Source organism: Rhizobium sp. NLR8a (assembly GCF_019685235.1).
Classification (GTDB): Bacteria; Pseudomonadota; Alphaproteobacteria; order Rhizobiales; family Rhizobiaceae; genus Rhizobium.
Window position 1 is genome coordinate 1 of sequence record NZ_JABDWI010000003.1, and the last position, 56,146, is coordinate 56,146.

The 56,146-nt window shown below is 61.8% G+C and carries 55 protein-coding genes and 2 pseudogenes (1 of these 57 cut by a window edge); 17 read left to right on the plus strand and 40 right to left on the minus strand.

All coding sequences use genetic code 11. The features are described 5' to 3' along the window. From HJC04_RS05690 to HJC04_RS05705, 4 genes are all read right to left on the minus strand, one after another. Positions 1-214 (minus strand): porin (locus tag HJC04_RS05690; RefSeq protein WP_221145239.1); only part of this gene is annotated, 214 nt, incomplete at its 3' end. A 695-nt stretch (positions 215-909) separates the two neighbouring features. Continuing rightward, a complete protein-coding gene (locus HJC04_RS05695; RefSeq protein ID WP_004678404.1) occupies positions 910-1,398 on the minus strand; it encodes an Lrp/AsnC family transcriptional regulator in 489 nt (162 codons plus the stop codon). 69 nt (positions 1,399-1,467) lie between these two features. Further along, complete coding sequence (locus HJC04_RS05700) at positions 1,468-2,100, minus strand: uracil-DNA glycosylase family protein (protein WP_210631019.1); 633 nt, start codon at positions 2,098-2,100, stop codon at positions 1,468-1,470. A gap of 4 nt (positions 2,101-2,104) precedes the next feature. Then, positions 2,105-2,662, minus strand: coding sequence for a thermonuclease family protein (locus HJC04_RS05705; RefSeq protein ID WP_210631018.1), 558 nt, complete (start codon positions 2,660-2,662; stop codon positions 2,105-2,107). 106 nt (positions 2,663-2,768) lie between these two features. Here HJC04_RS05705 and HJC04_RS05710 point away from each other — a divergent pair, with 106 nt between their 5' ends. Further along, positions 2,769-4,304, plus strand: coding sequence for a HAMP domain-containing sensor histidine kinase (locus tag HJC04_RS05710; RefSeq protein WP_210631017.1), 1,536 nt, complete (start codon positions 2,769-2,771; stop codon positions 4,302-4,304). Positions 4,305-4,408: 104 nt separating this feature from the next. Here HJC04_RS05710 and HJC04_RS05715 read toward each other — a convergent pair whose 3' ends face one another. Beyond that, the gene (locus HJC04_RS05715) at positions 4,409-4,792 is read right to left on the minus strand and encodes a diacylglycerol kinase (protein WP_210631016.1); all 384 of its coding nucleotides are present in this window, start codon (positions 4,790-4,792) and stop codon (positions 4,409-4,411) included. 114 nt (positions 4,793-4,906) lie between these two features. Continuing rightward, the gene (gene cobT, locus HJC04_RS05720; RefSeq protein WP_210631015.1) at positions 4,907-5,923 is read right to left on the minus strand and encodes a nicotinate-nucleotide--dimethylbenzimidazole phosphoribosyltransferase; all 1,017 of its coding nucleotides are present in this window, start codon (positions 5,921-5,923) and stop codon (positions 4,907-4,909) included. 138 nt (positions 5,924-6,061) lie between these two features. On the opposite strand from cobT, the gene HJC04_RS05725 reads away from it, so the two are divergent. Genes HJC04_RS05725 through HJC04_RS05735 form a run of 3 tightly spaced genes read left to right on the plus strand, consistent with a single transcriptional unit; the run spans position 6,062 to position 7,779 of the window. Further along, entirely contained in the window at positions 6,062-6,844 is a 783-nt protein-coding gene (locus HJC04_RS05725) for an adenosylcobinamide-GDP ribazoletransferase (RefSeq protein ID WP_210631014.1), read from the plus strand. An 18-nt stretch (positions 6,845-6,862) separates the two neighbouring features. After that, on the plus strand, positions 6,863-7,081 hold the full coding sequence (locus tag HJC04_RS05730) for a DUF1289 domain-containing protein (protein WP_221145240.1): 219 nt from the start codon (positions 6,863-6,865) through the stop codon (positions 7,079-7,081). After that, complete coding sequence (locus tag HJC04_RS05735; RefSeq protein WP_210631012.1) at positions 7,078-7,779, plus strand: TIGR02281 family clan AA aspartic protease; 702 nt, start codon at positions 7,078-7,080, stop codon at positions 7,777-7,779. Before HJC04_RS05730 ends, HJC04_RS05735 begins: the two co-directional genes overlap by 4 nt. Before the next feature lie 14 nt (positions 7,780-7,793). Here the strand turns inward: HJC04_RS05735 and HJC04_RS05740 are convergent, their stop codons facing one another. Beyond that, positions 7,794-9,077 carry an MFS transporter gene (locus tag HJC04_RS05740; RefSeq protein ID WP_210631011.1) on the minus strand — a complete coding sequence of 428 codons (1,284 nt, stop codon included), beginning with the start codon at positions 9,075-9,077 and terminating at the stop codon, positions 7,794-7,796. A gap of 278 nt (positions 9,078-9,355) precedes the next feature. Here HJC04_RS05740 and HJC04_RS05745 point away from each other — a divergent pair. Then, a pseudogene (locus HJC04_RS05745) lies at positions 9,356-9,538 on the plus strand (hypothetical protein); the annotation flags it as partial. Between the two features lie 63 nt (positions 9,539-9,601). Next, on the plus strand, positions 9,602-10,525 hold the full coding sequence (locus HJC04_RS05750; RefSeq protein ID WP_221145242.1) for a LysR family transcriptional regulator: 924 nt from the start codon (positions 9,602-9,604) through the stop codon (positions 10,523-10,525). Here HJC04_RS05750 and HJC04_RS05755 read toward each other — a convergent pair. The 12 genes from HJC04_RS05755 to HJC04_RS05810 form a co-directional block, all read right to left on the minus strand. Further along, the gene (locus HJC04_RS05755) at positions 10,488-11,216 is read right to left on the minus strand and encodes an SDR family oxidoreductase (protein ID WP_221145245.1); all 729 of its coding nucleotides are present in this window, start codon (positions 11,214-11,216) and stop codon (positions 10,488-10,490) included. The genes HJC04_RS05750 and HJC04_RS05755 overlap by 38 nt on opposite strands. 117 nt (positions 11,217-11,333) lie before the next feature. Continuing rightward, positions 11,334-12,095: an ABC transporter permease gene (locus HJC04_RS05760; protein ID WP_210631008.1), complete on the minus strand. Its 762-nt coding sequence runs from the start codon at positions 12,093-12,095 to the stop codon at positions 11,334-11,336. Continuing rightward, positions 12,092-13,018: an ABC transporter ATP-binding protein gene (locus HJC04_RS05765; protein WP_221145247.1), complete on the minus strand. Its 927-nt coding sequence runs from the start codon at positions 13,016-13,018 to the stop codon at positions 12,092-12,094. Before HJC04_RS05765 ends, HJC04_RS05760 begins: the two co-directional genes overlap by 4 nt. 654 nt (positions 13,019-13,672) lie before the next feature. Continuing rightward, positions 13,673-15,286, minus strand: a complete 1,614-nt coding sequence (locus tag HJC04_RS05770; protein WP_221145249.1) for a glycoside hydrolase family 43 protein — start codon at positions 15,284-15,286, stop codon at positions 13,673-13,675. Positions 15,287-15,514: 228 nt separating this feature from the next. Continuing rightward, a complete protein-coding gene (mgrA, locus tag HJC04_RS05775; protein WP_221145251.1) occupies positions 15,515-16,546 on the minus strand; it encodes an L-glyceraldehyde 3-phosphate reductase in 1,032 nt (343 codons plus the stop codon). 295 nt (positions 16,547-16,841) lie between these two features. Next, a complete protein-coding gene (locus HJC04_RS05780; RefSeq protein WP_221145253.1) occupies positions 16,842-17,975 on the minus strand; it encodes a Gfo/Idh/MocA family protein in 1,134 nt (377 codons plus the stop codon). Positions 17,976-17,983: 8 nt separating this feature from the next. Continuing rightward, entirely contained in the window at positions 17,984-18,745 is a 762-nt protein-coding gene (locus HJC04_RS05785; protein ID WP_210631003.1) for a sugar phosphate isomerase/epimerase, read from the minus strand. 39 nt (positions 18,746-18,784) lie between these two features. Beyond that, a complete protein-coding gene (locus HJC04_RS05790; protein ID WP_221145255.1) occupies positions 18,785-21,244 on the minus strand; it encodes a glycosyl hydrolase 2 galactose-binding domain-containing protein in 2,460 nt (819 codons plus the stop codon). A gap of 326 nt (positions 21,245-21,570) precedes the next feature. After that, the gene (locus HJC04_RS05795) at positions 21,571-22,677 is read right to left on the minus strand and encodes an ABC transporter ATP-binding protein (protein WP_210631001.1); all 1,107 of its coding nucleotides are present in this window, start codon (positions 22,675-22,677) and stop codon (positions 21,571-21,573) included. Positions 22,678-22,681: 4 nt separating this feature from the next. Beyond that, positions 22,682-23,626 carry a carbohydrate ABC transporter permease gene (locus HJC04_RS05800; RefSeq protein WP_221145257.1) on the minus strand — a complete coding sequence of 315 codons (945 nt, stop codon included), beginning with the start codon at positions 23,624-23,626 and terminating at the stop codon, positions 22,682-22,684. Beyond that, the gene (locus HJC04_RS05805; RefSeq protein ID WP_097599962.1) at positions 23,619-24,524 is read right to left on the minus strand and encodes a carbohydrate ABC transporter permease; all 906 of its coding nucleotides are present in this window, start codon (positions 24,522-24,524) and stop codon (positions 23,619-23,621) included. The genes HJC04_RS05800 and HJC04_RS05805 overlap by 8 nt, the downstream gene beginning before the upstream one ends. A 149-nt stretch (positions 24,525-24,673) precedes the next feature. Further along, the gene (locus tag HJC04_RS05810) at positions 24,674-25,906 is read right to left on the minus strand and encodes an ABC transporter substrate-binding protein (protein ID WP_210630999.1); all 1,233 of its coding nucleotides are present in this window, start codon (positions 25,904-25,906) and stop codon (positions 24,674-24,676) included. Between the two features lie 453 nt (positions 25,907-26,359). On the opposite strand from HJC04_RS05810, the gene HJC04_RS05815 reads away from it, so the two are divergent. The 3 genes from HJC04_RS05815 (at position 26,360) to HJC04_RS05825 (ending at position 29,663) form a co-directional block, all read left to right on the plus strand. After that, positions 26,360-27,403, plus strand: coding sequence for a LacI family transcriptional regulator (locus tag HJC04_RS05815; protein ID WP_210630998.1), 1,044 nt, complete (start codon positions 26,360-26,362; stop codon positions 27,401-27,403). Positions 27,404-27,939: 536 nt separating this feature from the next. Then, positions 27,940-28,554 (plus strand): C39 family peptidase, encoded by a 615-nt coding sequence (locus HJC04_RS05820; RefSeq protein ID WP_221145259.1) that lies wholly within the window; start codon positions 27,940-27,942, stop codon positions 28,552-28,554. Then, positions 28,554-29,663, plus strand: coding sequence for a D-alanine--D-alanine ligase family protein (locus HJC04_RS05825; RefSeq protein WP_221145656.1), 1,110 nt, complete (start codon positions 28,554-28,556; stop codon positions 29,661-29,663). Before HJC04_RS05820 ends, HJC04_RS05825 begins: the two co-directional genes overlap by 1 nt. Before the next feature lie 11 nt (positions 29,664-29,674). Here HJC04_RS05825 and HJC04_RS05830 read toward each other — a convergent pair whose 3' ends face one another. The 4 genes and pseudogenes from HJC04_RS05830 to gndA form a co-directional block, all read right to left on the minus strand. After that, positions 29,675-30,292: a trans-aconitate 2-methyltransferase gene (locus HJC04_RS05830; RefSeq protein ID WP_221145261.1), complete on the minus strand. Its 618-nt coding sequence runs from the start codon at positions 30,290-30,292 to the stop codon at positions 29,675-29,677. 98 nt (positions 30,293-30,390) lie between these two features. After that, positions 30,391-30,897 (minus strand): annotated as a pseudogene (locus tag HJC04_RS05835) (GNAT family N-acetyltransferase). A 23-nt stretch (positions 30,898-30,920) separates the two neighbouring features. Then, positions 30,921-31,415 carry a GNAT family N-acetyltransferase gene (locus HJC04_RS05840; protein ID WP_221145263.1) on the minus strand — a complete coding sequence of 165 codons (495 nt, stop codon included), beginning with the start codon at positions 31,413-31,415 and terminating at the stop codon, positions 30,921-30,923. A 181-nt stretch (positions 31,416-31,596) separates the two neighbouring features. Then, a complete protein-coding gene (gene gndA, locus HJC04_RS05845) occupies positions 31,597-33,048 on the minus strand; it encodes an NADP-dependent phosphogluconate dehydrogenase (RefSeq protein WP_221145265.1) in 1,452 nt (483 codons plus the stop codon). A gap of 204 nt (positions 33,049-33,252) precedes the next feature. On the opposite strand from gndA, the gene HJC04_RS05850 reads away from it, so the two are divergent. The 3 genes from HJC04_RS05850 (at position 33,253) to HJC04_RS05860 (ending at position 34,872) form a co-directional block, all read left to right on the plus strand. Beyond that, positions 33,253-34,044, plus strand: coding sequence for a helix-turn-helix domain-containing protein (locus HJC04_RS05850; RefSeq protein ID WP_221145267.1), 792 nt, complete (start codon positions 33,253-33,255; stop codon positions 34,042-34,044). A gap of 69 nt (positions 34,045-34,113) precedes the next feature. Next, on the plus strand, positions 34,114-34,512 hold the full coding sequence (locus HJC04_RS05855; protein ID WP_210630991.1) for an SRPBCC family protein: 399 nt from the start codon (positions 34,114-34,116) through the stop codon (positions 34,510-34,512). Further along, the gene (locus HJC04_RS05860) at positions 34,513-34,872 is read left to right on the plus strand and encodes a VOC family protein (protein WP_210630990.1); all 360 of its coding nucleotides are present in this window, start codon (positions 34,513-34,515) and stop codon (positions 34,870-34,872) included. A 108-nt stretch (positions 34,873-34,980) separates the two neighbouring features. Here the strand turns inward: HJC04_RS05860 and HJC04_RS05865 are convergent, their stop codons facing one another. The 7 genes from HJC04_RS05865 to HJC04_RS05895 all read right to left on the minus strand — a co-directional run bounded on the left by HJC04_RS05865 (position 34,981) and on the right by HJC04_RS05895 (position 41,258). Further along, positions 34,981-35,673 carry a PAS domain-containing protein gene (locus tag HJC04_RS05865; RefSeq protein ID WP_210630989.1) on the minus strand — a complete coding sequence of 231 codons (693 nt, stop codon included), beginning with the start codon at positions 35,671-35,673 and terminating at the stop codon, positions 34,981-34,983. A 180-nt stretch (positions 35,674-35,853) separates the two neighbouring features. Then, on the minus strand, positions 35,854-36,789 hold the full coding sequence (locus HJC04_RS05870) for a lipid A biosynthesis lauroyl acyltransferase (RefSeq protein ID WP_210630988.1): 936 nt from the start codon (positions 36,787-36,789) through the stop codon (positions 35,854-35,856). Between the two features lie 6 nt (positions 36,790-36,795). Continuing rightward, positions 36,796-37,824 carry a zinc-binding dehydrogenase gene (locus HJC04_RS05875; RefSeq protein WP_210630987.1) on the minus strand — a complete coding sequence of 343 codons (1,029 nt, stop codon included), beginning with the start codon at positions 37,822-37,824 and terminating at the stop codon, positions 36,796-36,798. A gap of 56 nt (positions 37,825-37,880) precedes the next feature. Beyond that, positions 37,881-39,167, minus strand: a complete 1,287-nt coding sequence (locus HJC04_RS05880; protein WP_221145269.1) for a beta-ketoacyl-ACP synthase — start codon at positions 39,165-39,167, stop codon at positions 37,881-37,883. A gap of 10 nt (positions 39,168-39,177) precedes the next feature. Continuing rightward, the gene (locus HJC04_RS05885; RefSeq protein ID WP_221145271.1) at positions 39,178-40,383 is read right to left on the minus strand and encodes a beta-ketoacyl-ACP synthase; all 1,206 of its coding nucleotides are present in this window, start codon (positions 40,381-40,383) and stop codon (positions 39,178-39,180) included. Then, positions 40,380-40,862 (minus strand): 3-hydroxyacyl-ACP dehydratase FabZ family protein, encoded by a 483-nt coding sequence (locus HJC04_RS05890; RefSeq protein WP_210630984.1) that lies wholly within the window; start codon positions 40,860-40,862, stop codon positions 40,380-40,382. The genes HJC04_RS05885 and HJC04_RS05890 overlap by 4 nt, the downstream gene beginning before the upstream one ends. A 117-nt stretch (positions 40,863-40,979) precedes the next feature. Beyond that, the gene (locus HJC04_RS05895) at positions 40,980-41,258 is read right to left on the minus strand and encodes an acyl carrier protein (RefSeq protein ID WP_003540486.1); all 279 of its coding nucleotides are present in this window, start codon (positions 41,256-41,258) and stop codon (positions 40,980-40,982) included. Positions 41,259-41,545: 287 nt separating this feature from the next. Here HJC04_RS05895 and HJC04_RS05900 point away from each other — a divergent pair, with 287 nt between their 5' ends. Then, a complete protein-coding gene (locus HJC04_RS05900; RefSeq protein ID WP_210630983.1) occupies positions 41,546-42,265 on the plus strand; it encodes a Crp/Fnr family transcriptional regulator in 720 nt (239 codons plus the stop codon). Between the two features lie 42 nt (positions 42,266-42,307). On the opposite strand, the gene HJC04_RS05905 is transcribed toward HJC04_RS05900, so the two are convergent. The 6 genes from HJC04_RS05905 to cobA form a co-directional block, all read right to left on the minus strand. After that, positions 42,308-42,736: a L,D-transpeptidase gene (locus HJC04_RS05905; protein ID WP_210630982.1), complete on the minus strand. Its 429-nt coding sequence runs from the start codon at positions 42,734-42,736 to the stop codon at positions 42,308-42,310. Positions 42,737-42,885: 149 nt separating this feature from the next. After that, positions 42,886-43,086, minus strand: a complete 201-nt coding sequence (locus HJC04_RS05910) for a hypothetical protein (protein WP_210630981.1) — start codon at positions 43,084-43,086, stop codon at positions 42,886-42,888. Positions 43,087-43,178: 92 nt separating this feature from the next. Next, complete coding sequence (cbiB, locus tag HJC04_RS05915; RefSeq protein ID WP_210630980.1) at positions 43,179-44,159, minus strand: adenosylcobinamide-phosphate synthase CbiB; 981 nt, start codon at positions 44,157-44,159, stop codon at positions 43,179-43,181. Beyond that, entirely contained in the window at positions 44,156-45,163 is a 1,008-nt protein-coding gene (gene cobD, locus HJC04_RS05920) for a threonine-phosphate decarboxylase CobD (protein ID WP_210630979.1), read from the minus strand. Before cobD ends, cbiB begins: the two co-directional genes overlap by 4 nt. Next, positions 45,160-46,467 (minus strand): cobyrinate a,c-diamide synthase, encoded by a 1,308-nt coding sequence (locus tag HJC04_RS05925; protein WP_221145274.1) that lies wholly within the window; start codon positions 46,465-46,467, stop codon positions 45,160-45,162. Before HJC04_RS05925 ends, cobD begins: the two co-directional genes overlap by 4 nt. Then, complete coding sequence (gene cobA / locus HJC04_RS05930) at positions 46,464-47,303, minus strand: uroporphyrinogen-III C-methyltransferase (protein ID WP_210630977.1); 840 nt, start codon at positions 47,301-47,303, stop codon at positions 46,464-46,466. Before cobA ends, HJC04_RS05925 begins: the two co-directional genes overlap by 4 nt. A 286-nt stretch (positions 47,304-47,589) precedes the next feature. Between cobA and HJC04_RS05935 the strand changes: the two genes are divergently transcribed. Next, positions 47,590-48,033, plus strand: a complete 444-nt coding sequence (locus HJC04_RS05935; protein WP_210630976.1) for a DUF805 domain-containing protein — start codon at positions 47,590-47,592, stop codon at positions 48,031-48,033. A gap of 114 nt (positions 48,034-48,147) precedes the next feature. Here HJC04_RS05935 and HJC04_RS05940 read toward each other — a convergent pair whose 3' ends face one another. Continuing rightward, positions 48,148-49,098 carry a nucleoside hydrolase gene (locus HJC04_RS05940; protein ID WP_210630975.1) on the minus strand — a complete coding sequence of 317 codons (951 nt, stop codon included), beginning with the start codon at positions 49,096-49,098 and terminating at the stop codon, positions 48,148-48,150. A gap of 71 nt (positions 49,099-49,169) precedes the next feature. Continuing rightward, the gene (locus HJC04_RS05945; protein WP_221145276.1) at positions 49,170-49,589 is read right to left on the minus strand and encodes a cobalamin biosynthesis protein; all 420 of its coding nucleotides are present in this window, start codon (positions 49,587-49,589) and stop codon (positions 49,170-49,172) included. Positions 49,590-49,688: 99 nt separating this feature from the next. Between HJC04_RS05945 and HJC04_RS05950 the strand changes: the two genes are divergently transcribed. The 3 genes from HJC04_RS05950 to HJC04_RS05960 all read left to right on the plus strand — a co-directional run bounded on the left by HJC04_RS05950 (position 49,689) and on the right by HJC04_RS05960 (position 51,731). Then, a complete protein-coding gene (locus tag HJC04_RS05950) occupies positions 49,689-50,498 on the plus strand; it encodes a TSUP family transporter (protein ID WP_210630973.1) in 810 nt (269 codons plus the stop codon). A 73-nt stretch (positions 50,499-50,571) separates the two neighbouring features. Next, positions 50,572-50,937 carry a nuclear transport factor 2 family protein gene (locus tag HJC04_RS05955; protein ID WP_247241727.1) on the plus strand — a complete coding sequence of 122 codons (366 nt, stop codon included), beginning with the start codon at positions 50,572-50,574 and terminating at the stop codon, positions 50,935-50,937. Then, complete coding sequence (locus tag HJC04_RS05960) at positions 50,937-51,731, plus strand: helix-turn-helix domain-containing protein (protein WP_210630971.1); 795 nt, start codon at positions 50,937-50,939, stop codon at positions 51,729-51,731. Before HJC04_RS05955 ends, HJC04_RS05960 begins: the two co-directional genes overlap by 1 nt. A 5-nt stretch (positions 51,732-51,736) precedes the next feature. Here HJC04_RS05960 and cobO read toward each other — a convergent pair whose 3' ends face one another. Both cobO and cobN read right to left on the minus strand, forming a co-directional pair. Beyond that, the gene (gene cobO, locus HJC04_RS05965; RefSeq protein WP_210630970.1) at positions 51,737-52,372 is read right to left on the minus strand and encodes a cob(I)yrinic acid a,c-diamide adenosyltransferase; all 636 of its coding nucleotides are present in this window, start codon (positions 52,370-52,372) and stop codon (positions 51,737-51,739) included. Continuing rightward, positions 52,372-56,146, minus strand: the 3' portion of a protein-coding gene (gene cobN, locus HJC04_RS05970) for a cobaltochelatase subunit CobN (protein ID WP_221145277.1). 386 nt of this gene lie beyond the right edge of the window; the window shows 3,775 of its 4,161 coding nt (coding positions 387-4,161); the start codon falls outside the window, past its right edge — the gene reads right to left on this strand; it ends in the stop codon at positions 52,372-52,374. The genes cobO and cobN overlap by 1 nt, the downstream gene beginning before the upstream one ends.

Below are 56,146 nucleotides of genomic sequence, written 5' to 3' on the forward strand. Positions count from 1 at the left end.
GATCACCAACGTCGACCTGGAAACGGATGTAGCCTTCGATCTTGAGGCAAGTTTCGGTGCCGGGGATGTAGAAGTAGCCGGTGCCGTAAGCGTCGCAGACGCGAACATATTCAACCGGTTCCGGCTCAGCAGCAACAATAGCGTCAGCTGCAAGAACCGGCGTCGATGCAGCAAATGCTGCTGCTGATGCGAGCAAAACCATTCTGATGTTCATTTACCAATCCATTCCTTTGTCGATCGGGGCTGACGTCTCATCGGGTAGTCAATTCGAAGCCGGCCCAGTTTGAACAGCCATCTCGGCGTGCGGATCGATCGAACCGCCAAACCGTCATCACATAGAAGCCTCAATCAAGCAATTCGAGATACATGCGCGGTGGGTCGGCGCGAGCAACTTTCGCTACGGACGTGATTTTTATACAACAATTTCAAAAAATTACGCGAAAAAAAACGCATAAAGCGGCCCCGCGAGGGAACCTCCCTCGCAAGCCGCAAACGCTATGCGCCAATGTCAAATTCTCCACCGTTCGACCCCCGCCGAACACAATGGTGAAGCACATAAAACTCTACCGCCGACTGTTCAACCTATACAAGGTAGCGGTGTAAAACATGGTGTCCTGATTTCGATACCAATGAGTCAAAATGATGACATGGCGCTTATTGATGCCACACATCATAGCCTTGCAATCGTTACCAGGCTATATGTTTCTCCACCACTTTGGTGAAACTGGAGCGTTTTTTCGCGATTTTTCCGGCTTTTTTTTGCAGTGAGGGCCACTTTCTTCCGAAAGTCGCTTCCGAACGCCGCATTCCCGCATGCGAGCGAATCGCGTCAAGGCCCCCAATTCGTGGCGAGTACCACGCGGCATATGCGACCGCCGGCCAGCGGCTCGTCGCAACCTATCGGCGATTTCAATCCTCGTTGGATTTGGCGTTCTCAAGAATCATGTAGTCGAGCGGCAGCTGCGTCGAATACTTGATCTGCTCCATCGCAAAGGCAGAGGAGACGTCGCGAATCTCGATCTTGGCGATCATCCGCTTATAGAAGGCGTCGTAGGCGGCGATATCGGGCACGACGACTCGCAGGAGATAGTCGACGTCACCGCTCATTCTGTAGAATTCGACCACTTCGGGAAATTCGGCAACCACCTCGGAAAAGCGGCGCAGCCACTCGATCGAATGGGTGGCGGTGCGAATCGATACGAAAACCGTGACCTTGGTATTGACCTTCTCCGGATCGAGAATGGCGACCCGACGCTTGATGACACCATCTTCCTCCATTTTCTGAATGCGCCGCCAGCATGGCGTCGTCGAAAGCCCCACCTTCTTGGCGAGGTCGGCAACGGCAAGGGTCGAATCTTCTTGCAGCAGACGCAGTATTTTTCGGTCGAGGCGGTCCATGCGCACGTCAGTCCTTTCGAATTATTTTCTTTGTATAACCCGATTCCGCACAACGAAAAGAATTTTTTTTCAGGAAAGCAGCGTTTTCACCCGCTCCCGCAGGATAGGAAGCAATTCTTGCTCGAACCAGGAATTGCGTTTCAGCCAGCCGCTGTTGCGCCAGCTCGGATGCGGCAACGGCAGCACCGCCGGCGACCGGCCAGACAGCAGACTGTCGCGCCACGCTCGCACCGTCTCGCTCATATTGCCTCGCCTGTCGTCAGCCATATGCCAGGACTGCGCATACTGGCCGATGACCAGCACCAGCTCGATCTGCGGCATTGCCGCAATCACCCTTTGCCGCCAGACCGGAGCGCATTCACGGCGTGGAGGCAGGTCCGCGCCTTTGTCGTCGTAGCCGGGAAAGCAGAAGCCCATCGGCACAATGGCGAACCGGGCGCGGTCGTAAAAGCTTGCTCTGTCAACGCCGAGCCATGATCGCAACCGGTCGCCCGATGCATCGTCGAACGGCAGACCGCTCTCATGCACCCGAAGGCCGGGCGCCTGCCCGGCGATCAGGATGCGCGCGCTCGAAGAGATCACCGCCACCGGTCTGGGTTCGTGCGGCAGCCGGTGCTCAGGACCTTTCGCCGGGGTATCGCGACAGATGCGACAGGCTGCAATTTCCCGCCGCAGAGTTTCCAGCTCAGCTTCGTCGGTCATCGCTTTACTCCCATCCAACGATCCGCCCGATGAAGCGCAGCGCGTCGCCGGAACCGGATTCGTGGCGGGCATGATCACGCACATCGCGCGGCCGCTCGAAAGTCCCGGCCCACAGCCCCGCTTTCGCCCGTTTCGCCTCGATCTCTTCCTTGCCGTAACCACCATAGGAAACAGCCATGCCTCGGCGCACCATGCCGGCATTGATGTCGCCGCCCGTCGCATTCCGACAGACGACAAGCAGCCTGTCGTAGCGGTCGCGCCGGTCGCCCTGGCAAAGCGTTCCCGATGCCAGCACCATCTCCTGCAGCGCCTCCCGCGCCACGCGCCCGCAAGCCCAGGCCTTTCCCGCCCGTTCGCAGCTCTGGCTAAGCTCGGGCGCGTCAATGCCTTCGAGGCGGAAGCGCTCTCCGCCCAATGTCAGACTGTCGCCATCGGCAGCATGAAAGGCGCCTGCACGCTTGATTGTTGCTCTGTCGTTGATCTTGGCAGCAATCAGCGCCAGGAGCACCAGCATGGCAAAAGCGGTCACGCCGTCACGAATCAGGCGCAGGCCACGTGTCACGCTTTCGCCTCCTTAAAAAACAAATCCTTGGCAAAGATGGCAAACATCTTCTTAAGAATTGCCGGTTAAGCTCTTATCCACCCAGGGGTGAAGTTTCAACGTGCACATGAGTACCGGCGTAAGCACATCGACCGACAAGATTATCGTCGACAGGTCGCGCAGCCACCGCAACAAGGCCGTTTCCAAGGCCGTGCGGCAAACGCGCGAACGCCTGCAGTCCGGTCACGCGTCCAATTCCGCCTTCGACCGTGACGTACTCAAGATGTATATAGCGTCGATGCTGCAGGGCGCGACGATCATGCCGCTCTTCGTCGTCATCATCACCGCCCTTGGCGTCTATTTCACTGAAGATACCCAATTGCTCTTCTGGGCGCTGCTGACGCTCAGCTGTCACACCGGCAACATCCTGCTCGCCCGGCGCGCGCGCCGACAGGAGATCACCTCCGAGAGCGCCCGCAAATGGCGCCGCCTGCTGCTCGCCGGCCATTTCCTGGTCGGCTGCTGCTGGGCCGTCTTCGCGCTGCAGGGCTGCGACGCCTGCGAGCCGTCGAGCTTCATTCTCTATAAGGGCGCAACATTGCTGATTGCGCTTTCCGTCACGGCGATGTCGAACTTCATGCTGACGCCGGCCGTACTGGTCGCTTTCGCGCCAGCGGTCCTGGCGCTTGGCGCCAAGAGCGGCCTGTCGCGCGACCTCCTCGAAATCAGTCTGACCGGGCTTTTCACCACCACCCTCGTCTTCTTCAACTATATCAGCGACCGGCTCTTCAAATCGAACCTTAGGATCCTCTCCTACCAGTCGGAGAAGGACGACCTGATCGCCGAGCTGGAAGTGGCGAAATCAATGTCAGATGAGGCGCGCCGCCGCGCCGAAGAGGCAAACCTCGCCAAGTCCCGCTTCCTTGCCTCCATGTCGCACGAGCTCAGGACTCCGCTCAATGCCATCCTCGGCTTCTCCGAGGTGATGTCGGCCGAAGTCATGGGACCACTCGCCAATCCGACCTACAAGGAATATGCCGGTGATATCCATCGCTCCGGCCAGCATCTGCTCGATCTCATCAACGAAATCCTCGACCTGTCGCGCATCGAGGCCGGCAAATACGAACTGAGCGAGGAAGCGATCTCGTTGCTCGATATCACCGAGGATTGCATCGGCATGGTCCAGCTGCGCGCCCGCGCCAAGAACATTGCCATTTCGGATCAATTCGAGCGGCAGTTGCCGGCTATCTGGGCCGACGAGAAGTCGATGCGCCAGGTGGTGCTCAACCTACTCTCCAATGCCGTCAAATTCACGCCGCAGGGCGGCGAAATCCACGTCAAGGTAGGCTGGACGGCCGGCGGCGGACAATACATCTCGATCAAGGACAACGGCCCCGGCATTCCCGAAGAAGAGATTCCCGTCGTCCTCTCGGCCTTCGGCCAGGGCTCGATCGCCATCAAGAGCGCCGAACAAGGCACCGGCCTCGGCCTGCCGATCGTTCAGGCGATACTTGCCAAGCATGACGGACAGTTCCTGCTGAAATCGAGGCTGCGTGAAGGCACCGAGGTCATCGCCATCCTGCCCGCCAAGCGCGTGCTCCAGAGCCTGCCGGCCGTCGAAGAGGCTCAGGCTGTCACGCGCAAGCGCAAGAGTTTTGCCTAATGCATGTAGTCCGGAAGTTTTCGGCGGTTCCGGGATAACGACATGCATAAAACAAGGAGCTAAAGCGCGTCGCATGAATCAAGTTTCACGCGACGCGCTTTAGTTCAACTGAAAAACAGGTGCTTGCCGAGAACGAATCCGAGATAGAGGCAGCAGGCGGCGATCATGCAGGTCACCGCAAAGGAACCGAGATCCTTGGCATGTTTGCCGACGATCGAAATCTCCGGTGAAATCCGGTCGATCACTTCTTCGACGGCGGTATTCATCGCCTCCATCGAAAACAGCCCGAGGAACAGCAGCACCGCGACGACGATCTCACCGAAAGTGGCGCCCACCAGCACCAGTGCCGCCAGCGAAATGAGGAAGAAACCGAGCTCCTGGCGGAAGGCCGCCTCTTTCAGCACGCGCAGGAAACCTGCCCAGGAATAGCTGGCCGCGGCGATGAAATGTCGAAATCCGGTCTGCTTCGTCACCGCGGGCTTTGTCAAGATTGATCCCTCAGAGCATGTCGCGCAGAAGTGTGCAGCGGTTTTGCGATAACGACATGCGTAAAACAAGGATTTAAAGCGCGGGCCAAGCGAATCTGAAAGATCGCGACGCGCTTAATGCTTGTTGCTCACGCCTGCCTGGGCAAACGTCGCCATGCCGGAATGGCAGGCAGCGGCGGCCTTGACGATGCCGGCGGCAAGCGCCGCACCAGTGCCTTCGCCAAGCCGCATGCCGAGCGCCAGAAGCGGCGTCTTGCCGAGCATCTCGATTGCGCGCAGGTGGCCGGGCTCGCTGGAGACATGGCCGATCAGGCAATGATCGAGCGCGGAGGGGTTGGCGGCTCTCAGAATCGCCGCCGCGGCAGTCGCGACATAACCGTCGATCAGCACCGGGATGCGCTCCATCCGGGCGGCAAGGATGGCACCGGCCATCGCCGCGATCTCGCGGCCGCCAAGCCGGCGCATGATCTCCAGGGGATCGTCGAGATGGTCGCTATGCAGTTCCACCGCCTTTTCCACCGCCGCGATCTTGCGCTCCAGCATCTCGCCTTCCGAACCGGTGCCGGGTCCGACCCAGTCGCGCGCCGACCCGCCGTAGAGCGCATAGTTGATCGCCGCCGCAATCGTCGTGTTGCCGATTCCCATCTCGCCGATGCAGAGCAGGTCGGTGCCGCCGGCGATCGCCTCCATGCCGAAGGCCATGGTCGCGGCGCAGTCGCGCTCGGAAAGCGCCGCCTCCTCGGTGATGTCGCCCGTGGGGTAATCGAGCGCGAGATCGAAAACTTTCAGCCCGAGATCATAGGCCACGCAGATCTGGTTGATCGCAGCTCCCCCTGCTGCAAAATTCTCGACCATCTGCTGCGTCACCGCGGGCGGAAAGGGTGTGATGCCCTGTCTGGTGACGCCGTGATTGCCGGCGAAGATCGCCACCAGCGGCCGGTTGACGGCAGGTTGACGACCTGTCCAGGCGGCAAGCCAGAAGGCAATCTCCTCAAGCCGTCCGAGCGCGCCCGGCGGCTTGGTCAGCTGCGCGTCGCGTTCGCGTGCGGTCACCAGTGCGCGGGCATCCGGCCCAGGCAGGTCCCGGAGCAGGGTACGGAAATCGTCGAAGGGCAGGCCTGAAACGCTCATCGGTGCGTATTCCTATGAATCGGCTATTCTTGTTTTTTTGACGCAAATCAGCTTCTTTGCGGTGGCTCTCTCTTAAAGCCGGCGGACGAAGCGAACAACATCAAAAGCGCCGCAGCCCCTCCGGCAGAACGAAACAGAATGAAGATCAAGGATTATGCGGTCGATACCGCCCGCGCCGTCGCCTTTCTGAGCCGCCTTCCGATGCCGCCAGCCCTGTTCAAAGGCTATGACGGCAGCCTCGGCCGCCTGGTGCGCGCCTTTCCCCTCGCGGGCCTGATCATTGGCTTCTTCCCGGCGCTCGCCCTCTTGCTTCTTTCAGGCTCGCGCGCCGACCCGCTGATGGCGGCGCTGCTCGCGCTTTCCGTCCAGGCTCTTGCCACCGGCGCGCTGCACGAAGACGGCTTGGCCGATACGGCCGACGGTATCGGCGGCGGCAGGAGCCGCGAACAGAGCCTCATCATCATGAAGGACAGCCGGATCGGCACCTATGGCGCGATAGCGCTGATTCTTTCCTTCGCGCTCCGTGCGGCCGCACTCGCCGCCATTGTCCGCCAGTCCTCGCCACTCGCTGCAGCGCTTGCCGTTGCCGCCGTCGCAGCGCTCAGCCGTGGCGCTATCGCCTGGCATTGGCAACGGCTGCCGCCGGCAAAGGCCGATGGCGTGGCCGCCTCGACCGGCCAGCCGAATGAGGCGGCGATGCATTTTGCGCTCGTCTCGGCCGGTCTGCTTGCGGCACTTCTGATCTGGCCGGCATTCGGCCTGCGACCGCTCGTCGCCAGCTTGCTCGCCACCGGTTTCGCAGGATTCGCCTTCACCGCCATCATCCGCCGCAGGCTTGCCGGCCACACCGGCGATACGCTGGGCGCGACACAGCAGATTTGCGAAATAGCCATCCTTTGCGCCCTTGCCGCAGCTCTTTGAAACTCCGATATATCAGCCATGCAAACACCCTGCATTCACGTCTGCTCCATGGTTTCAGCCACCGGTTTCTGCGCCGGCTGCGGCCGCACTCTTCAGGAAATCGGTGGCTGGATGAACTATACCGATGCCGAACGACGGGGGATCATGGCGCAGCTGGTGGCAAGGCTTTCAGGTACCGTCCCGGCTTTGAACCGGGCGGGATCAAACGTCGCCGGCGGGCCGGAGCGGCCTTTATGATCCGTTTCATCCTCTTGCTCCTCGTCATCGTCATTGGCCTCGCCGTGCTGATCGTCAACAATGACAGCGGCCGCATCCTCGGCCTGCAGAGCGATGAATTCGGCCGCTTCATCTATCTCCTGCCGATCGCGCTGATGCTGTCGGCCGGCATTTGGGGTAGCCGACAAAATGTCGGTGAAACCATGCGCCAGTTGATGATCTGGTTCGTCATCATCCTGGCGCTCGCAACCGTCTACCTCTATCGCCAGGAAGCGCTCGGCGTCGGCAACCGGCTGCTTGCCGGCCTCATTCCCGGCCGTGCCGTCGTCGTCACGACGAGCCAAGGCGGCCAGGAAGTCATCCTGCACAAGCTGCTGAACGGCCATTTCGAAGCCGATGTCGGTGTGAATGGCCAGACCGTCGAAATGCTCGTCGATACCGGCGCCAGCATGGTGGCGCTCTCGCATGAAGATGCCGCAAGAATCGGTATCGACCTCTCCCGCCTCACCTATTCCATGACCGTCATGACCGCCAACGGTCGCAGCCGCGCCGCCCCCGTCACGCTCGACCAGGTGGCGATCGGTCCGATCGTCCGCAACAATGTCGCAGCCAGCGTCGCCGAGGACGGCCGGCTTGACCAGAGCCTGCTCGGCATGAGCTTCCTGGAAACGCTGGGCTCCTTGCAGATGCAGACGGACGAATTGCGCATGCGGGATTGATCCGGCAGAACAAGTCATACCCCCGATCCGCTCTCGGCCGGCTCTCCATTGGGAACACCGACCGCAAGTCGCCGGTCGACAAAAGCTGTAAAAAACGCTGCCGATAAGGCAAGTGACGCCGATGTCAGCAACAACGCGAACAGTGTCGACACTGCGCCTGCCTCCCGGAGAAACAGCCCGGCGATCGAAGCGATCAGGGCGGCGCCGGCGATCGACATGGCAGCGGCAAGGCCCGCAGCGGTGCCGGCGAAATGGCCGCGAACCGACATCACGCCCAGATTGGCGGCCGGAAAGGTCAAGCCATTGCCGATGCCGATGAATATACAGGGTCCGAAAAATCCCAGGACATGCGTGACGCCCGAGATCGACAGGACCAGCCCCAGCAGCAGCCCCATGCACGTCGATAAACGCGCAATGACGAGCGTGGTGCTGAGCGATTTCCTCGTCAATCGGCCAGCGAGATAACTGCCCAGAATGAATCCCGCCGGAACCATTCCCATGAAGAAGCCCAGTTTCGCGCTCGATCCGCCGAGCGAGGAACTGACGGCCAGGGATGCGCCTCCAAGAAAGATATAGAGAGTGCCGGTGGAGCAGGCCATGCACAGCGTATAGGCCCAAAACCGCGCCGAACCGAGAAGCTGCCGGTAGGACGCAAGGTAATTGCCTTTCGGTCTCGACGCGAGCCCGGCTGTTTCTTTCAGCTCGCGCATGGATATGGCGAGGATGGCTGCGCCTATCAGCGCAAGAGCGACGAAGATCGTCCGCCATCCGAACGCTTCGTCCAGAATGCCGCCGACGCTCGGGCCGAGCATCGGCGCAATAGCCCATCCCATGGCGGCGTAGCCGATCCTGTTGGCGGCCCCGCGCTCGCCAGCCGTCTCCTTGATGGCGACGAGAGCAACGCAGAAGCAGGCGGCGATCGACGCCTGCATCACACGAAACAACAGGAAGATGGCGATATCGGGCGCCAGCGCGCAGCCGATCGACGCGACGATGAAAATGGAAACGGCGATCAGCGCGACCGGCCGGCGCCCATAGCGATCGGACATCGTGCCGGCGACAATTTCCGTCAGGGCATTGATGATCGCGTAGCCCGCGACCGAAAGATTGACGAGCGCGAAGTCGGCCTGGAACGTGGCGGCGATATTTGGCAGCGCCGGCAAACATATATTGATCGGCAATACCGAGAGCGCCGTCAGCAGGAGAAGGATCGCACGTCGGGGCGTCGCGGTCGAAATCGCAGCCGCTTCTTCGGTCAGGCGGCTACCGGAAGTCTGCGCAGAATTGTCGCGTGACATGGTCTCGTCCATGGTGTGAGGGAGATTGTGGGAATCTGACGAGGCGCAGCGCAAATTCAGGGCACAAAAAAAGCCCCGTCAGGAGCTTGATTTACCGCGCATGGGGCTGATCGCCGGATGGTTACACCATCCTGCCCATGCGCCCTATCACCACCGCAAGAACCATCGCGATCTTCATGGCCGTTACTGCTAGACAGAAATTTCAACATCGTCAACGTGCGGTTTCAATGCTCGTTGAAGATGCAAGCCGAAGAGCCCGCGCCGGCGCGATGCGGCTTTTCACGCTCTTTGCTTATGGCGTCCCAGTCTCAAAACTCGCCCCGATCTGGAGCTGCAACGTGCTGGTGACGCTGGCGATCGGCGCAGTCTTTCTCGGCGAAGCCTCCGAGCTCAACATGGCGCGGCTCGCAGCCGGCATCGTTTTCATCCTGTCGGGCGCCCTGCTCGTCAGCAGTGTCTGACAGCAATTGCGGCTGGATCGCCTTTATTGATATCCTGCCTTCGCGCAAATGCCGGAGCCCGACATGACCCCACGACAACTGAAGACTTTCCTTGCCGTAATGCGGCACGGAAACCTCACGCGCGCCGCCGCAGAGGTCAATCTCGCTCAGTCGAGCCTCAGTGACCAGATCCAGGCGCTCGAAGAGGAGATGGGCGTTGAACTCTTCCTCCGCTCCCGGCAGGGCGTCGCTCCCACACCGGCAGGCATGGCACTGAAGGCCTATGCGGAAGAGATCCTGGCGCTGAACGACGAGGCGCAGACCGCCGTCCGCGTTGCCGCCGACATTTCCGAATCCTCTGTCACCCTGGGCACGCTCGAAACCATTGCCGCTGAAAGGCTGGCGCCCTGGCTCTCCCTCCTCCGCCGGCAAAATCCCGATCTCGGTCTCAAGCTCAAGGTCGGCGGCAGTGGCGAGTTGCATGCGAAATTACAGCATGGCTCAGTTGATATCGTCTTCACCTTCGATCGCGGCCAGCAGGACGAGCGCTTCGTGACACGCCGCATCGCCAGCGAGCCGCTGGTGCTGATTGCCGCCGGCAGATCGCAAACCCCGCCGCCGGAAAACCTCGCAGCCCTACGCAGCGCCCCGTTCATCGCAACCGCGGCCGGCTGCATCTATCGCCACCTGCTCGATACCGCCTTTGCCGAAGCGGGTTTAGGTGCGCCGGCCATTGTCGCAGAAGCCGACAGCATCGCAACGATCATCCGGCTCGTGGCATCAGGCGCCGGCCACGGCCTGGTCCCGAGCCTTGCGGTGGGGCCGTCCATTGCGCGCGGCGATGTCGTCGAACTGCCATGGCCCGGCCGACCGCTGGCAGCCTCGCTGGTGATGATGTGGCGACGCCGGCGCGTCCAGCCGCCGCAGATCTCTTTCCTTCTGCAATCGGCCAGCGAACATCTTTCGCCGATCAGACCAGCCGATGCCCGCCTTCGACATGCAGGGTAGTTCCCGTGGTGAAGCCATTGCGGATCAGGAAGCGGATCGCATCGGCGATATCCTCGGGCTGCCCAACCCGCCCAGCCGGCAGGCGCTGCGCCATCGCATCCAGCCGCGCCTGCTTGGCGTCACCGGCAACGAAGCTCCAGATCGGCGTGTCCACCCAGCCGGGCGAGACCGCATTGACGCGGATCGGCGCCAGTTCGACGGCAAGCGCCCTGACCAGGCCTTCGAGTGCCGCGTTGACGGCCGCGACCACCGATCCGCGCGCGAGCGGCCGATAGGCGGCAATACCTGAGGTGTAGGTGATCGAACCTGAGGACGGGAGTCGGGAGGCGCCATATTTCGCCAGCAGCAGCGGCCCGAAGAACTTGCTCTGGACCACCTTTTGCGCGGCCGCCAGCTCGAGCGACGACAGCAGCTGATAGGCTCCTTCGATTTCCGCCGCCGTGCTGACGATATGATCGACCGGTCCGCTCTCCCGAAACAGCGCCGCGACCTCCTCCTCCTGGCCCAGGTCGACGATATGCGTTCCGAGTTTCGGGTGGTCGCCGAGATGACGGCAAGCTGCCGCAAGCTTCTCCTGACCGCGCCCGGCAATCGTCACCGACGCCCCCTCATCGAGCAGACGCCGGGCAAGCGCAAGCCCCATGCCGGAACTGCCGCCGACAATTATCACCTTCTGACCTTCGATGTTCATAACAGCTGTCTCGCCTCTCCATTGGGATGAGACAGCAGATGCCTTCGCCGGACGCGAAAGAAAAACGGAAGAAGCCGATAGCACAATCGGCTTCTCCGATCATCGACGTTCAAGCGGTCAGTTGCGCAGTCGGTATCCGGTCTTGAAGATCCAGCCGAGCGTTGCCAGGCAGATAGCCAGGAACACGGTGATCATCGCCAAGCTGATCGCCGGGTTGACATCAGCGATGCCGTAAAAGCTCCAGCGGAAGCCGCTGACGAGGTAAAGCACCGGGTTGAAGTGGCTGACCGCCTGCCAGAAAGGCGGCAGCATGCTGACGGAATAGAAGCTGCCGCCGAGGAAGGTCAGCGGCGGCACCACGAGCATGGGAATGAGGTTCAGCTGCTCGAAATTGCCGGCCCAGATGCCGATCATGAAGCCGAACAGGCTGAAAGTGACCGCGGTCAGCAGGAAGAACAGGATCATCATGAAGGGATGTTGGATCCTGACGTCGACGAAGAGATTGGCGGTCAAGAGAATGATGACGCCGATGATGACGCCCTTGGTCGCCGCCGCCCCGACATAACCGAGCAGGATCTCCGTCATCGCCACGGGCGCCGACAGCACCTCATAGATCGTGCCGGTGAATTTCGGGAAGTAGATGCCGAAGGAGCCGTTGCTGATGCACTGGCCGAGCAGCGTCAGCATGATGAGGCCCGGCGTGATGAAAGCACCGTAGGATACGCCCTCCACTTCCTGGATGCGCGAACCGACTGCCGCCCCGAAGACGATGAAATAAAGCGAGGTCGAGATGACAGGCGAGATGACGCTCTGCAGCAGCGTGCGGCGCGTGCGCGCCATCTCGAAGAAATAGATCGATTTGACCGCTTCGAAGTTCATTTGCTCGCTCCCACCAGCGCCACGAAGATATCTTCGAGCGAACTCTGCCGCGTCGAGAGATCCTTGAAATGGATATTGTTCTCGCCGAGCCGGGTCAGCAGCGTCGCGATGCTTTCCTGCTCGTTATCGGCGTCGAAATCATAAGTCAGGCGGCTTCCGTCCGCTTCGAGAGTGAGGCCATTGCCGGCAAAGCAGTCCGGCAGCCGGCTCAGCGGTTCCGCCAGATCGAGAATGAGCTGCTTGCGGCCGAGCTTGGCCATCAACGCCGCCTTTTCCTCGACGAGCAGCAACTCGCCGCCGTTGATGACGCCGACGCGGTCGGCGATTTCCTCGGCCTCTTCGATATAATGGGTCGTCAGGATGATGGTGACGCCCGAAGCCCGGAGTTCTTCGACGACGTGCCACATGTCCTTGCGCAGCGTCACGTCGACGCCGGCAGTCGGCTCGTCGAGGAAAAGAATATCCGGCTCATGCGAAAGCGCCTTGGCGATCAGCACCCGTCGTTTCATGCCGCCGGAGAGCTGACGCAGCATATTGTCCTTCTTGTCCCAAAGCGAAAGCGCCCGCAGCACCTTCTCGATATGCGCTGGATTGGCCTTCTTGCCATGCAACCCGCGAGAAAAGCTCACTGTGTTGAACACTGTCTCGAACTGATCGGTCGTCAGTTCCTGCGGCACCAGTCCGATCATCGAGCGGGTCGCGCGGAAATCCTTTACGACGTCCTGGCCGGCCACCAGCACGCGGCCGCCGCTCGGATTGGCGATGCCGCAGATGATTGAGATCAGGGTCGTCTTGCCGGCGCCGTTCGGCCCGAGCAGAGCCAGGATCTCGCCCTTCTCGACATCGAGGTTGATGCCCTTCAGGGCCTCGAACCCGTTGGCATAAGTCTTGGTCAGGTTCTGAACGGAAATAATGGGGGTCATGCAGGACTCTTGCGGATGCTCGAAAGTATTTCGGCCCGCTATATAGTCCCTCTGTGACGCTTTGACATCCTTCGGGAACATGAACACTGCATTCACGCCTCGCCAACACCGTCACTTTCGTCAAGCCGATCACCCATTGGTGACAAGCCTGGAATAGTCGGCTTCCGATAGCCATCGCACGCCGCCAATTCTCCCTGAAAGAAAGGCAGAGGTCTGCTCCGGATGTCATCATCCGGTGATATTCATGCCCGATAAGAGAGCCGAGGCAAGCACCGGCATCCGCCCCGCCGCCCATTCCTTTGCGGAGCCGTCTTACCGGCGTTCTCGTTGCGCCCTTTTCCGCTGCCTCGGCACGTAATGAAAGTTATTGTTCAGTCACCAAGCGTTTGGAACCGGCTAGTATCCCTGTGCAGCCGCGTTCGTCTCAGCCGGCCTCTGCGCCGGCTTTCTTTTTGATGTGTCGTTGCAGCAGGTGGCCGACCTCGTCCTTCGAGGCCCTGCGGGGCACCAGGATCAGGTCGGAGAGAGGTCGCGGCCATGTCGCAAGACATAGCAGCGAGACGGCACAACGATCAGCCCTCATCGTGAGGTGCGTCGGCCAAAGGCCGAGGCCTCTGAGGACGAGGGCGGGTGGGAAGCAGTGGATGCTCCCCCTCACAACTCATCATAATTGAACCAATCAAAATCCGCCGTCTTCCCACGCCCCGACGTATCGAAGGCGAAGACGCCGGCAAAAGCACCGGTAAAGGAGCCGTGCTCACCGCGACCGCCCTCGTCGGAAATCACGCCGGCGTCCAGGAGAGGGCCGATCCGTTGCCATGCGCCCTTGCCTTCCGTCTGCCAGAAGAATTGCAGGTCATTTTCGCGGATTTCCATCGCAAGCTGGACACGGCCCTCGGCCGGGATCGTTACTCCGCTTTCGGCGGGAAAGCTGAGGCGGCCGTTCGGGTAGTCGCCGTTGCAGGAGAGGATGGTCACGCAGCGGCCGAGCGTTTCGTGCAGCGTCACGGCAATCGCGTGGAACTTGTGGCGATTGTAGTAATGCGTCAGCCCCGCCACCTGCTGATAGGTGTCGGGCGAAAATTCGATCACGGTCTCGGCGCGGAAACTATGATGTTCCTGCCGGCGCGCGACCAGCGACTGCTCGAACCAGGAGCCTATGCTTTCGCGACCGATCAGCCTGAGATGGCCGGGACGGTCCGTCAGATTGAAGATGCGCTGGGGTTCGGGCGTGCGCAGCCACTGGAAATCGGCCGGCAGCTTGTCCCCATCGAAACTGTACTCGCTGCGCATCGGCTTCTCCACCGGCACTGCGCCGAAGAGACCCTGCACATCGACATCGGGCACGTAGGTGCCGTTTTCCAGATAGAGCCAATCATCGTCGCGCCAGACGCATTTCTGCAGGGACGTTTCGCGCCCCAGCGTGCAGCGCCGTTTCGGCGGCAGCGGCCGGCCGCAGAGATGGGTGTGATAGGCTTCGCCGTCTGGCGTCTCGACATATTGGCCGTGCCCTGCCCGCTGCAGCACCGCGCCCGGATGATCCTTCGAGGTGATGAGATGCATGTTCGGATGCATCTCATAGGGCCCCTCGATACGGCGCGAACGCGCCATGGTGACGGCGTGGTCATAGCCGGTGCCGCCCTCGGCGGTCGTCAGATAATACCAGCCGTTCTTCTTGAAGAGATGCGGCCCTTCCACGAGGCCGAGCGGGCTGCCGGCGAAGATGTTTTTGATCGGCCCCTTCAGCGCCTTGGTCGCCGGATCCCATTCCTGCAGCAGGATGCCGTCGAAAGCCGGCGATTTCGGCGAGCCGCCGAAGCTCTGGGTTCGGTGGTTCCACTGCATGTTGACGAACCATTTGCGGCCGTCATCGTCGTGGAAAAGCGAGGGATCGAAGCCGGAGGAATTCACATAGACCGGCTCGGACCATTCGCCCTCGATCGAAGGCGACGTCACGATGTAATTATGTGCATCCTTGAAATTGCCGTCGAAGCGCTTGACGTCAGTATAAACAAGCCAGAACTGCCCGTCGGCATAGGAAAGACACGGCGCCCAGATGCCGCAACTATCGGGATTGCCGCGCATGTCGAGCTGCGAGGCACGCTCCAGCGGCCGGCGCACCAGCGTCCAGTTCACCAGGTCCCGCGAATGATGGATCTGCACACCCGGATACCATTCGAAGGTGGAGGTGGCGATGTAATAATCGTCGCCGACGCGGCAGATCGACGGATCGGGATTGAACCCGGGCAGGATGGGATTGCGGATCATGGACGGCCTCCTCCTAGATTATTGCGGTACGTACGTCAGAAGGTGCGGTTCAGCTCGCCTCCCCACCCTCATCTCTGTGCCCTTAGGGCTTTGCCCAAGGGATGTCACAGAAATCCGGCCGGCCTAAGTCCTTGGGCCGGAAAGACCCTTCTCACCGCGCAGACGCGCGGTGTCTGGATTCCTGTGACGAGCACAGGAATGAGGGAGCAACAAATGTGCTCCCTGCCTTCATTCCCGCTCCGCCGACTTCGCCCAGAGGTTGATATCGGCCTCCTTGGCATAGACATCGATCTCCTTCAGCTCCTCGGCCGAGAACTCGATATTATCCAGCGCTTTGACGCAATCGACGATCTGCGACGAGCGGCTGGCGCCGATCAGCGCCGAGGTCACGCGTCCGCCGCGCAGCACCCAGGCTATCGCCATCTGCGCCAGCGTCTGGCCACGCCTTTCGGCAATCTCGTTGAGCCTGCTGATATTGTCGATGATCGAGGGGCGGATGAAATCGCGCTTCAGGAAATGGTTCTGAGCTGCCCGGCTGTCGGCCGGAATACCGCCGAGATACTTCGTCGTCAGCATGCCCTGGGCGAGCGGCGAGAACACGATCGAACCCATGCCGATGTCATCGAGCGTATCGAGCAGCCTGTCATCCTCGACCCAGCGGTTGAGCATTGAATAACTCGGCTGATGGATCAGGCAGGGCGTGCCGAGGTCCTTGAGGATGGCGGTTGCTTCGCGGGTGCGCTGCGAATTATAGGAGGAGATCCCGACATAGAGCGCCCGGCCGGAGCGGACGATATGGTCGAGCGCGCCGCAGGTCTCTTCCAGCGGCGTTTCCGGGTCGAAGCGATGCGAATAGAAGATGTCGACATAGTCGAGGCCCATGCGCTTCAGGCTCTGGTCGCAGGAGGCGACCAGGTACTTGCGGCTGCCCCATTCGCCATAGGGACCAGGCCACATATCGTAGCCGGCCTTCGAGGAGATGATCAGCTCGTCGCGAAGCCCGGAGAATTCGGTGCGCAGGATCTCGCCGAAGGCGGCCTCTGCGCTGCCGGGAGGCGGGCCGTAATTGTTGGCGAGATCGAAATGGGTGATGCCGAGGTCGAAGGCCGTGCGGCACATGTCGATCTTCCGGTCATGCGGCGTATCACCGCCGAAATTGTGCCAGAGGCCGAGGGAGACGGCCGGAAGCTTCAGGCCGGAGCGGCCCGTGCGGTTATATTTCATTTTTGAATATCGGTCTGCTGCCGGTTGCCAGCTCATGGAAGTCTCCTTAATCGAATAACAGCGTCCTCATCATGCAACGTCTTCGGCTCACGAAAACGCCGACGCCTACCCCCTGTCTGCCTGCCGGCACCTTCTCCCCGCGAGCGGAGAGAAGGGAAATGCCACAGCCTGTCCTTCCCCACCACCTCTCACATGGCGCGTCCCTCACCCGTTTAGGCGGAAAGGGTTAGGGTGAGGGGCAACCATCGGCAAAAACCGGATCGTGAGGCCGACATGATGAAACAAATGGAGCAAGCGCGCCAATACGGCAAGCGCAGGCGCGCTTTCTCCGCTACCTCAACAGCGCCTGCGCCTCTTCGATGCCAAGCGCCGCTGGCTGGGTGCAAGTCGTCGTCAGCTCGATAAAACGATCCTCCTCGCCTGATTTCAGGATCGAGGTCATGACGTCGACGCCGTGCAGAGTGCGGTCAAGCGAGCAGCGCGCATCGCGGCCTTCGATCAGCGACATTGCCATATCGGCAAGGCCAGCCGTGCGGTAATTGGCCCGCGAGCCGCTCGGACTTTCCTGGTTGATCTTGCCGAAGGGGTGCTCCCAGGGCTCGAGCGGCTTGATGTCCTTGTCGCGACCGCTGGCCTCTACGGTGCCGCCGAAGAAGTTCGGGTCCGGCACGTAGAGAGAGCCGTCGGTGCCGTAGAGTTCCATATTCGCATGGCGATGCGACCACACATCCCAGCTTGCCGACAGCGTCACCGTGGCGCCGCTGACGAATTCGAGCAGCGCCTGGATCGTCGTCGGCGTCTTGACCGGGATGATTTCGCCGTGGCGCGGCTGGCTGGTAATCGTCCGGGTCGCCGATGCCATCGAGGTCATGGCGCCGACGCGCTTCACTGGGCCGATCAGGTTGATCAGATTGGCGATGTAATAAGGACCGAGATCCAGGATCGGGCCGCCGCCCGGCAGGAAGAAGAAATCCGGGTTCGGATGCCACATCTCCATACCGGGGCTCATGACATAGCAGGCTCCCGAGGTCACCCGGCCGATGCCGCCATCGTCGATGAACTTGCGGGCGAGCTGATGGGCGCCGCCGAGGAAAGTGTCCGGCGCGCAGCCGACGGCAAGGTTCTTCGCCTTGGCGATGCGGCGAAGCTCTTCGCCCTGCTCAAGCGAAAGCACCAGCGGCTTTTCCGAATAGACGTGTTTGCCGGCTTCGAGGATCGCCTTCGACACCGGAAAATGCGCATCCGGGATCGTCAAGTTGACGACGACGTCGATCTCGTCATTGGCGAGAAGCTCGTCGATCGTCTGTGCCTTGACGCCATATTCCTTGGCGCGGGCCTCGGCGGCCTGCACGTTGATATCGGCGCAGGCCAGCACCTTCAGCCCCTTGAAGAGCGGTGCCAGCGAGAAGTAGGTGGTGGAGATGTTGCCGCATCCGATGATGCCAACGCCAAGTTCCCTGGTCATGATTTGCCTCAATAAGTCTGGAAGGATGCAATCGAACGGCTGATGTTGCGGTCGATGTCTTTCGGATTGTCATGTTCGACGACGAAGTGCTTCGCCTTGGTGCCGCGCAGTGTGGCAATCAGCTTGGCCCATTCGACCTTGCCGTGGCCGACATCGGCCCAGCCGTCTTCATCCGTCGCTTCACCGGCCGGCGCGATGTCCTTGACGTGGACTGCGGTAATGCGCGAGCCGAGCGTGTCGATCCAGGCAAAGGGATCGGCGCCGCCCCGGATAACCCAGGCAATATCGGCTTCCCAGGAAATGTCGGGCGCGCCTTCGAAGATGCGCTCGATCGGCAGCGAGCCGTCAGCCAGCTTGACGAATTCGAAATCATGATTGTGCCAGCCGAACTCGTAGCCGGCATCCTTATAGGGCTTGCTCATTTCCTGTAGACGCTTGCCGAAGGCGAGCCAACCGGCTCCGTCCGAGGGGCGCTGGTCGGCCGCCAGATGCGGGGCATAGATCGAATCCATGCCGAGTATCCTAGCGATGTTGAGCGACTTCTGGACTTCCTTCTCCAGAAAGTCGGGACTGAAGTGTCCGCTCGCCATCACCAGGCCGTTCTTGTCGAGATCGGCGCGAAGGCTCTTCAGTCCCGCATCGTCGAGATCGGCATAGATGCCGCCGAACCCCTCGACCTCCGCATAGCCTGATTTGCCGAGCTTTTCGAAAATCACAGAATAGGGCTGGAAGTTGCGCGCACTGTAGAGCTGGTAGCTGAGTTTCGTCATCTTATTCTCCTTGGGCCTCGTGCCCATTTCTTGGAAGGATCAATCCGCCGATTGGCAGGAATGCAGGTCGTAGAAGCGGAATTCCGGCAGCTTGCCACGTTCTAGCTGATGTGCCGGGGTGAAGGTGATACGGCGGCTCTCGCCTGCTGCAAGGTCGAAGGCGTTGTCGGAATATTTGCCGTCCGTCTCGCTCTCGATCATCACGAAGAGTGCAAGTCCCCTGGCGGTGACGTTGATGTCGATCGCGCCGCTCTTCTCGACATATTCGTGGGTAACAGTCAGGCCCGAGGGTTCCAGCTCCAGCGCCTTATAGGTGCCGTTGACATGGTGCCCCTCGCCGCCCATGCCGTTCGACGCGGTGAAATGCCAGGCAAGCAGCGTTCCCGGGTCAATCTCGGACACCTCGATCGCCGCGGCCGTCACCGCCGCATCCGGCGAACACATGGCCTGCACGTCTTTCAAATGCTTCCGCTCGCCCTTCATCGTCAGAAGCGAGATCGACAGATCGACGCTGACATCTGAAAGCGTGTCGTTAACGAGCGAGAAGCGGATCGTCTTGCCGTCCTGGGCGGGAATGGCGGCGACCGCGACCGGCTGGAAGAAACGTTTGACGAGATAGTGCATCGCCTTCCAGCGCCCCCCATAGTCGAGGCTCGACCATGAGGCGACAGGCCAGGTATCGTTAAGCTGCCAGTAGATCGTGCCCATGCAATGGGGCTTCAGCGACCGCCAATATTCCACCGCGGTCTTGATCGCCAATCCCTGTTGAATCTGGCTGAGATAGACGAAGTTCGGGAAATCCTTGGGGAAGCGGAAATAGCGGAACATCGTGCCGGCGATGCGCTCGTTGCCGCCCGCATTCTTCTGGTGCAGCTCCATGACGGGGGAAGCGACGTTCATGTCCTTCTCCTCGGCATAGGTTCTGATGACGGGCAGCGAGGTATAGGACTGGAAGCCGAATTCCGAGCAGAAGCGCGGCCGCACCGTACGGTAATTGTCGAACGATTTGTTCTCGTGCCAGACCGACCAGTAATGCATGTCGCCGGAGCCGTCGGCATGCCAGGCATCGCCGAAATCGAGATAGCCTGATGCCGGGCTCGACGGCCACCAGAGCGCCCCCGGCAGCGCCTTCTTCACCGCCTGTTCGATCGTCCGGTTGAGGCGGTCGTAGGAGACGAGGTAGCGGTCGCGGTCCTTCCGCGATTCCTCGAACCATGTCAGCGCGCCCACCAGTTCGTTATCGCCGCACCAGAGCGCGATCGAAGGATGCGAAGAGAGCCGGCGCACCTGGTAATCCACCTCGATCGCCACATTGCCAAGGAAGTCTTCGGTCGAGGGATAGAGGTTGCAGGCGAACATGAAGTCCTGCCAGACCATGAGGCCCAGCCGGTCGCAGAGATCGTAGAAATAGTCCTGCTCGTAGAAACCACCGCCCCAGACGCGGATCATGTTCATGTTGGCCGCTTTGGCCGATTGCAGTAGGTCCTCGGTCTTTTCAGGCGAAGACAGCGAGAACAGCGCATCGGCCGGAATCCAGTTGGCGCCCCGGCAGAAGACCTCGCGGCCGTTGACCTTGAAAGCGAAACGGCTGCCCGCCGCATCCGGCGTGGTGATCAGTTCGATGGTGCGAAGGCCGAGCTGCTTCATCACCACCTCGTCGGACAATTCGACGGAGAGCGTATAGAGCGCCTGTTCGCCATTACCGGAGGGCCACCAGAGACGCGGATTGTCGATATGGAAGAGGTGGTGGACATCCGTCTCGCCCTTGACACCGACATCGAGACGGATGCGCTCGCCGTCAAGATCGAAATAGACCTGGGCGATGCCAGCATGCTTGGCAAACAGGCTCGCCGTCACCATGAGGTCGACCGAGCCGTCATTATTGTGGATCTGGCGGGTGACGACATGTTCGATGCGCGCCGTCTCGATCTTTTTCAGCGCGATCGTGCCGTAGAGCCCAAGCGGCGCGATGGCGATGTTCCAGTCCCAACCGAAATGGCATTGCGGCTTGCGCAGCATGTTGCCGTCGGGGATCGGCGAATTGCCGGTGCTGTAGGGAATGTAGAAGGGCTGCTTTTTCTGCCGTTCGGCGCCGACGCCGGGATTAGAGGCAAAGACGATGCGGATCGAGTTGTCGCCCGCTTTCAGCATGCTGGAAACATCAGGCCGGTAGCGGCGGAAGCTGTTGTCGGCTTCGAGCACCAGAAAGCCATTGACATAGACGCTGGCGACCGTGTCGAGATAGTCGATATCGAGATACCAGTCGCCCTCGACCTCCTGCAGCGTGAAGCTGCGCTCTACCGTCCATTCACGCTGGGCAACCCACTGCACCTTCTCCTCGTTCCGGCCGAAATAGGGATCGGGGATCAGCCCTGCCCTATGCAGCGCCGTGTGCACGTCGCCGGGCAAGGTGATTGCGCTCTTGATCCCGCCATCAACAGATGTGAGCTGCCACGAACCGCAAAGGTCGATGCTGGAGAGGGTCGATTGTTGCGTCACGATATCATTTCCGATTTACGATTCTAGAAGAAGCGGCGCGTGCGCCGCTGCCCTGCCGCCTTGTCGTTCGCAAGGGGCGCTTCACCTCTCCTCCCTCATTCCTGTCCTCGGGCTTGACCCGAGGGATGTCACAGGAATCCAGTGCGCCCAAGTCTTTGGGCGCGGGAGACACTTCACTCGAAAGAGAGCCTGTGACATCCCTTGGGCGAAGCCGGAAGGCCACAGCAATGAGGGAGCATGGAGCACTGGTCGAACTCATACAAATAGCCTTGCAGCCAAACAGAAAGCAGACGGCACCATCTCCGACCCCGCCCGCGAAAATCTCCCTAAAGACGCAGCTCACTCTCGGCATCGAACACCGAAGCCAGCGCCATGTCGAAGCTCAGCTTTACCTTGGCCCCGACATCAAAGCGGCGTGCGCCGTTGACGCGGACCGACATCGTATGACCGGCATGTTTCAGCCACAGAAGATTGTCCGCCCCCATCGGTTCCTCGATATCGACGGTAGCGTCATGTTCTTCGCCGCCGGCATTCTCATTGACCTTGATGTGTTCGGGGCGGACGCCGAGCACCACCTTGCGGCCAGGCTGCAGCGTCTCGTTGGCGTCGTAGGCGGCGAGCGAGAAATTGACGCCGTTAGCGGTAAAGGCGATGCCGTCACCTGTTTTGACCAGTTCGCCGCGCAGGAAATTCATCGACGGCGAACCGATGAAGCCGGCGACGAAGAGATTGCGCGGCCGGTTGTAGATCGTCGTCGGATCGTCGAGCTGCTGGATGATGCCGCTCTTCATGATGGCGATGCGATCAGCCAGCGTCAGCGCCTCGATCTGGTCGTGCGTCACATAGATCATCGTATTCTGCAGCGACTGGTGCAAGCGCTTGATTTCGACGCGTAGTTCCGAACGCAGCTTGGCGTCGAGGTTGGACAGCGGCTCGTCGAACAGGAAGACGTCGACATCGCGCACCAGCGCCCGGCCGATTGCCACGCGCTGGCGCTGGCCGCCGGATAGTTCGGCCGGCTTGCGCTTCAAAAGCGGCTGGATCTGCAGGATCTCGGCCGCGCGCGCGACGCGCTTGTCGATCTCGGCCTGCGGCACCTTGGCGACGCGAAGGCCGAAGGAGAGGTTCTTCTCGACCGTCATCTGCGGATAGAGCGCGTAGGACTGGAAGACCATGCCGATGCCGCGGTCCTTCGGCTCTTCCCAGGTGACGTTCTTGCCCTTGATGAAGATCTGCCCTTCCGAAGCGTCGAGCAGGCCGGCGATGCAATTGAGCAAGGTCGACTTGCCGCAGCCGGACGATCCGAGCAGCACCAGGAATTCGCCATCGTTGATGTCGAGGTTGAGATCCTTCAGCACACTGACGGCGCCGAAATTCAGCGACAGATCCCTGATCGAGACGCTCGAATTGGAGACAGTTGAATTCATGTTCATGTGATCACCCCTTCACTGCGCCTGCGGCAATGCCGCGAACGAAAAGCCGTCCGGAGACGAAATAGACGATCAGCGGCACCAGGCCCGTGAGGATCGTCGCTGCCATGTTGACATTGTATTCCTTCACGCCCTGAACGGAATTGACGATGTTGTTGAGCTGCACGGTCATCGGATAGGTATCCGGCCGGGTGAAGACCACGCCGAACAGGAAGTCATTCCAGATGCCTGTGACCTGCAAGATCATGGCGACGACGAAGATCGGCAGCGACATCGGCATCATGATCTTGAGGAAGATCTGCCAGAAGCCCGCCCCGTCGACACGCGCCGCCTTGAACAGTTCCTCCGGCAGCGACACGAAGTAGTTGCGGAAGAGCAGTGTCAGGATCGGCATGCCGAAGATTGAATGCACGATGACGAGACCGGTCAGCGTGCCGTAGATGCCGATTTCACGCAGGATGATGACGATCGGATAGATCATCACCTGATAGGGAATGAAGGCCCCGATGATGAGGATCGAGAAGAATAGCTCGGAACCTTTGAACCGCCAGTTTGCCAGCGCATAGCCGTTCACCGAGGCGATCGCGATCGAGATGATCACCGACGGCACGGTGATGCGCACCGAATTCCAGAAACCGCGCGACAGGCCATCGCAGTTCAAGCCCGTGCAGGCCTCCGCCCAGGCCTTGACCCAGGGTTCGAAGGTGATCTCCATCGGCGGCGAGAAGATGTTGCCGAGACGAATTTCAGGCATACCCTTCAGTGACGTCACGACCATCACATAGAGCGGCAGCAGATAATAGAGCGCTGCAACTGTCAGCGTTCCATAGAGCATGATGTTGCGCGCTGACAGCGTCGGGCGCGGCTTCGGACCGCTCGGACCGTCGCCGAGCCTCTGTGAGACGGCGTCGAGGCCGGCAGCCGTGGTGTTGAGAGTTTCGATATCAGCCACGCTTGCGCCCTCCTCCGAACTCCAGATAGGCCCACGGAACGATGATGATCGCGACCGTGACCAGCATCATCGTCGATGCGGCGAAGCCCTGACCCAGATTCTGCGCCTGGAACATGTAATCGTAGACATATTTGGCTGGCACTTCCGATGAGATGCCGGGACCGCCCGAAGTCTGCGCCACCACGAGGTCGTAGACTTTGACGATGCCGGAGGCGATGATGACGATCGTCGTGATGAATACGGGCCGCATCATCGGAATGACGACGAGCAGGTAGGTCTTCCACATCGGGATGCCGTCGACGCGGGCCGCTTTCCAGATATCCTCGTCTATGCCGCGCAGGCCGGCAAGCATCAGACACATGACGAGGCCCGTTCCCTGCCAAAGCGCCGCAATCAGAATCCCGTAGATGACGATTTCGGGCGTATAGAGCGGATTGAAGGTGAAGCTTGTCCAGCCGAGCGATCGCACCACCGACTGGACGCCGAAGTCCGGGTTCAGAACCCACTGCCAGACGAGACCGGTCACGATGAAGGACAGCGCGAAGGGGTAGAGAAAAATGGTGCGAAAAGTGTTTTCGAAACGGATCTTCTGATCCATGAGCGCGGCGAGCACAAATCCGATGACCAGGCTGAAGATCAGCGAGAGGACGCCGTAGAGCGCCAGATTTTCGATTGCAGTAACCCAGCGGGGTGCCGCCCAGAGACGGTGATACTGGTCAAAGCCGACGAAGCTCAACCGCGGGAGGAGCTTGGAATTGGTGAAGGAATAAAAGACCGTCCAGAACGTGCCGCCGACAAAGATCACCAGCGCTGTCAGGATCATCGGAATGGACGCAATCTTGGCGTTCAGATTGCGCAGTAACTTGTTTGGCCGGCCTGCTTGCGCTTGACCCGTCATGAAACCTCTCCTCAAATCGCAGCTGCGGCCGGTAGCGGCCGCTCTCACCCCCGCCCGCGGGATCCGCCGGAATGGCCGGCAAGACCATCGAAACTTGCGGGAGGATCCGGCTCCGGGGAGCCGGATCGCACGGGCAGCGAACCTGCCGATCAGTCAGCCGAAGCGATGATCTCGGCGAAACGCTTCTGAGCGTCTTCCGGCGTCATCGACGGGTTGGCGAAGAATTCGGAGAAGAGATCTTCCTTCTGCTTCTGGCTGTCGGCCGAAAGCAGCTGGTCGGTGCCCTGAATCACGTTACCCTTCGCCAGGATGTCGAGGCCCTTCTTCATGCAGTCGTTGGCGGCGGCAAGATCGACGTCGCCGCGAACCGGCAGCGAGCCCTTCTTCAGGTTGAAGGCAACCTGGGTCTTGGGGTCGAGCAGGGTTTTGGCGAGCACGGCCTGTGCCTTGGACTTTTCCTCATCCTTCAACAGCGGGAAATAGAAGGCGTCACCACCCGTCGAGATGATTTCGTTGACGCCGAGACCCGGCAGGCAGGTATAGTCGGTGCCGGCCTTCTGACCGGCGAGCGCGAATTCGCCCTGCGCCCAGTCACCCATGATCTGACCGCCGGCCTTGCCCGTGATGACGAGGTTGGTCGCCTGGTTCCAATCCTGGACGTTACTGCCCTTGGACATGCGGCGGGCGTCGTCGGCAGCCTTGAAGACCTTGGCGATCTCGGGTCCGGCGGCGACCTCTGCATCCTTGTCCTTGAAGACCTTGTTGAACACGTCCTTGCCGGCGACCGCGACCATCAGCACGTCGAAGGCGCCTGTCGCCTGCCATGGCTGACCGCCGACAGCGAGCGGAATGATACCGGCCTTTTCGAGAGCCGGAGCGGCAGCGACGAATTCGTCCCAGTTCTTCGGAACCTCGACACCGGCCTTCTTGAATGCGGCGTTCGAAAGCCACAGCCACTGCCAGGAGTGGATGTTGACCGGAGCGCAGTAGATCTTGCCGTCGATCGTGCAGGAATCGAGCAGGCTCGACGGACGAATAATATCCTTCCAGTGCTCTGCGGTCGCGACATCGGTCAGGTCGCGCATCAGGCCAGCCTGAACCAGTTCCTCGGCCTGGCGGCCGTGGTTGAACTGGGTGGCGCCCATCGGGTCGCCGCCGGTGATGCGGCTGATCATGATCGGGCGCGCCGTGCCGCCGGAACCGGCGATAGCGCCGTCGACCCAGTGGTTGCCGGTGGCGTCGAATGCCTTTGCCAACTCGGCGACAGCAGCGGACTCGCCGCCAGACGTCCACCAATGGGTGACTTCGAGATCGGTGGCGCTGGCGCTGATCGGAAGCGCAGCGGAAGCGGCAAGCATGGCCGCCATCATACGAATTTTCATGAGTTCTCCTCCCTCACTGAAACGTTGCCGGAAAAACTTAGATCAATCGATTTCCCCACGCAACTGCCCGCCCGTAAATTTTTCTTTAAAGATCAGGATTACCACTTCTGACTGTTTCGGAAGACCGCCCCACACCCGGTGAATCGGCAGTCGGGCAGACTTTTCCGCAGGCGCTTCCTCAGATTATTACGGTGAAATTTAATGATAATTTTCAAATTGCAGTTTCGAACTCCGCATTACCTTTTTCGCACCTGCAGAAAAATCTCGTCGGAATAACCGATTCAACCTATGCGAATGATATTGCGACGCACACAAGAAAAACTGCTCGACATTTCTACTGTATCGTTACAGATTGAGTTCTTCAGGGAGGCGCGATTTTGGCAGGCGGCGGGCTTACGGCGCCTGAAAAAGCCTCTATAAGCGAGACCAATTCGCGCAAGGCGGCCTACAGGGATGGAAAACAAGGGAAATTTCGGACAGGCGACATCGACGGCGGTGACGCGCGAGCGCCCGACGTTGAAGACGATCGCCTTCATGACGGGCCTCGGCGTGACGACGGTATCGCGTGCGCTGAAGGACGCGCCGGATATCGGTGCCGAAACCAAGGAGCGGGTGCGCATGGTCGCCCGCCAGCTCGGCTACCAGCCGAACCGGGCGGGTGTGCGCCTGCGCACCGGCAAGACAAACGTTATCGCCCTCGTCCTCAGCATCGATGAAGAGATCATGGGCTTCTCCAGCCAGATGGTCTTCGGCATATCCGAAGTGCTGTCCGGCACGCCTTATCATATCGTCGTGACACCGCATTCCCACAGCAAGGATCCGATGCTGCCAGTGCGCTATATCCTCGAGACTGGCTCGGCCGACGGCGTCATCATCTCGCGTATCGAGCCGGACGACCCGCGCGTGCGGCTCTTGTCCGAACGCGGCATGCCCTTTGCCACGCATGGGCGCACCGATGCAGGTCTCATCCACCCCTTCCACGATTTCGACAACGAGGCCTTCGCCCATCAGGCGGTGGAACGCCTCGTCAAACGAGGTCGGCGCCGCATCGCCCTGCTGCAGCCGCCAAGCAAGCTCACCTATTACACCCATATCCGCATCGGCTTCCAGACCGGCCTGCACGATTACGGCGCCGAAGAAGTGCCGCTGCGCGTCAATACCGACGCGCCGCTCGCCGATATCCGCGACATCATCGAAGTGATGATGCGCTCGGCCAACGCGCCTGACGGGATCGTCTGCTCGGCCGGCAGCGCCGCGATCGCCGTCAATGCCGGCATCGAGGCCGCCGGCAAGGCGCTCGGCCGCGATCTCGACATGGTCTCCAAGCAGTCGGTGCCGATCCTCAACTGGATCCGTCCCGAAATCATCACCGTCCAGGAAGACGTGCGCCAGGCCGGGCGCGAAATGGCCAAGGCCGTCATCGCCCGGATCGACGGCGTCGAACCCGAACTGCTCCAGAGCATCAGCCAGCCGATCTGGCCGGAGGGTGACAGATAGGGCAGTGGCGAGCGGGACGACAACTAGCGAAACAATGCCAACATCGAAAACATACATGATGTAACGCCCGCCCTATCCCTAAGCGCGGCATTCCCCAACATCCCTCATCCTGAAGGCGCGCAGGCCGAATGCCGAAGCCTCGAAGGGCACACCGCAGCGCTCCTCCTTCTATCAATGTTCCCGCCATGCCGAGCACCCGCCCCGTCCTTCGAGGACCCTACGGGGCGCCTCAGAGTCTGTGAATCTTTTGGATTTTCGTCCGTTTTGCGAGAATTAGGTCATTGATTTAACTAGCTAAAAATCGCAAAATCATAGATTCACAGGCTCTCAGGATGAGGCTTTCTTGGGTGCCCGCGCAATAGCCGGACGGAACCGGCTGTTCCACGTCACCATTGAGGATATGCTATCATCCCATCCTTATTTTAGTGGCCCGAAGAAAAACGAGCCCTACCCTCGGATTCGCAAGTGGGCATCGGCTCGAAAAAAGCCAAGATTGGCCGCCATCTCACGAAACGTACCGCGGAGATGTCGACAGGATGCAGCAGAGCAGCGTGCCTTATTTCAGCCAATGGGAAACGCCCGGCATGACGCTGCCGGTGCTTGCCGAGGGTTCGCAGGCGCTGCTCAGGGATCCGCTCTGGCGCCAGTCGGGAGCCGCGACCATCGAAGAATATGCGCGCTGGGCGGTGAATGTCTGCGGCATGGCCTGCCTGAAGATGATCCTGGCCGCGCGCGGCGAGATCCATCCTACTCTCGAGCTTGCCCGCGCCTGCACTAGATATGGCGGTTATGTCGTCAACGAGATCGATGCCTCGATCAAGGGGTTGATCTACGCCCCGTTCGTCCGTTTCGCCGCCGAGCGTTTCGGTCTCAGCGCCGAGGCAATGACCAACGTCGAAACTTCAGCCATCCCGGAACTTCTGTCGAAACGCCGGTTCTTCATAGCCTCGGTGCATTCGGCCATCCGCTGGCCGGAGCGCGAGCCGCCGGCAAAGGGCGGTCATCTCGTGCTGGTGACATCAGCCTCGCAGGAGACGATCCATTTCCACAATCCGTCCGGCCATGACGCGGCAATCCAAGCCGATGTCACGCTGCCACTTGCCGTCTTCGATCGTTTCTTTGCCAATCGCGGCATATCGGTCGAGGCCTGATCTTTCCGACATCCCATCGCTTCGGAGGCTTTCATGACCCCTTCCCCAACAGGCTGCGCATCGCCGTGCTCTTCGGCGGCCGTTCGGCCGAGCACGAGGTTTCCATCCTCTCGGCGACCAACGTGATGGCTGCCCTGGAATCCGAGAAATACGATGCCCTTCCCGTCTTCGTCACCCGCGAGGGACAATGGCTGCTGAGCAGCTTCGAGGACGGCCGGCTGGCGACACCCTCGTCAGGCACGGAAATCTGCCTCGTGCCGGGCGGTCGCGGGCGCATGCTGGCCATGTCAGCCCATGGCGCGCCGCATGAATTGCCAAGGATCGACATCCTGTTTCCCGTGCTGCACGGCCCTCATGGTGAGGACGGATCGGTGCAGGGCGCAGCTGAAGTGGCGCGCGTGCCGCTCGCCGGCTGCGGCATCCTCGGTTCAGCCGCAGCCCTCGACAAGGATATCGCCAAGCGTCTGCTGCGGGCCTCGGGCCTGCCGGTGGCGCGCGCCGTGACGATCCACGAGGGTGCGGCCCCTTCACTCTCCGCACTCGAAGCCGAACTCGGCCTGCCGCTCTTCATCAAACCGGCACGACAGGGATCGTCGGTCGGCGTCGCCAAGGTCCATGCCAGCCAGGAATTCGCCGCAGCGCTCGAGCAGGCCTTCCGTCATGACAGCGTCCTGCTTGCCGAGGAATTCGTCGCCGGCCGCGAGATCGAATTCAGCGTGCTGGAAGATAGCGACGGCAAGCTCTTCGTCTCCCGCCCGGGCGAGATCGTGCCGGCGGAAAGCCACGGCTTCTACAATTACAACGCCAAATATATCGATGAGAACGGCGCTGCCTTGAAAGTCCCGGCCGACCTGCCGGCGGAGATCGAGGCCGCCATGCGCGACACGGCCGCAAGGGCTTTCCGGGCCGTCGGCTGTGACGGCATGGCGCGCGTCGATTTCTTCCTGACATCGGACATGCGCTTCGTTATCAATGAGCTCAACACCATTCCCGGCTTCACCGATATCAGCATGTATTCCAAGGCTATGGCGGCAAGCGGCGTCAGCTATGCCGAGATCATCGACCGTCTCGTGGCGCACGGCATGGCGCGCGCCAGCCGCGCGGCCTGAAGGCAGAGCGTTCAGCGCCGCCTAAAGATACACCACTGGAAAGACTGCCGGCCGCCGCCGGGGGTCGTGTGCTCTTCGCGCCAGTCGCGCTCCAGCGTGAAGGCCGTCGAGAACTCCGCCTCCAGCGCGGCCGCGTCGTAACGCTGGACCGGCAAGCCGCTGCACCGTTCCGGCCCGTCCGGCGCGAAAGTCGCGAAGATCACGACGCTGCCCGGCGCCGTGCCGGCTTCGAGCGCATGGCGATAGGCAAGCCGCTGCTCCGGCGCGGTGAGAAAGTGAAAGACGGCGCGGTCGTGCCATACGTCGTAGTAGCGCCCGGATCTCCATACGGTGACATCGGCCACCAACCAGGTGACCCGCATGGCGTCGTCGCCCAGCCGCACCTTCGCGACGTCGAGTGCCGGTGCGGCGATATCGAGAACGGTAAGGTCTGACCACCCGCGTTCGATGAGACGATCGACGAGGCTCGACGCGCCGCCGCCGACATCGATCAGCGAAGCCGTAGCCGGCAGCTGCAGTGCATCAATCGCCTTGAGGGAAGGTTCCGGCGTCGGCTGATACCAACTGACGCGGTCGGCTGCCTTCGTGCGATAGACTTCGTCCCAGTGCTCACGTGTGCCGTTCGTCATCCTACATCCATTTTGGCAGCGTCCGATCCTGATCCATCAACATATAGGGATTGAGACGTCGTCCCCAACCGCCCCACACGCGCAACCATATGCGCGCTTCAGGAAGGAATGTGGCGGTAAACAAGATCGCTGGGCTCGTTCCGGGGCGCTATGGGATTGAGACGCGCCCCAGCCGCTCGGCAACGGCCACGGATGCCGCATTGCCGGGAGCGATATAGCTCACAAGCGACGGCAGCTTGGGTGTCTCAAAAGCCCAGCCGCGCAACGCAAAGGCTGCCTCGGTCGCATAGCCCCTGCCTTCATGCCCTCCATAAACGAACCATCCAGGTTCCTTTTCCGGAAAGAGTGGCCCGTGGTTGATCCCCACCTGGCCGATACATTCGCCGGTTTCAACGAGATCGATCATCAGCGCTCCGTGCCCGAAAAGCCGCCACAGAGCCACGTCGTGCAGAACATCCCCCATGCCGCGCGCGCGTCGAAGGGCCGCCCATTCCGGTGGACCGCGGCGAAGCCATCAGCCGCGCATAGGCGGCGAAGTCATCGATCTCAGGCATATGGAGCCTAAGGCGTGCGGTTCGGAGGGTGATCGCGCCCATTCCGGACATGTCATTGCCTTTCTGCTGAAGATCTAGTTTTCGAACGCCGGAGCGAACCGGAGCGTGCCGCTCGGCGCCGGCCCGCGAAGGACAATGCGCTGGACGAGCCGCTTGTCGAGATCATGATAGCTGAGTTTCCCGTCGCTGCTGAAACCAGCGCCGCGATAGACATCGGGATTGCCGATCAGCGCGCATCCGCTGGCGCCCATCTCCTCCAGCAAAGCGAGCCCCTTTGCAATCAGCGCCTTGCCGATGCCTTGCCGCTGTCTCCCCGGCTTGACTGATATCGGACCCAGTCCGAACCAGCCGCGATGCGCACCGTTGATCGCCACCGGCGAAAACGCGACATGCCCCAGGATCTCGCCTTTTTCCTCGAGGACCAGCGAGATCGTGAGATCGCCGCTCGCGCGAAGCCTCTGGATGATCTCCGCCTCAATACCTTCGCTGTAGGGCATGGCCGCAAAGGCGATCGACGTCAAATCGTGGATCGCATCGATATCTGCGGGCGTCTCATATCGGATTAGCATCCCTACAATCCTCAGGAGCAATGTTCCGCAGATGCTATGAAGGGAAAGTCGAAAATCAGCAAGTCATACTACCCCACCGGGAGCTGCGCTACGGCGCCACGTCGGCCGGCGCAGCGCGCCATGCACCTAACGAAAAAGCCCGGCACGATGGTCGGGCTTCCTGATTGCTTCTACGCAAACCTCAGAAGGTCGCCGCACCGCTGCCCCAGGGACCGTGGTGGAAATCCTTGCCGTCCAGGCGGTCGAAGCCGTGGGCGCCGAAGAAGTCGCGCTGGGCTTGGATGAGGTTGGCGGTGCCCCGGCCCTGGCGGTAGGCGTCGAAATAGGTGAGCGCGGAGGTCAGCGCCGGCACCGGAAGGCCGGCGGCGAGAGCGGCGGTCACGACGCGGCGAAGCGCTGGGATCGATTCCTTGACCATGGACGAGAAGGCCGGCGTGACGATGAGGTTCGCCGCATCGGGCGCATCGGTAAAAGCCTTGGTGATCTCGTCGAGGAACTGTGAGCGGATGATGCATCCGGCGCGCCAGATCTTTGCGATAACAGGCATCGGCAGCGACCAGTTGAACTCCTTGGAAGCTTCCGCCATCACGGCGAATCCCTGCGCATAGGCGCCGATCTTGGCGGCAAACAGCGCCAGTTCCAGATCCTTGTTGAGCTCGGGGCCGTAGGCGATCGGGAAGGAGACGGCCTGCGTGCCGAAGATCTTTTCGGCGGCTTCGCGCTGCGACTTCATTGAGGAGAGGCTACGAGCGGCGACCGCGGCTTCGATCGCCGTTGCCGGAATGCCCATGTTCTGCGCCTCGATCGCCGACCACTTGCCGGTGCCCTTCTGGCCTGCCTTGTCGAGGATCATGTCGACCATCGGCCCGCCGGAAACCGGATCGGTCGCCGCAAGCACCTTCTCGGAGATCTCGATCAGGTAGGAGTTCAGCCGGCCCTTGTTCCATTCGCCGAAGATGCCGGAGATTTCGGAGGCGCTCTTGCCGAGACCGTCGCGCAGGATGCCGTAGATTTCGGCGATCATCTGCATGTCGGCATATTCGATGCCGTTATGGATGGTCTTGACGAAATGGCCGGCGCCGTCATTGCCGAGCCAGGCGACGCAGGGCTCGTCATTGTAACGGGCGGCAATCGACGTCAGCACCTTCTCGACACGCTTCCAGGATTCTTCCGTGCCGCCGACCATGATCGACGGGCCGTGGCGCGCACCTTCTTCGCCGCCGGAAACCCCCATGCCGATGAAGGTCAGCTCCGTATCCTTGAGGCGCTCGAAGCGGGCGACGGTGTCGCGGAAATTGGCGTTGCCGGCATCGATCATGATGTCGCCCTTAGTGAGATGCGGGCGCAGCGCCTCCATCTGCTGATCGACGGCGTCGCCGGCCTTGATCATGATGATGATCGGACGCGGCGGCCGGATCGCATCGACGAACTCTTCGATGGTCTTGCAGGGAACGATCTGCTTCTTCAGATCGCCGGCGCTTTCATAGAATTCATCGGTTTTCTCGGGCGTGCGGTTGAAGACCGCGATTTTATTGCCTTTCTCCGCGATGTTGAGCGCCAGGTTGGAACCCATGACCGCAAGGCCGATCAGTCCGATTTCTGCCTTTTCCACGACAAACCTCCGATGTGTCATTTGGACCGGTGTTGTGGCACTGTCTCGCTCAAACGGCAAGTCTCGCGAGGGTCTAATCGGTTCGCAAAAGCCAACGAAATGCGGCTTTGATCGCCTGACTTGTCCGACAACCTCTCATCTGCGGCCGATCCGGAAGCCGCAAATTTTCGCGATCGCCCGTGCCGCCCTATCTCATGTTATCATGCGGACCTCGGGAGATAGCGTTTGGTTTCGAAAAGACGAAAAGACATGGCGCTGCTTGCGGCCCGCGCCGGCCGCTACCGCGAATATGCGCCGCCGCCCGCCTTGTGGCGCCATTTCAGCCGCCTCTGGTCGCATACGCTGAACGATGGACCGCCGGCGAGGGTGGCGATCGTGCCGGATGGTTATTGTGATCTCCTCTGGATTAACGGAAGGCTTGAGGTCGCCGGGCCCGCCAGGACGGCAGCCTTCCCTGTCATAAGGCCAGACGCGACCGTTATCGGCGCGCGCTTTGCTCCGGGCGCCGCAGCATCCTGGCTGAAGACGCCGCTCTCGGCGCTGGTCGGCCTCTCGGTGCCGCTTACCGACATCGGCCGGAAGGACACGAGCGACTTCGAGGCGCGGCTGCAAGATTGCCCGGAACCCGAGGCCGCCGCGACGCTGTTCGGCCGTCTGCTTGAAGAGGCCACGCGCGACGAGGAGGAGCCCGCCCGCGACGCCGCCATGATCTTCGCCGCCGCCGACAGCAACCGCCCGGTCTCCGGCCTGCCGGACCGGCTCGGCATAAGCGAAAGGCAGCTGCGCCGCCGCTGCCACCATCATTTCGGCTATGGCGCCAAGACTCTGGAACGCATCCGCCGGTTCCAACGTTTCCTCGACCTCTGCCGCAGGGCGGGTGCGACGCCACTAGCCGGCCTCGCGCTGGAAGCAGGCTTTGCCGACCAGGCCCATATGACCCGCGAGGTCCAAGAACTCTCGACGCTGACCCCCGCGATCATCCTCGACCAACTCGGCGGGCGGAAAAGGTCGGGCTGACCGTTTTGTTCAAGACACCGCCAGCCGGCCTTATTATTTCAGGGAAACCAAAATACAAGGACCTGCACCATGGCGACAATGCCTGCAAAAATCATCCACCAGTCGATCGAGCGCGACTGGCGGGATGTCTACGACTTCGCCGGCAAGCCGGAAAACATGCCGCTCTGGGCCTCCGGGCTTGCCACCGGCTTCGAGCCCGACGGCGCCGACTGGATCGCCCACGGTCCCCTCGGCGTCATCAAGGTGAGCTTGGTTCCCGCCAATGAATTCGGCGTGATCGACCATACGGTGACGATCGAATCCGGACTCAGGGTTTATAATGCCCTGCGCATCGTCCCGAACGGCGATGGCTGCGAGGTCATGTTCACGCTGCTGCGCCTGCCCGGCATGACAGACGCGCAATTTGCCGCCGATGCCGCGCATATCGAGAAGGATCTCGTCATGCTGAAAGCCCTGATGGAGAGATAGATGGCTCAAAACTCCGAACACAACGATCGCCGCATCGATTATGTCGAATTCAACGTCTCCGACATCGCCGCCGCCAAAGCCTTTTACGGCTCGGCCTTCGGCTGGCGCTTCACCGATTACGGCCCGAATTACTGCGAATTTGATGATGGCCGGCTGAAGGGCGGCTTCACCGATTTCGGCCCCGTTCGGCCGGGCGGCCCGCTGGTCGTTGTCTACGCCAGGGATCTGGAAGAGGTGCTGACCTCGGTCGAACGCGCCGGCGGCACGATCTGCCGGCCGATCACCGATTTCCCCGGCGGCCGCCGCTTTCATTTCCTCGACCGCGACGGCTACGAGCTCGCCGTCTGGGCGACGGCGTAAGTTAGAGCAATTCCAGCAACAGTGTGCAGCGGTTTTGCGTCCGGAATTGCGTGAAAACCAAGCGATAGAACAATTCCGTGATTCGAAGAAAAACAGAATTGCTCTAAACTACCGATCCATCACGATCAGAGCGCCGATCACCGTCGCGCCCGCGTCGCGCAGCGGCGACATGCGACAGCGTATCTGCCGCGATGCGCCGCCGCCAGCCTGGCGCTCATAGGTGTAGTCGATCTCCTCGCCGGCAAAACACGCGTCCAGCCTGTGCTTGGCGCATTCGGCGAAGCGCTCCTCGCCGATGAATTCGGAAAGGTGACGCCCGATCAGTTCCATTGGCTTCCTGTCGAGATGGACGCTGTTGGCCGCGTTGGAATAGAGGTAGCGGTAGTCCCTGGTCAGCACCGCGACACGGCCCGGCAGGCTTTCGAGGATCGCCGCGTTGAGGAATTGGCCGTTGTCGGTGTCGGGCACATAGGCTGCCGGCGGCTCGATGCGCACATCCTGCGGCGAAGGCACCCGCCAGTCCGGCGCATGCGTGCCGAAATAGCAGTCGAGCAGATGGGAAAGCACCGCCGCATGTTCTCTGACGCTGGCGCTGTCGTCCGCGTCCCGAGCGACAAGATGGCTGACGAACTGTAGCTGCATATAGACCTCGAGCAGATTGGCCGCCCGGCAGGCCAGGATAGCCTCGACCAGCGGCTCGACGTGACGGTCGAGCAACATGACGCGTTGATCATCGCCCAGACGTATGGCTTCCTCTATTTGCGCGCAGCGCAAGGAAAAGGCTCGAAAAAGCTCCAGCAAGACGCCTCCCACTCCCATTGTCCCAAGTGGCGTGTCCAAATTGTGTGGCAGCACTTTCCCAAATGCGCCCTAAGGTGGCTGTTATTCGCGCCTTGGTGGTGACGGCTAACATGAAGTTTACTCGGTTTCAATCCGAGAGCACCTGCCGCTTTTCACCGCTGATAAATCAGGGTTTGATTTTCAAGGCGCGAGCGTCTTCTTGATCTGCCAGCGGTCGTGATACCAGAGCCATTGTTCCGGATATTCCCGCACCCAGCTCTCCACCTTGTCGTTGAGTAGCTGGGCGGCCGCCGGCAGGTCGAGATAACCTTTAGCGTCGCGCGGCATCTCCAGCCGCGGCTCGATTTCCAGCCGATAGCGATTACCTGGCAGGCGGATGCAGCGTGCCGGATAGACCTCGCAATCGAACTGGCGCACCAGCTTCGGCAGCAGCGGATTGGTCTTCACGTCTAGCCCGAAGAAGGTGCCCTTCAGCCCCTTGCCGAATTTCTGGTCGACGAGCACGCCCACCCCCTGGCCCGCCTCCAACTGGCGTGCGAGCGCGAAGGAGGAGCCGGCATGCGAAGGCACCAGCTTGCCCATGCGGGCGCTGCGGAAGTCGAATACCTTCTTTGCGACATAGGGATTGTTCGGCGGCCGGAAAAGCACGGTGACTGTGAGCCCGAAGGCCGCGCCCGCCACCGGCAGCAGCTCGAAATTGGCAGTATGGCCGGTAAAGACGATGAAGGGGCGCGGATTGTCACGCAGGTCGAGGAAAATGGGGATGCCCGACACCTCCACTCTGCCCGGCTCCGGCCGTTCGGGGTCGTAGTCGAAGAGCTGGTCGAGAAAGACGTATTCGGCCGCGAGCCGACCCATATTTCCCCAGCTGCCGAGCGCGATCTCTTCGATCTCGGCCTCGCTCTTCTCAGGGAAAGCGTTGCGCAGATTGACGAGCATCAGCTTATGGCGGCGGGTCCGCCGGCCGAGGCGGCGCATCATCCGGTCGGCGAAGCGAATCGCGCCATCGGCCGGAAACAGCTTCAGCACGTTCAGGAAGCCGAACATCGCCTGCGCCACCAGCCATTGCTGGAAATTTCTGAGCGCCAGAACGACCCGGGTAATGAACAGCTTCACGTGAGGTCAGTCCATCTTCAGAATGATCTTGCCGAAGATCTGGCGGCTTTCCATCCGCTCCAGCGCCCGGTCGATATCGTCGAAGCCGACTTCGGTGTCGATGACCGGATGGACGAGCCCGCGGCCCATCTTCTGCATTGCATCGGCCATGTTCTCCATGCGGCAGCCGAACGAGCCGAAGAGCTTCAGCTGCTGCTGGAACAGCATCATCAGGTTCATCTCTGTGGAAACGCCGGAGGTCGAGCCGCAGGTGACGAGACGCCCGCCGCGCTTCATGCAGAGCATCGAACCCGCCCAGGTGTCTTTGCCGACGTGTTCGAAGACGACGTCCACACCCTTCTTCTTGGTGAGCTTGCGCACCACGCCTTCGAAGCGGTCGGTGCGGTAGTTGATGACGTGATCGGCGCCGAGAGCTTTGGCCTTGTCGATCTTGTCATCGGAACCGACCGTGGTAATCACGGTACAGCCGATCTTCTTGGCCAGTTGAATTGCCGCCGTGCCGATGCCGGAGCCGCCGGCATGGACGAGGATCGTTTCGCCGGGCTCGAGCTTGGCGTTGTCGAACAGCATGTGCTCGACCGTGCCGAAGGTGACGGGAGCGAGTGCGGCGCCGATCGCATCCACACCGGGAGGTGCGGGAACGAGCAGACGCGCCGGCAGGTTCACCTTCTCCTGCGCGAAACCATCGAGATGGAAACCATGCACGCCGGAAACATGCTCGCAGAGATTGTCTCGGCCTTCGCGGCAGGGCCGGCAGAGGCCGCAGGTGCGCGCGCCATAGATCGAAACCAGCTGGCCCGGCAGCACATTGGCGACCCCGGGACCGATCGCTTCGATGACGCCGGAGGCTTCCGCGCCGATGACGAGCGGCATCTTGCGCTTGGCGAAAGCCATGCCGCGCCAGCCCCAGACGTCGATATGGTTCAGCGCCACCGCCTTGACGCGCAGCGTCACCTCGCCGGCGGCAGGTGCCTCCGGTTCCGGCAGGTCGGTGATCTCAAGCTTGCGGTCGTCGATCAGTTGCAAAGCGCGCATGGCAAATTCCCTCGCCTCGGAGGCGTTCGTCTCGTCTTGAAATTGTCGGGAACCGCTTAAGCCGGTTCGAGCGCCATGACAAGGCTGGCATTCTGCCCGCCGAAGCCGAAGGAGTTTGAAAGCACGGCCGAAACCTGGGCCTCCCGCTTCCTGTTCGGCACGACATCGAGCACGATCGACGGGTCGGGATTGGCGTAGTTGATCGTTGGCGGCAGCGTGCCCGTCAGCATCGTCTGCAGCGAGAACACCGCCTCGACCGCGCCCGCCGCCGTCAGCGTATGGCCGATCATCGATTTGTTCGACGACACCGGAATGGCGACGAGCCGTTCGCCAAAGACGGCCGACATGGCGCCATATTCCATCTTGTCGTTCTCGGGTGTCGAGGTGCCGTGCGCATTGATGTAGCCGATGCCGCTCTCGTCGATGCCTGCGTCGGCAAGGGCCGCGCGGATCGTCGCGATCGCCGGACCGCCGTCGGGCGAAGACCGGGTGCGGTGGAAGCTGTCGGCCTTGTCGCCGGCGCCCTTCATGATGCCGAGCACCTTGGCGCCGCGGGCGACCGCCGCTTCCAGCGATTCCAGCACCAGCGTCGCCGCACCCTCGGCGATGACGAAGCCGTCGCGATCCTTGCTGAACGGCTTGGAGGCCTTGGTCGGCGGATCGTTTTGCGTCGAAAGAGCCGACAGAAGCGAAAAGCGGATCAGCGCCTCGGCGCTGAGCGACCCGTCGGTCGCAACCGTCAGTGCGCGATCGGTACGGCCCTGGCGGATCGCCTCGATGCCGAGCTGAATCGCAGTGACACCGGAGGCGCAGGCCGTCGACAAGGTCACGGGAAGGCCGCGCGTGCCGAACCGGTCGGCAAGGCGCTCGGAAATCGCGCCGAACAAGGCCGCCTCGTGGAAGGCCGGGTCCGGGCGCTGGCGCAGCGCCGTCAGGAAGCGCTCATAGGCATCGCCCGGATGATCGGCGGCCGGCGAGCGGTCTGCAAGTTCGAAACGGGCGCTCCATTCGGGTTCGATCGGCGGCGCGGCAAGGAACAGCGGGCCGTTGAAATCGCCTGATAGACCGGCATCGGCTAGTGCCTCGATGGTCGTCTCGCGCGCAAAGGCATAGGAACGCTCGACGGCATTCGGCACCGGAATGTCTATGAAATCGACAGTGCCGGCAATCCGTGTCGAGAGACCCTCTGTGGGAAAGCGATTGATCGCATGGATGCCCGAGGTGCCGGAGGAAAGAGCTGCCCAATTGTCCTTCAGCCCCTGGCCGAGCGAAGTGATGATGCCCATGCCGGTCACTGCGACGATCGGCCGACCGAGGTGATCCCTGTAAGCGGAAGCTGTCATATCTCTCTCCTCACGCCTCTGCGGAAAGAACGGCGACGCCCTCGCCGCGCTGGTGTCCGACCGTCGTTACGACGGCCGCCTTGGTGCCCGCCTTCATCGGCGCTTCATGGGCAGCGTCGAAGGGTGGAACCTTTGCGTTGGCATCGATGGCCAGGGCTGCGAGCGCCAGCCCCAGCGGGAATTGCGCCTCGATCGTGTGACCGGTAACGCCGCCGAAGCCGCGGATCGCCGCACCCGGAAGCTGATGTTCCAGCACCGCCTTTTCGCGGGCGGCGATCTCGTGCATGCCGGTCGAACCGGAGAAGATCGCCATGCTCTCTGCCGGCAGCTCGGCGGCAGGCTTCAGCAGCCGTTCCATCCGCACTTCGAAATTGCCGGCAGCGCGATTGCCGCGATCGCCCTCAACGGCGCTGATCGTCGCATAAATATGCGCGCCGCGTTCTTGCGCATGCTTGCGCGATTCCAGCACCAGGAAGGCGCCGGCGGAACCGGTGATCATGCCGCCGCCCTCGAGGCCGGAGCGCGACCAGAGTGGCGCCCATTCGCCGCGCGTGTGCGCGCCGATCGCTTCGGTAAGCAGGATCATATCCGGGCGCTCGGCAGCAAAGGCGCCGCCAACCAGCGCATGGGTGGATTCGCCGGAGCGAATGCGCCAGAACGCCGTCTCGACGGCGGAAACGCCCGACGCTTCTTCGCCCATGAAGGTCCGCGAGGAGCCGGTGACCTTGTGAACGATGGAAATATTGCCGGCAAGCAGATTGGAAAGCTGCGCCAGGAATAGCGTCGGCCTGAGTTCCGTCGTCAGCTTCTCATTGAGCAGCAGTTCGCGGTCGTTGCGCTTCAAGCCCTCGTCGACGATCAGCGTGTCGACGTTGATGTCGCGCTCGCCGCCGCCGGCCGCCACGATCATGTCCATCGTGCCGCAGGCCTCAATATTGTCCTTGAAGCCGGCATCGTCGAGCGCAAGACCCGCGGCGAAGACGCCGATGCGCTGCCAGTTCTCCATCTGGCGCTGGTCGCCGCGCTTGGGGATCTGCTGCGACCAGTCGATCTCAGGCAGCGGATGCACCGGATAGGGTTTGAATTTCTCTGTCTCGACGATCGCCTTCGGCGCGCTCTCCGCCGAAAGCAGCGCGATATGCGCCTCCTTGCCGACGCCCTGACAGGTAACGATGCCGACGCCTGAAATGACGACGTCGTTTGCAGCCTTGCTCATCCAACCACTCCCTGCGCTGCGATCGCTTTGAGAAGCCCGACCTCGCCGGCGCGTTTTTTAACGATATCGCCGAGCGGAACTTCGCTGAAGGGCATGGTGCGCAGTTTCAGCTGCGCATCGCAGACCTTCTTGCCGCCGCTGGTGATCTTGGCCTTGGTGACCGCGAAACCCGACCCGTCATGCTCCAGCACCGCCTCGATATCGAGCACGGCTTCCGGCTCGACGAAGGTGCGCATCTTGGCACCGTCGACCGACATCAGGAAGGGCATGGCGGCAAAGTCGGTCACGGCAAGCACCAGCATGCCGGAAGCCTGCGCCATGGTCTCGATCAGGAGCACGCCGGGAACGAGCGGCATACCGGGAAAATGGCCCTCGAAGACGGGGCTCTTGGCCGGTACGACGGAACGCGCCGCAAGCGTCCCCTTCTTCAGGTCCACCGCTTCGACGCGGTCAATCATCTGGAAATATTCCAGCAGCATTCGGATCCTCCGGCCCGGCAGGCCAAATCCGCCCGCCGGTGACGCCTAATTAGGAACGAAACCGCCCGGCCGCCATACTCAGGGCGGCAGGGCGTTCAAAAAAGACTGGTGTGTCGCTCAGGCCTTGGCCGCTTTGAGCTCGTCGATTTTGGCGCAGAGGTTCTTCAGCACGAAATATTCTTCCGTAGAAACCTTGCCTTCATTGACCTCCTGCGTCCACTTTTCGAGCGGAATCTTGATGCCGAATTCCTTGTCGATCGCAAAGACGATGTCGAGGAAATCGAGGCTGTCGATACCGAGGTCGTCGATTGTATGGCTCTCCGGCGTGATCGTGGCGCGATCGATCTCGCTGGTTTCTGCAATAATGTCGGCAACTTTATCGAATGTAGCGGTCACGCGCTGTACCTCATGAAATGACGATTTAAACCCCCTCATAGGCAAATCCTTTTCAAAAGCCAATGCTTTCGTCCGGGCGTTACGGCAAATTGACAATAAGGTGTTGCCTAAACAGCAATGGAACACCGGCGAGTGCAGGCGCCGAAAACAGGATGCGGCTGTCCAACATCCGCACCGGTCGTTGATCTGAATCAAATTATGCGCGCTGGCATTTGATAATCATCAAGCCGCGCTGGAAGGAATTGCGATCGCGTTTCACATGTCCGGCTTTTTGAAGGATCCCGACGATGGACGTTGCCAGCAGCGAGATTTTCGAGACAGGCACGCCCGTCGCATGTCGTTCCTGTCAGGCGCGGCACGGCGTCGTCTGCGGCGCCCTGTCGAACGCTCAGTTGAAGGAGCTCAACCGCCACTCCCTGCGCCGCAAGATCGAGGCCGGCTCGGAGATCATTGCGCAAGGATCGGAAAGTTCATTTTATTCGAACATCATGCGCGGCGTGGTGAAGCTCTGCAAGATGATGCCGGACGGACGCCAGCAAATCGTCGGCCTGCAGTTCGCTCCCGATTTCGTCGGCAGACCCTTCGTGCGCGAAAGCACACTGTCGGCGGAGGCGGCAACCGACGCCGAAATTTGTGTCTTCCCGCGCAACCTGCTCGACCGCATGATCGCGGAGACGCCGGAGCTGCAGCGCAGGCTGCACGATCAGGCGCTCAACGAGCTCGACGCCGCGCGCGAATGGATGCTGACGCTCGGCCGCCGCACGGCGGAAGAGAAGGTTGCAAGCCTGCTCCACCTCATCGCGACCCATGCCGAGCCGCAAACCGCGATCAGCACCGCCTTCGATCTGCCGTTATCGCGCGCCGAGATCGCCGATTTTCTCGGGCTGACGATCGAAACCGTCAGCCGGCAGATGACCAGGCTGCGCAAGCGGGGTGTTATCCTGATCGAGAACTCCAGACATATCGTCGTTCCCGATCTGGATGAACTGGAAAGAATCAGCGCGTAACAGGATCAGACGTCGCATTCGGAGTCAGGCGCTGATCCGGGATCAGCGCGTGATGACGACGCGGGTATTGGCAAGACCCGCCTGCCGCGTCAATGAGAAGAACTCGGCCGCATTGTCAGGATGCAGGCGAACGCAGCCATGCGAGGCCGGTGTGCCGAGACGCTTCAGATCGAAGGTGGCGTGAACGGCGTAACCGCCGTTGAAAAATACGGCGTAAGGCATCGGCGCATTGTCGTACTTGCGCGAGCGATGATCGCGCGACAGCCATTTGGCGTTCCAGGAGCCGGTGGGCGTGACATAACCATTGCGCGCGGTGGAAACCTTCCAGCGATATTTGACGAAGCCGTTCTCGGTGACGGTCATCGTCTGCTTGCCGATGCTGATATTGGCAACCAGCGCTGCTGCCTCAGCCGCAGCCGGAGAAAACTGCAGTAATAAGCTTGCCGCCGCGGCGGCAAAAATCGTCTTCATGATAATCCCTCTTCGCACCCGCGCATTTGATTGCGCCCTCACGACAGAGAGACTACGACGATACTTGATTACATAGCTTTAACCCGAATGGTAATCACAATTCTAACAGGGCAATGACCGGTTTAAGCGCCGCAGGAGGGCCGCTCCCCTCACTGAAGCTTGCGCCCCGCCGGCCTCTGCTTGAGTTGCTGATAGGCCTTGTTCATCCTTTCGCGGATGGAGGCCATGGTGCCGAGATTATGGCCGCAGGCCGCGCAGCTTATGATGTCCGTCTCCCGGATCTCGGGACGCTCGAATTTCATTTTGGTGCTTTTGCACTTCGGGCACGGTAGTTCAACCTGAACTGTCATCGCTCTGCTTCCGGTCTGATGGATTTGAGGCGTTTCGCATAAACGTTTGCGGCGTGACTGTCCACCGGGGGGTGAGCTATGGCGCAAGCCCCTCACAGGAAGCACAAAAACAATCCGAACGTGATGCCGGCAAGCACCATGCAACTCGCCTGATAAACGGAGACACCGTCCTCGATGTCGCCGGATGTCGCGACATCGCGCCCGGGATTGTTGATCATCGGTTCGGTAACGAGCACGCCGCCGTAGATGCGCGGTCCGGCAAGCTGGACATTCAGCGCACCCGCCATTGCCGCTTCCGGACGGCCGGAATTCGGCGAACGGTGCAAGCCGCCGTCGCGCATCGCTACCCGGATCGCCTCGCGGCAGGCGCTGGTGCCGCGCCGGATCCAGGCGCCTGCAGCAATCAGCAGGATGGAGAGGCGCGCGGCCGGCCAGTTGGCGACATCGTCGAGCCGAGCGGCCGCCCAGCCGAAATCGATGTATTTTTCCGATCTATGGCCGATCATCGAATCGGCCGTGTTCAGCATCTTGTAGGCGAAAAGCCCTGGCATGCCGAAAATGGCATACCAAATCGCCGGCGCGACGACGCCATCGGAGAAGTTCTCGGCAAGGCTTTCGATCGCCGCGCGGCAGACGGCCGGCTCATCCAGCGTCTCGGGATCGCGCCCGACAATGCGGGCAACGGCCGCCCGTCCACCGACAAGCCCCTCCTCACGCAGGGCGACGGCAACGGCGGCGACATGGTCGGCAAGGCTCTTCTGCGCCAGGAAGATCGCCACCAATCCGGTCTCCAACAGGATGCCGGCGAGGCCGAACAGCGCGAAAAACCGGTTGAACACGAAGCCTGCCGCCAGGGCCAGCAACAGCAGCGCTACGATGGCGGCGACGCCGTTCATCCGCCGTTGATGGCCCGTGAGGCTTGAAGGATTGAGCTGCTGGTCGGCATAGGAGATCACCGCTCCGAAAATCGCAACGGGATGCGGCACGCGCGACCAGAGCCATTGCGGATCGCCGACGATCCGGTCGAGCAGCAGCGCCAGAAGCAGCACGAGAAGGTTTAGGTCGATCGTCATCGCTCAAATCTCTGAAGGACTTCGCCAAGCCTCCGGTCCGCCGCCGGATCAGGCGTCAGCCCGAAACGCAGCCATCCGGGCGCATAGTCGAACTTGCGGACGAGAATATGATGCCGGCAGAGATGCGTGTAAATGTCGCTCGCTCTGGCATCGTCGACAAGGGAAAACAACGCCGTTCCCCCTGCGATCTGCAGCCCGAGCCCGGTCAGCACCGCATGAAGCCCGACGCCGCGTTCATCGATGAGCTGGCGGATGGGGGAAACGTCCGAACGCAGCAGCGAGCCTGCTATCGAAAGCGCCGGCCCGGACACGGCCCAGGGTCCGAGCCATCCCTCGAAACGCTGGAGAATATCATCACGCGCAATCGCAAAGCCGAGCCGAAGGCCGGCGAGCCCGAAAAACTTGCCGAAGGAGCGGAAGATCACCAGATTTGAGAGCCGCTGCGCGTGGCCGGCGAGACTGAGTGCCGGATCGGCGTCGCCGAAGGCTTCATCGACAACCAGAAGTCCATTGACCGCCTTCATCCTGTCATGCAGGCCAATCAGCGTTTCCACGGGCCATGTCAGCCCATCGGGATTGTTCGGATTGACAACGACCGCAAGCCGATGCTCAACTCCGATCGCAGCGACATGACCGACGGTATCGACGGCAAAACCGGCTGAATTAAAAGCGTGCGCATACTCGCCATAGGTCGGCGCCACGACGGCGACCCTGGCGCCCTCATCCTTTGTCAGCAACCGCGGCAGAAGTTGGATCACCGATTGCGTGCCGGGCACCGGCAGCGGCAGGATCTCGCCGCTCCCATAGTAATCGCGCGCCGCCCACCTTGCCTCTTCGGCCAGATGGCTGTCCGGCAGGCGGTGCCAAGCCCTTGCAGGGATTTCCGGCAGGGCAGCCGGGCACGGATTGATCCCGGTGGAAAGGTCGAGCCAGTCCTCCGGCCTGCCGCCAAAGGCGGCAGCAGCGGCAGTGACTCCGCCACCATGGACGATCGGCGCGCTCACGCGGCAATCCCGGCAAGATCGATCAGATGCATGTAGGAACCCGCCACCTGCCCGCGCCGGAGCCCCGCCGGGCCAAGATCGGTTCCGAGCGCATCTCGGACCTGAAACAGCCGTTCGCCCTCGCCTTCGGAGATGAGGGTGGAATAGTGGAATTCATGCGCCGTCATCGCTCGCTGAAAGATCGCGCCGTCGAGCGGCATGACGTGGCGATAACCGAGATGGCGTTTTCGCGCGGCATAGCTGGTGACAACGGGCAGCAGACCGAGCATCTCGTGACGGATGCCCTCTGCGTCGATCAGCCCATCGCCGAGCACCATGTAGCCGCCGCACTCGCCATAGATCCGGATGCCGCGCGCCGCCGCATCGAGAAGGCCTGCGCGAAAATTCGACGCCTGGGAGAGCGTTCCGGCATGCAGTTCGGGATAACCGCCAGGCAGATAGATCGCATCAGCATCGGCAGCGGGCGCCTCGTCGGCGAGCGGCGAGAAGAAGGAAATCGCAGCCCCCCGCCGCCGCCAGCCAAGCAGCATATGCTCATAGGAAAAGGCGAAAGCGATATCACGGGCCACCGCAATGCGACTGCCGAGTGGCGGCAGGCGATCGATATTGGCAGCCGACGGCCGGTTGAGGCCCTGCCTGGCGATGCGCAGCAGAAACTCGAAATTGCATTCCTCGGAGACGGCATCCGCCGCATGCTCGATGAAATCTTCGAGGCTTGCATGCTCACCGGCCTGAACAAGGCCGAGATGGCGATTCGGCAGGACAAGCGCCTTGTCGGTGCCGATCACGGCGATCACCGGCATCCGAATCGCCTCGAGCGCCTGACGCAGCATCGCCTCGTGCCGTTCGCTGCCGACCTTGTTGAGGATGACGCCGGCAACGCGAACATCCGCGCGGAAACCGGCAAAACCCGCTACTAGCGGCGCGACCGATTGCGACATGCGCGAAGCGTCGATGACCAGCACCACGGAAAGGCCGAGCTGGGCGGCCAGATCCGCTGCCGTCCCCTTCCCGTCGGCCGCTCCGTCGAACAGCCCCATCATCGCCTCAACGACGAGAATGCGGTCGCCGGAGCGGTGCAGCGTCGCATTGGCCGAGATCAGCTCCGGCCGCATCGCCCAGGGGTCGAAGTTCAGGCAGGGCGTGCCGCTTGCCGCCGCATGGAAGGCGGGATCAATATAGTCGGGGCCGGCCTTGCCGGGCGCGATCGCGATGCCGCGCCGACGCAAGGCTCTGAGCAGGCCGAGCGTCACCGTCGTCTTGCCGACGCCGGAAGAAGGAGCTGCGATCAGGAGGCCGCTCATGCCAGCACCTGGCCGGACTGGCGGAACGGATACGGCTGCAGCCGTCGTCCGGCGAGAGCGCCGAGCCAATCGAGCGAGGCTCGGAGCCGCACCACCTCGCCGATGACGACCACCGCCGGCGGCTCGAGCCGGGAGGCGGTAACAGCCTCGGTCGCTTGCCCGAGCGTCGTCTCCAGCACCTGCTGCGCGCCGGTCGCCGCATTGCAGACGAAAGCCACGGGCTCGGATGGCGAGCGGCCCGAAGCAATGAGTTTGGCGCTGATCTGGGCGATGTGCTTCATCGCCATGTACATGACGATCACCGGCGAACCCTTGCCGATCGCTTCCCAGTCGATCCTGTCCGGCACGATGCCGGAGGAATCATGGCCGGTCAGAAACGTCACCGCATGATTGATCTCGCGATGCGTCACCGGAATGCCGGCATAGGCAAGCCCGCCGATACCGGCAGTGATGCCCGGCACTATGCGGAACGGAATATTGTGCTCGACCAGCGTCAGCGCCTCCTCGCCGCCGCGCCCGAAGACGAAGGGATCGCCCCCCTTCAGCCGCAGCACCCGCTTGCCGGCGCGCGCCAGTTCCACCAGGCGCAACGAAATATCCCGCTGCTTGGCCGAGGGTTTGCCGCCGCGTTTGCCGGCATATTCGAGTTCGGCGCCGGGGTGCGCGAGCCTCAGGCAGTCCTCATTGACCAACGCGTCGTGGACGATCACATCAGCCTCGGCGAGCCCCCTGGCGGCCAAGAGCGTCAGCAGGCCCGGATCACCCGGACCGGCCCCGACGAGCCAGACGCTGCCCGGCTCCAACGCCGGCAAATGGGAGAATAAACTATTCGACATTTTGTTGATCTAGGCCCAGCGAGAGCCAAGGTCAACGCCGCCTGCGCCACCTCACTTGAAGTTGCTGAGATGACAATGACTCACTTTGCAAACGAGCGGATTCGATATCGCAGGAAAGCGATGCAGCAATATGAATACACTATGATATTACCCTCGCGACCGGCCGCGCATGGAGTCGGTCAACTCCGCTTTCTTCCTCGCCAAAAAAGAACTACGATAGTCTTTCAATTGCCGTTTGACGCTACTTCAATGCAACCGTCTAACTATGAGCGCGAGTAAGGGGACAATGCTCAGAATATTCTCGTTACGGGGCAGGCTTGGTCGTCTTCGCTATTTCCTGTTCAACGTGGCAGTCATTGCTGTCGCCGCGGCCGTGGTATTCGCTCTCACTCACTTACTGACGCTGGTCGGAACTCGGGAAGCGATTTCAAGGGTTAAGGAGTTAATCGCCCTAACCTATGCGCTGGCGCTCATCACCTGCCTTTGCCTAATGGTGATGCGACTGCATGATTTCGATCAGAGCGGCTGGTGGACCGCTTCAGTCTTCATGCTTCACCTGCTCTACGGCTATTACGAAGCAGTTGGCTCCCTGACCGCAGTAATTCTCATGAGCATCTTTCTGCTGGCGGTCCATCTTGCAATCATCCTAACTCCTGGCTCGAAGGACCCCAACAGGTTTGGCGAAGTGCCCGGCTCCGCCGGCGCCCGCTTAGGTTTGCTGGGCGGATAATGGCCCGCCGCGAGAGGTTGCGGAGATCCGGGCGTATCGCTGTGGCCTGTGCCGAGGATGACGCCAGGCGACGCCTGCTGTGGTGAAATACATTCCAATCGGCGTTGAAGACACTCAGCCGCGAAGCAGCGTATCGCGGATCAGCGTCAGGACCTTTTCCGACTCGATCCCTGTGGTGACGATCTGGCTCGGCCGATCATCCCAATCGCCGGGCGGGAACCGGCGATTGTCCGGCTTGACGATCGTCTGGCCGTCGGCAATGCCGCCGCAGACGACGCGCACCGCACCTGAGATGGACGAGAACAGCTCCGGCGCCACGACGTAGACTGCGGCGCAGCTGTCATGCACCATCATGCCGTCCTCGACCGCATGCTTGTAGAAGTCGATGTAGGATTGCGAGAGTGCGTCGAGCAGTTTCACGGCACCATCTCCCTCGGCCGCCATCCTGCCGAGATAACTGCGGCTCATGGTGGTGATCGAGGTGACGTCAAGGCCGATGACTGCGACCTTCCAGGGCGCGGTCATGACGATGTCGGCGGCCTCGGGATCGCCATGAATATTGGCCTCGGCGACCGGCGAGACATTGCCGGGCACATAGAAATTGCCACCCATGATGACGACGTCCTTGACCAGGGTCGCAATCTCCGGGTCTTCCTTCAACGCCCGCGCCAGATTGGTCATTCGCCCGACCGCGACCAGGCGCACCTCGCCGGGATGGGCACGCACGGTGTCGATGATGAAGCGGTGCGCCGGGCGCGGATCGAGCGGCAGGTCGATCGACGCTGGCACCTCGATATCACCGAGGCCGTTGTCGCCATGCACCATGGAAGGCCACTCCCGCGCCGCGCGCGAGGCATCGATGGTGACGCTGGCGCCTTTGGCGACGGGTGCAGGAATATTCCATTCACGCTTGAGGAAGAGCGCATTGCGCGTCGTCGTCTCGACCGAGGCATTGCCGAACACGGTGGTGATGCCGATCAGGTCGATTTCGGGATGCCGATGCAGGAAGAGAAGCGCCATGGCGTCGTCAACGCCCGGGTCAGTGTCATAAATGACCTTGTGCATGATTTTTCCTCTAGAATGTGAATCGCGAGGCTGCCGGGTGGCGCCGCGAATTGCCGCCACCATAGCGACCATCAGGCTTTCTGCAACCCGCCACGGGCAACTGCCGCCGTTGCATGCGCCGATTTGATTTTGCCAAGCATCAGTTCGGCATTATCACCGGTCGCCGCAAGCGCTGCCGATTCCGCCACCCCATGGCAGCCGACCCGAGCAAAGACGACGGCCGACGGATTTTTGAGCCGCGGCGTTTCCCGCTCCAGCCGCGACGCGTCGAAGAATACGGCCGGCACGCCAAAATGCCTGGCGACCGCGAGGATAGCCGCCTCCTTACGGCGGCTGTCGATAGAAGCAATAGCGGCGAGTTCCTCCGCACCGATACCGGCCGCCGCCAGGGCCGCAACGGCCAGCGCCTGCACCTCGGCGACCGGCGTCCCGCGCTCGCAGCCGAGCCCGAGCACATGGCGCCTTGTCGCATCGAAAGAAATGTCGCTCATGGAGGCAGCCGAATGTACCCCTGCTGTGTCCTTGCAGCCATTGCAGCTTGGAGGGGGAAATGCAACAAGACCCGTGAAAGATCCTTCTGGAATAGCATCTTGCCTGACATCGCCCTTGATCTGCTTCTGCTGCTCTGCGCGGCCGCCTTCTTCGCCGGTTTCGTCGATGCCATTGCCGGCGGCGGCGGTCTGATTACGGTTCCTGCCATGCTGATCGCCGGCATCCCGCCGCTGCAGACGCTCGGAACCAACAAGGTGCAATCGATCTTCGGCGCCGCTTCCGCGACGCTCGCCTACGCCCGCAAGGGCCATGTGGAGCTTTCCGAACAGCTGCCGATGGCGCTGATGTCCGTCATGGGCGGGGCACTCGGCGCCGCTCTTGCGACGATCGTACCAGGACAGGTGCTTCAAGCGATCATGCCTGTGCTGCTGCTGGCAATCGCGATCTTCTTTGCTGTCAAACCGAATCTCAACGACCTCGACAAACACCGTCTCATCACGCCCTTCGCCTTCGGCCTGACGCTGGTGCCGGCCATCGGCTTCTACGACGGCGTCTTCGGCCCCGGCACCGGCTCCTTCTTCATGCTCGCCTTCGTCACCCTCGCCGGCTTCGGCGTGCTTAAGGCCACCGCGCACACCAAACTTCTGAATTTCGGCTCGAACCTCGGTGCGCTGATCGTCTTCGCAAGCTTCGGCGCAATCCTCTGGAAGATCGGCCTGTTGATGGGCGTCTGCCAGTTCCTCGGCGCACAATTGGGCTCACGGCTCGCCATGCGCATCGGCGCAAAGCTCATCAAGCCGCTGCTCGTCATCGTCTGCGTCGCCCTTGCGGTGAAGCTGCTCGCCGATCCGGCAAATCCGCTGCGTGTCTGGCTTGGCATCTGCCAGCGCCCATTACCTCAGGCGTAATTGATAGGGTGCGCCACCTTCCCGCATGATCGCGCTGCCTGGAACTGACGGGCGATCAAAAGGAGATGACCTGATGAACGACGCAAAGACCAAAGCCGAGCGCTACCTCGCCGTCTGGAACGAGACGGATGGCGCTCGCCGCCGCGCTCTCATCGCCGAGAGCTGGGCGGAAGCGGCCACCTATGTCGATCCGCTGATGCGCGGCGAAGGTCACGAGCAGATCAATGCGCTGGTCGAGGCCGTGCAAAGCCGTTTCCCCGGCTTCCGCTTCGAACTGATCGGCGCGGCCGACGGCTATGGCGACAACCTGCGCTTTTCCTGGAGGCTCGGGCCCGAAAACGGCGAAGCGCTGATCAAGGGCACGGATTTCGCCGAACTCGACGGCGGCAAGCTGAAATCCGTGCGCGGCTTCATCGACCAACTGCCGGCAGCCACCTGATGACGCCGGCCGCCCGCTCCCTCGGAGATCACCTGCGCGAGTGGCGCCAGCGCCGCCGCATGAGCCAACTCGACCTGGCGCTGGAGGCGGAGATCTCGCAGCGGCATCTGAGCTTCATCGAGAGCGGGCGCGCGACACCGAGCCGCGAGATGCTGCTGCATCTTGCCGAACGCCTCGGCGTGCCCCTGCGCGACCGCAACCCGCTGCTGCTGGCGGCGGGTTTCGCCCCAATCTTTGCCGAACGCAAGCTTGATGATCCTGCCCTTGAGGCGGCGCGACGCGCCGTCGACATGGTGCTGAAAGGGCACGAGCCCTTCCCGGCACTGGCGGTCGACCGCCACTGGACCCTGGTCGCCGCCAACGCTGCGATCGCTCCCTTGCTGTCAGGCGTTGCCGATCAGTCGCTGCTCGCGCCGCCCGTCAACGTGCTGCGCCTCAGCCTGCATCCGCAGGGGTTGGCGCCGCATATCGTCAATCACGGTGAGTGGCGCGGCCACCTCCTCGACAGGCTGCGTCAGCAGATATCGGCCTCAGGTGATCCTGTTCTGGAAAAGCTGTTGAAGGAGCTCCGGTCCTATCCGGCGTCGGACCGGCCCGGCGAAAACCACGCCGACTATGCCGGTATCGCCGTTCCCCTCCGGCTTGCGAACAAAGCCGGGTTGCTGTCGCTGATCTCGACAACGACGGTCTTCGGCACGCCTGTCGATATCACCCTGTCGGAGCTCGCGGTCGAATCCTTCTTTCCGGCGGATGAGGAAACGGCCGCCATCCTGCGCAGCCTGGCACTCAACTGAGTGGCTCAGAACTCCACGCCGGGCTGGCCCTTGATGCCCGACCGGAACGGATGTTTGACGAGTTCCATCTCGGTGACCAGATCGGCGATCTCGATCAGTTCTTCCTTGGCGTTGCGCCCCGTCAGCACGACATGGGTCATAGGGGGCTTCTCGCTCTTCAGGAAGGCGACGACCTCGTTGATGTCGAGATAGTCGTAGCGCAGCGCGATGTTGATCTCGTCGAGCAGCACCATGGAATTGCGCTCATCGCGGATCAGTTCCTTGGCCTTTTCCCAGGCCGCCGAGGCGGCGGCGATGTCGCGGGCCCGGTCCTGCGTTTCCCAGGTGAAGCCCTCGCCCATCGTGTGGAACTGGCAGAGATCGGAAAAATGCTTCTCGATCAGGTCGCGCTCGCCGGTCCACATCGCTCCCTTGATGAACTGCACGACGGCTGACGGCTTGCTGTGGGCGATGTGGCGGAAGATCATCCCGAAGGCGGCTGACGACTTACCCTTGCCCTTGCCGGTATGGACGATGATCAGGCCCTTGCCGTCCGTCTTGGTCGCCATGATCTTGTCGCGCGCAGCCTTCTTCTTCGCCATCCTCTCGGCGTGGCGGGCATCGTCCTTGGTCGATTCGTTTTCTGGGATCTCGTCACTCATCAGTGCACCTCATTCAGTTTCGTAGCAGCCAGGTCGAACCGGGCCGAATTGCTGCGCGGCGTCCAGAGCCCGCGATCGATTGCCTCGCGCAGCCGCTCCTTCATCTCGTCGAATGCCGCCGGGTTTTTCTCGATCATGAAACCGCGCAGGTCCGGATCGGCGACGAAGGCCTGATAGACCGCCTCGAAATGATGCGCGCCGACCGCGCCCGTCGTCGCAGCGAAGGCGAAGAGATAATCGACGGTGGCGGCGATCTCGGCGGCTCCCTTGTAACCATGGCGCATGACGCCCGATATCCATTTCGGATTGACCACGCGCCCGCGCACGACGCGGCCGATTTCCTCCTCGAGCGAGCGGATCAAAGGTCGTTCGGGCCTGGAATGATCGTTATGATAGATCGCTGGACGTGTACCGGCGAGCTGCTCGGCCGCAGCCGCCATGCCGCCCTCGAACTGGTAATAGTCATCACTATCGAGCAGGTCATGCTCGCGATTGTCCTGGTTCTGAATGACGGCCTGCACCGAGCGCAGCCTCTCCTCGAACAGGCCGCGTTCGGCCCTGCCCTCCTCGCCGGCGCCATAGGCATAACTTCCCCAGACGAGATAGGCTTCGGCAAGATCGGCACGCCGCTCCCAGCCCTTTTCATCGATCAGTGCCTGCAGTCCCGCGCCGTAGGCGCCGGGTTTAGAGCCGAAGACGCGGTAACCCGCCCGCTTCACCGCCGCCTTCTCATCGAGCCCGGCAGCGGCCAGCCGAGCCGCCTCGCCGCGCATGCGCCCGGCAATCGGGTTGTCGGCAGCATCCTCATCCAGTGCCCCGACGGCGCGGATCGCCATGTCGAACAGGGCGATCTGCTCGGGAAAGGCGTCGCGGAAGAAGCCGGAAATCCGGAGCGTCACATCAACGCGCGGCCGCCCGAGCACTGTTTGCGATATGATCTCATAGCCGGTGACGCGGCGCGAACTCATGTCCCAGAGCGGCTTGACACCGATCAGCGCCAAAGCTTGGGCGATATCGTCACCACCCGTGCGCATGTTCGACGTGCCCCAGGCCGTCAGCCCGAAGGAGACCGGCCACTCGCCATGATCCTGAACATAGCGGCGCACCAGCAGTTCCGCGGATTTTCTGCCGAGCTCGTAGGCGGCCGGCGTTGGCACGGCGCGGCTGTCGACGGAGTAAAAATTCCGCCCCGTCGGCAGCACATCCGGCCGCCCGCGCGTCGGCGCGCCGGAGGGGCCTGGGGCGACGAACCGGCCGTCGAGGCCGCGCAGAAGGCCGGAGATCTCCGCCGGGCCGCAGGCGAGAATGGAAGGCTTGAGCCGGGATTCGATCTCGTCGAGCACCGTTCTGGTTTGGGACCAGAGGGTTGGGCACCCCATTTCGCCGGAAACGAGCTTGCCCGCGAGCAGTTCGATGCGCTCGACGGTGTCGCCGTTGCTGCGCCAGGGGGCGTCGAGGACATCTGCGAGAATAGCCGGACGCGGGCCCGTCCAAAGAGTCGCCATGTCGCAGTCGAGTGGGTCAAAAGGACGCTGAAGCGCGCGACTCACCTTCTCCCCGGCGGTGAGAAGGGGGGCCGAAGGGTCAGATGAGGGGGCCACAGACTCGGCCTCGCTTGCGCTCAGCCGCCCGCTCCTGCCGTCGCTCGCCCCCTCATCTGTCCTGGCGGACATCCTCTCCGCGCTGGGGAGAAGGGGGAAACTCAACCTAGCATCCGCAGCAATCGCCCGCTGCAAACTCGCATCACAGCCCTCTCCCAGCCCGCGCGGGACCCGCGCCAACGCCACGGTCAAGTCCGTCAGCAGCCGCCCCTCCGGCGACACGCCGAACACATGCAGCCCGTCACGGATCTGCATCTCCTTCAGATCGCAGAGATAGGCATCAAGCTTCTTCAGCGCCTCACTTTCGCTCTCGCCTTTCGCAATCCCCGCATCCCGATCCAGCCCGATATCGGCGACGAGATCGAGGATCTGGCGGCTGAGCAGCCGGATGCGGCGGGGATCGCCACCCGAAGCTTCGTAATATTCATCGACCAGCGCCTCCAGATCCTTGAGCGGTCCATAGCTTTCGGCCCGCGTCAACGGCGGCGTCAGGTGGTCGATGATGACGGCGGCGGTGCGGCGCTTCGCCTGCGTGCCCTCGCCGGGATCGTTGACGATAAAGGGATAAAGGTGCGGCAGCGGCCCGAGGATCGCTTCCGGGTAACATGTCTCAGACAGCGCCAGCGCCTTGCCCGGCAGCCATTCGAGATTGCCATGCTTTCCCATGTGGATGACGGCGTCGGCGCCAAATTCGCGCCGCAGGAAAGCATAGAAGGCAATATAGCCATGCGGCGGCACGAGATCCGGCGAATGATAGCTCTCCTTCGGATCGATATTGTAGCCGCGCGCCGGCTGGATGCCGACCAGGACGCCGCCGAAGCGGGCGAAAGGCAGGGCGAAGACGCCGTCGCGAAAATGGGGATCGTTCTCTGGCTCGCCCCAGCGCGCCCTCACCTCATCCTGAATCTTTTTGGGAAGAGATTCCAGGAAGTTTTTGTAGCGACTGAGCGAAAGAGCCTCGCGGATGACCCGGCCGTCATGCCGGGAATTGGTCGGCCCCTCCATCAGATGCCAGATCAGCGCGTCGCCATCGGCCGGAACATCGGCGACCGGGTAACCCGCACCCGCCATCGCCCGAAGCACCTCGATGCTGCCGGCCGGCGTGTCGAGTCCGACGCCGTTGCCGAGTCGGCCGTCGCGGTTCGGATAATTCGCCATGATGAGGGCGATGCGCCTCCTATTGGCGGGCGTCCGGCGCAGCCGCACCCAACTGGCGGCGAGCTCCGCCGTATAGCGGAGCCGGCCGGCGTCGGGCAGGCTTGCGACGATGTTCGCCTCGACAGCCGCGTCGTAACGCGCCGCCGTCTTGAAGGACACCGCCCGCGCCAACACCCGCCCGTCGACTTCGGGCAGCGCCACATTCATGCCGAGGTCGCGCGCCGACAGACCCTGCGACGAGGTCACCCAAGCCTCCCGCGACGAAGCCGACAGGATTGCCTGCAGTACGACTGCGCCATCCGTCTCCAGCACAGTCGGTTGCCGGTCCGCGCCCGGCGCGGAGACCGCAAAGCCCGTTGTGTTGATGACGACATCCGGTTTCAACGCCGAAAACACGCTCTCGAGAATGCCTGTCGAAACGGGATCCTTTAGGCTGTAGGCAAAGACCGGCAGCGGCCGCAGGCCAAGTGCGGCCAAGGCCTCGACCAGCGCCTCGACCGGCCCGGTCTCGCCGCTCTGGACGAGGGCACGGTAGAAGCTGATGGCGACGATGGGGGACGTGGGTTCGAATTCCACCTCTTCTGTCGAGCTTGGTGTACCCCCCTCTGTCCTGCCGGACATCTCCCCCACAAGGGGGGAGATCGGGGATGCGAGGCTTCGCTCCATCTCTTCAGCCGAAAGTGCGGCATTCTCACGCATTTTTTTTGTTGGAAGTCCGAGCGACTTGCTGATCTCCCCCCTTGTGGGGGAGATGTCCGGCGAGACAGAGGGGGGGGCCCCACGCTTGACGGACGACGTTGGCGCGACATGCGAACCGACGACCCGCCGCCACTCTTCGACCCCGATCGCCCCTCGCCCCGGCCACCAGATCCCCGCCTTCATCAAAGGCACTGCCAGCGCCGGCTTCTCCGCGCCCGATAGCATCGCCGAGGCATAAGCAAGGAAGCTCCGCGTATTGGCGTCGCCGCCCTCGATCAGATAGACCCAGAGCGCGTTGAGATCGTCGAGGTCAACA

Excerpts from the sequence above, each read along its gene's own strand:
- HJC04_RS05695 (WP_004678404.1), bottom strand. The coding sequence starts at position 1,398 with ATGGACCGCCTCGACCGAAAAATACTGCGTCTGCTGCAAGAAGATTCG.
- HJC04_RS05735 (WP_210631012.1), top strand. The coding sequence starts at position 7,078 with ATGATCCGTTTCATCCTCTTGCTCCTCGTCATCGTCATTGGCCTCGCC.
- HJC04_RS05830 (WP_221145261.1), bottom strand. The coding sequence starts at position 30,292 with ATGACGAACGGCACACGTGAGCACTGGGACGAAGTCTATCGCACGAAG.
- HJC04_RS05820 (WP_221145259.1), top strand. The coding sequence starts at position 27,940 with ATGCAGCAGAGCAGCGTGCCTTATTTCAGCCAATGGGAAACGCCCGGC.
- HJC04_RS05755 (WP_221145245.1), bottom strand. The coding sequence starts at position 11,216 with ATGAACATCGAAGGTCAGAAGGTGATAATTGTCGGCGGCAGTTCCGGC.
- cbiB (WP_210630980.1), bottom strand. The coding sequence starts at position 44,159 with ATGACGATCGACCTAAACCTTCTCGTGCTGCTTCTGGCGCTGCTGCTC.
- HJC04_RS05770 (WP_221145249.1), bottom strand. The coding sequence starts at position 15,286 with ATGATCCGCAATCCCATCCTGCCCGGGTTCAATCCCGATCCGTCGATC.
- HJC04_RS05945 (WP_221145276.1), bottom strand. The coding sequence starts at position 49,589 with ATGAGCGACATTTCTTTCGATGCGACAAGGCGCCATGTGCTCGGGCTC.
- HJC04_RS05855 (WP_210630991.1), top strand. The coding sequence starts at position 34,114 with ATGGCGACAATGCCTGCAAAAATCATCCACCAGTCGATCGAGCGCGAC.
- HJC04_RS05875 (WP_210630987.1), bottom strand. The coding sequence starts at position 37,824 with ATGCGCGCTTTGCAACTGATCGACGACCGCAAGCTTGAGATCACCGAC.
- HJC04_RS05940 (WP_210630975.1), bottom strand. The coding sequence starts at position 49,098 with ATGCACAAGGTCATTTATGACACTGACCCGGGCGTTGACGACGCCATG.
- HJC04_RS05700 (WP_210631019.1), bottom strand. The coding sequence starts at position 2,100 with ATGACCGACGAAGCTGAGCTGGAAACTCTGCGGCGGGAAATTGCAGCC.
- HJC04_RS05880 (WP_221145269.1), bottom strand. The coding sequence starts at position 39,167 with ATGACAGCTTCCGCTTACAGGGATCACCTCGGTCGGCCGATCGTCGCA.
- mgrA (WP_221145251.1), bottom strand. The coding sequence starts at position 16,546 with ATGAGCTGGCAACCGGCAGCAGACCGATATTCAAAAATGAAATATAAC.
- gndA (WP_221145265.1), bottom strand. The coding sequence starts at position 33,048 with ATGACACATCGGAGGTTTGTCGTGGAAAAGGCAGAAATCGGACTGATC.
- HJC04_RS05760 (WP_210631008.1), bottom strand. The coding sequence starts at position 12,095 with ATGAACTTCGAAGCGGTCAAATCGATCTATTTCTTCGAGATGGCGCGC.
- HJC04_RS05780 (WP_221145253.1), bottom strand. The coding sequence starts at position 17,975 with ATGACCAGGGAACTTGGCGTTGGCATCATCGGATGCGGCAACATCTCC.
- HJC04_RS05960 (WP_210630971.1), top strand. The coding sequence starts at position 50,937 with ATGACGCCGGCCGCCCGCTCCCTCGGAGATCACCTGCGCGAGTGGCGC.
- HJC04_RS05785 (WP_210631003.1), bottom strand. The coding sequence starts at position 18,745 with ATGACGAAACTCAGCTACCAGCTCTACAGTGCGCGCAACTTCCAGCCC.
- HJC04_RS05885 (WP_221145271.1), bottom strand. The coding sequence starts at position 40,383 with ATGAGCAAGGCTGCAAACGACGTCGTCATTTCAGGCGTCGGCATCGTT.
- HJC04_RS05905 (WP_210630982.1), bottom strand. The coding sequence starts at position 42,736 with ATGAAGACGATTTTTGCCGCCGCGGCGGCAAGCTTATTACTGCAGTTT.
- HJC04_RS05725 (WP_210631014.1), top strand. The coding sequence starts at position 6,062 with ATGAAGATCAAGGATTATGCGGTCGATACCGCCCGCGCCGTCGCCTTT.
- HJC04_RS05740 (WP_210631011.1), bottom strand. The coding sequence starts at position 9,077 with ATGTCACGCGACAATTCTGCGCAGACTTCCGGTAGCCGCCTGACCGAA.
- HJC04_RS05730 (WP_221145240.1), top strand. The coding sequence starts at position 6,863 with ATGCAAACACCCTGCATTCACGTCTGCTCCATGGTTTCAGCCACCGGT.
- HJC04_RS05710 (WP_210631017.1), top strand. The coding sequence starts at position 2,769 with ATGAGTACCGGCGTAAGCACATCGACCGACAAGATTATCGTCGACAGG.
- HJC04_RS05840 (WP_221145263.1), bottom strand. The coding sequence starts at position 31,415 with ATGCTAATCCGATATGAGACGCCCGCAGATATCGATGCGATCCACGAT.
- cobT (WP_210631015.1), bottom strand. The coding sequence starts at position 5,923 with ATGAGCGTTTCAGGCCTGCCCTTCGACGATTTCCGTACCCTGCTCCGG.
- HJC04_RS05860 (WP_210630990.1), top strand. The coding sequence starts at position 34,513 with ATGGCTCAAAACTCCGAACACAACGATCGCCGCATCGATTATGTCGAA.
- HJC04_RS05765 (WP_221145247.1), bottom strand. The coding sequence starts at position 13,018 with ATGACCCCCATTATTTCCGTTCAGAACCTGACCAAGACTTATGCCAAC.
- HJC04_RS05900 (WP_210630983.1), top strand. The coding sequence starts at position 41,546 with ATGGACGTTGCCAGCAGCGAGATTTTCGAGACAGGCACGCCCGTCGCA.
- cobO (WP_210630970.1), bottom strand. The coding sequence starts at position 52,372 with ATGAGTGACGAGATCCCAGAAAACGAATCGACCAAGGACGATGCCCGC.
- HJC04_RS05925 (WP_221145274.1), bottom strand. The coding sequence starts at position 46,467 with ATGAGCGGCCTCCTGATCGCAGCTCCTTCTTCCGGCGTCGGCAAGACG.
- HJC04_RS05810 (WP_210630999.1), bottom strand. The coding sequence starts at position 25,906 with ATGAAAATTCGTATGATGGCGGCCATGCTTGCCGCTTCCGCTGCGCTT.
- HJC04_RS05935 (WP_210630976.1), top strand. The coding sequence starts at position 47,590 with ATGCTCAGAATATTCTCGTTACGGGGCAGGCTTGGTCGTCTTCGCTAT.
- HJC04_RS05815 (WP_210630998.1), top strand. The coding sequence starts at position 26,360 with ATGGAAAACAAGGGAAATTTCGGACAGGCGACATCGACGGCGGTGACG.
- HJC04_RS05890 (WP_210630984.1), bottom strand. The coding sequence starts at position 40,862 with ATGCTGCTGGAATATTTCCAGATGATTGACCGCGTCGAAGCGGTGGAC.
- HJC04_RS05955 (WP_247241727.1), top strand. The coding sequence starts at position 50,572 with ATGAACGACGCAAAGACCAAAGCCGAGCGCTACCTCGCCGTCTGGAAC.
- cobA (WP_210630977.1), bottom strand. The coding sequence starts at position 47,303 with ATGTCGAATAGTTTATTCTCCCATTTGCCGGCGTTGGAGCCGGGCAGC.
- HJC04_RS05750 (WP_221145242.1), top strand. The coding sequence starts at position 9,602 with ATGACCCCACGACAACTGAAGACTTTCCTTGCCGTAATGCGGCACGGA.
- HJC04_RS05910 (WP_210630981.1), bottom strand. The coding sequence starts at position 43,086 with ATGACAGTTCAGGTTGAACTACCGTGCCCGAAGTGCAAAAGCACCAAA.
- HJC04_RS05795 (WP_210631001.1), bottom strand. The coding sequence starts at position 22,677 with ATGAACATGAATTCAACTGTCTCCAATTCGAGCGTCTCGATCAGGGAT.
- HJC04_RS05805 (WP_097599962.1), bottom strand. The coding sequence starts at position 24,524 with ATGACGGGTCAAGCGCAAGCAGGCCGGCCAAACAAGTTACTGCGCAAT.